The sequence below is a fragment of the Streptomyces sp. NPDC029836 genome, from assembly GCF_055574495.1.
The window spans coordinates 421,686-477,731 of sequence record NZ_JBVHZI010000004.1; the positions used below are offsets into that span (position 1 = coordinate 421,686).

Annotated in this window: 52 protein-coding genes, 1 tRNA gene and 5 pseudogenes; 29 read left to right on the plus strand and 29 right to left on the minus strand. The window is 69.5% G+C overall.

The annotated features are described in order from the left end of the window. On the minus strand, positions 1-1,125 hold a 1,125-nt coding region (locus tag ACZ4XJ_RS15645), incomplete at its 3' end, for an ice-binding family protein (protein ID WP_468496473.1). A 556-nt stretch (positions 1,126-1,681) separates the two neighbouring features. Continuing rightward, the gene (locus tag ACZ4XJ_RS15650) at positions 1,682-2,020 is read right to left on the minus strand and encodes a MerR family transcriptional regulator (RefSeq protein ID WP_362875289.1); all 339 of its coding nucleotides are present in this window, start codon (positions 2,018-2,020) and stop codon (positions 1,682-1,684) included. 259 nt (positions 2,021-2,279) lie between these two features. Here ACZ4XJ_RS15650 and ACZ4XJ_RS15655 point away from each other — a divergent pair, with 259 nt between their 5' ends. Both ACZ4XJ_RS15655 and ACZ4XJ_RS15660 read left to right on the plus strand, forming a co-directional pair. Beyond that, the gene (locus tag ACZ4XJ_RS15655) at positions 2,280-2,480 is read left to right on the plus strand and encodes a hypothetical protein (protein WP_468496474.1); all 201 of its coding nucleotides are present in this window, start codon (positions 2,280-2,282) and stop codon (positions 2,478-2,480) included. A gap of 466 nt (positions 2,481-2,946) precedes the next feature. Next, complete coding sequence (locus ACZ4XJ_RS15660) at positions 2,947-3,306, plus strand: hypothetical protein (RefSeq protein WP_362875290.1); 360 nt, start codon at positions 2,947-2,949, stop codon at positions 3,304-3,306. 288 nt (positions 3,307-3,594) lie between these two features. Here ACZ4XJ_RS15660 and ACZ4XJ_RS15665 read toward each other — a convergent pair whose 3' ends face one another. The 3 genes and pseudogenes from ACZ4XJ_RS15665 to ACZ4XJ_RS15675 form a co-directional block, all read right to left on the minus strand. After that, positions 3,595-3,999, minus strand: a complete 405-nt coding sequence (locus ACZ4XJ_RS15665; RefSeq protein ID WP_468496475.1) for a CBS domain-containing protein — start codon at positions 3,997-3,999, stop codon at positions 3,595-3,597. Positions 4,000-4,045: 46 nt separating this feature from the next. Then, positions 4,046-4,231 (minus strand): annotated as a pseudogene (locus ACZ4XJ_RS15670) (DEAD/DEAH box helicase); the annotation flags it as partial. A gap of 392 nt (positions 4,232-4,623) precedes the next feature. Next, positions 4,624-4,827, minus strand: a complete 204-nt coding sequence (locus ACZ4XJ_RS15675; RefSeq protein ID WP_362875292.1) for a cold-shock protein — start codon at positions 4,825-4,827, stop codon at positions 4,624-4,626. A 460-nt stretch (positions 4,828-5,287) separates the two neighbouring features. Between ACZ4XJ_RS15675 and ACZ4XJ_RS15680 the strand changes: the two are divergent. After that, a pseudogene (locus ACZ4XJ_RS15680) lies at positions 5,288-5,495 on the plus strand (tyrosine-type recombinase/integrase); the annotation flags it as partial. Between the two features lie 142 nt (positions 5,496-5,637). Here ACZ4XJ_RS15680 and ACZ4XJ_RS15685 read toward each other — a convergent pair. Beyond that, positions 5,638-6,198: a hypothetical protein gene (locus tag ACZ4XJ_RS15685; protein WP_362875293.1), complete on the minus strand. Its 561-nt coding sequence runs from the start codon at positions 6,196-6,198 to the stop codon at positions 5,638-5,640. A gap of 218 nt (positions 6,199-6,416) precedes the next feature. Between ACZ4XJ_RS15685 and trhA the strand changes: the two genes are divergently transcribed. Continuing rightward, entirely contained in the window at positions 6,417-7,202 is a 786-nt protein-coding gene (gene trhA / locus ACZ4XJ_RS15690) for a PAQR family membrane homeostasis protein TrhA (protein WP_468496476.1), read from the plus strand. Between the two features lie 69 nt (positions 7,203-7,271). Here the strand turns inward: trhA and ACZ4XJ_RS15695 are convergent, their stop codons facing one another. Beyond that, positions 7,272-7,631 (minus strand): PRC-barrel domain containing protein, encoded by a 360-nt coding sequence (locus ACZ4XJ_RS15695; protein ID WP_362875295.1) that lies wholly within the window; start codon positions 7,629-7,631, stop codon positions 7,272-7,274. Positions 7,632-7,777: 146 nt separating this feature from the next. Between ACZ4XJ_RS15695 and ACZ4XJ_RS15700 the strand changes: the two genes are divergently transcribed. Then, positions 7,778-7,945 (plus strand): hypothetical protein, encoded by a 168-nt coding sequence (locus ACZ4XJ_RS15700; RefSeq protein WP_468496477.1) that lies wholly within the window; start codon positions 7,778-7,780, stop codon positions 7,943-7,945. Between the two features lie 189 nt (positions 7,946-8,134). Here the strand turns inward: ACZ4XJ_RS15700 and ACZ4XJ_RS15705 are convergent, their stop codons facing one another. The 16 genes and pseudogenes from ACZ4XJ_RS15705 to ACZ4XJ_RS15780 all read right to left on the minus strand — a co-directional run bounded on the left by ACZ4XJ_RS15705 (position 8,135) and on the right by ACZ4XJ_RS15780 (position 23,757). Continuing rightward, complete coding sequence (locus ACZ4XJ_RS15705) at positions 8,135-8,473, minus strand: helix-turn-helix domain-containing protein (RefSeq protein ID WP_362875297.1); 339 nt, start codon at positions 8,471-8,473, stop codon at positions 8,135-8,137. 2,012 nt (positions 8,474-10,485) lie between these two features. Continuing rightward, complete coding sequence (locus ACZ4XJ_RS15710; RefSeq protein ID WP_008735947.1) at positions 10,486-10,689, minus strand: cold-shock protein; 204 nt, start codon at positions 10,687-10,689, stop codon at positions 10,486-10,488. Between the two features lie 248 nt (positions 10,690-10,937). Continuing rightward, positions 10,938-11,273 (minus strand): helix-turn-helix domain-containing protein, encoded by a 336-nt coding sequence (locus tag ACZ4XJ_RS15715; RefSeq protein WP_362875299.1) that lies wholly within the window; start codon positions 11,271-11,273, stop codon positions 10,938-10,940. Between the two features lie 585 nt (positions 11,274-11,858). Next, entirely contained in the window at positions 11,859-12,164 is a 306-nt protein-coding gene (locus ACZ4XJ_RS15720; protein WP_468496566.1) for an STAS domain-containing protein, read from the minus strand. Next, positions 12,119-12,479: pseudogene (locus ACZ4XJ_RS15725) on the minus strand (alpha/beta fold hydrolase); the annotation flags it as partial. The gene ACZ4XJ_RS15720 and the pseudogene ACZ4XJ_RS15725, both read right to left, overlap by 46 nt. A 218-nt stretch (positions 12,480-12,697) precedes the next feature. Beyond that, positions 12,698-13,012 (minus strand): SCO5918 family protein, encoded by a 315-nt coding sequence (locus ACZ4XJ_RS15730; RefSeq protein ID WP_468496478.1) that lies wholly within the window; start codon positions 13,010-13,012, stop codon positions 12,698-12,700. A 50-nt stretch (positions 13,013-13,062) separates the two neighbouring features. Next, entirely contained in the window at positions 13,063-13,479 is a 417-nt protein-coding gene (locus ACZ4XJ_RS15735) for a CBS domain-containing protein (RefSeq protein WP_468496479.1), read from the minus strand. 46 nt (positions 13,480-13,525) lie between these two features. Next, the gene (locus tag ACZ4XJ_RS15740; RefSeq protein ID WP_468496480.1) at positions 13,526-15,067 is read right to left on the minus strand and encodes a DEAD/DEAH box helicase; all 1,542 of its coding nucleotides are present in this window, start codon (positions 15,065-15,067) and stop codon (positions 13,526-13,528) included. Between the two features lie 318 nt (positions 15,068-15,385). After that, the gene (locus ACZ4XJ_RS15745) at positions 15,386-15,589 is read right to left on the minus strand and encodes a cold-shock protein (RefSeq protein WP_112446604.1); all 204 of its coding nucleotides are present in this window, start codon (positions 15,587-15,589) and stop codon (positions 15,386-15,388) included. 706 nt (positions 15,590-16,295) lie between these two features. Then, positions 16,296-18,029, minus strand: a complete 1,734-nt coding sequence (locus ACZ4XJ_RS15750; RefSeq protein WP_468496481.1) for a type IV secretory system conjugative DNA transfer family protein — start codon at positions 18,027-18,029, stop codon at positions 16,296-16,298. 87 nt (positions 18,030-18,116) lie between these two features. Next, entirely contained in the window at positions 18,117-20,159 is a 2,043-nt protein-coding gene (locus tag ACZ4XJ_RS15755) for a peptidoglycan DD-metalloendopeptidase family protein (RefSeq protein WP_468496482.1), read from the minus strand. Between the two features lie 7 nt (positions 20,160-20,166). Then, positions 20,167-20,853, minus strand: a complete 687-nt coding sequence (locus tag ACZ4XJ_RS15760) for a hypothetical protein (RefSeq protein WP_392893487.1) — start codon at positions 20,851-20,853, stop codon at positions 20,167-20,169. 191 nt (positions 20,854-21,044) lie between these two features. Continuing rightward, on the minus strand, positions 21,045-21,434 hold the full coding sequence (locus tag ACZ4XJ_RS15765) for a DUF4913 domain-containing protein (protein WP_468496483.1): 390 nt from the start codon (positions 21,432-21,434) through the stop codon (positions 21,045-21,047). Then, positions 21,431-22,621 carry a hypothetical protein gene (locus tag ACZ4XJ_RS15770; protein ID WP_468496484.1) on the minus strand — a complete coding sequence of 397 codons (1,191 nt, stop codon included), beginning with the start codon at positions 22,619-22,621 and terminating at the stop codon, positions 21,431-21,433. Before ACZ4XJ_RS15770 ends, ACZ4XJ_RS15765 begins: the two co-directional genes overlap by 4 nt. Then, positions 22,618-23,256, minus strand: a complete 639-nt coding sequence (locus ACZ4XJ_RS15775) for a hypothetical protein (RefSeq protein WP_468496485.1) — start codon at positions 23,254-23,256, stop codon at positions 22,618-22,620. Before ACZ4XJ_RS15775 ends, ACZ4XJ_RS15770 begins: the two co-directional genes overlap by 4 nt. Before the next feature lie 42 nt (positions 23,257-23,298). After that, the gene (locus ACZ4XJ_RS15780) at positions 23,299-23,757 is read right to left on the minus strand and encodes a hypothetical protein (RefSeq protein ID WP_468496486.1); all 459 of its coding nucleotides are present in this window, start codon (positions 23,755-23,757) and stop codon (positions 23,299-23,301) included. Between the two features lie 272 nt (positions 23,758-24,029). On the opposite strand from ACZ4XJ_RS15780, the gene ACZ4XJ_RS15785 reads away from it, so the two are divergent. From ACZ4XJ_RS15785 to ACZ4XJ_RS15845, 13 genes and pseudogenes are all read left to right on the plus strand, one after another. Continuing rightward, positions 24,030-25,682, plus strand: coding sequence for a conjugal transfer protein (locus ACZ4XJ_RS15785; RefSeq protein WP_468496487.1), 1,653 nt, complete (start codon positions 24,030-24,032; stop codon positions 25,680-25,682). Positions 25,683-25,765: 83 nt separating this feature from the next. Beyond that, positions 25,766-26,026 (plus strand): TrbC/VirB2 family protein, encoded by a 261-nt coding sequence (locus tag ACZ4XJ_RS15790; RefSeq protein ID WP_468496488.1) that lies wholly within the window; start codon positions 25,766-25,768, stop codon positions 26,024-26,026. A gap of 106 nt (positions 26,027-26,132) precedes the next feature. Further along, entirely contained in the window at positions 26,133-26,687 is a 555-nt protein-coding gene (locus ACZ4XJ_RS15795) for a hypothetical protein (protein ID WP_468496489.1), read from the plus strand. A gap of 7 nt (positions 26,688-26,694) precedes the next feature. Continuing rightward, entirely contained in the window at positions 26,695-29,694 is a 3,000-nt protein-coding gene (locus ACZ4XJ_RS15800; RefSeq protein WP_468496490.1) for an ATP-binding protein, read from the plus strand. Positions 29,695-29,746: 52 nt separating this feature from the next. After that, positions 29,747-30,289, plus strand: coding sequence for a hypothetical protein (locus tag ACZ4XJ_RS15805; RefSeq protein ID WP_468496491.1), 543 nt, complete (start codon positions 29,747-29,749; stop codon positions 30,287-30,289). A 57-nt stretch (positions 30,290-30,346) separates the two neighbouring features. Then, positions 30,347-32,677: a hypothetical protein gene (locus ACZ4XJ_RS15810; RefSeq protein WP_468496492.1), complete on the plus strand. Its 2,331-nt coding sequence runs from the start codon at positions 30,347-30,349 to the stop codon at positions 32,675-32,677. 13 nt (positions 32,678-32,690) lie between these two features. Then, the gene (locus ACZ4XJ_RS15815) at positions 32,691-33,314 is read left to right on the plus strand and encodes a hypothetical protein (RefSeq protein ID WP_468496493.1); all 624 of its coding nucleotides are present in this window, start codon (positions 32,691-32,693) and stop codon (positions 33,312-33,314) included. 29 nt (positions 33,315-33,343) lie between these two features. Then, positions 33,344-33,970: a hypothetical protein gene (locus ACZ4XJ_RS15820; protein WP_468496494.1), complete on the plus strand. Its 627-nt coding sequence runs from the start codon at positions 33,344-33,346 to the stop codon at positions 33,968-33,970. 38 nt (positions 33,971-34,008) lie between these two features. Further along, complete coding sequence (locus ACZ4XJ_RS15825) at positions 34,009-35,019, plus strand: hypothetical protein (RefSeq protein WP_468496495.1); 1,011 nt, start codon at positions 34,009-34,011, stop codon at positions 35,017-35,019. Then, positions 35,019-35,636 carry a hypothetical protein gene (locus tag ACZ4XJ_RS15830; protein WP_468496496.1) on the plus strand — a complete coding sequence of 206 codons (618 nt, stop codon included), beginning with the start codon at positions 35,019-35,021 and terminating at the stop codon, positions 35,634-35,636. The genes ACZ4XJ_RS15825 and ACZ4XJ_RS15830 overlap by 1 nt, the downstream gene beginning before the upstream one ends. 160 nt (positions 35,637-35,796) lie before the next feature. Then, positions 35,797-37,140 carry a WhiB family transcriptional regulator gene (locus tag ACZ4XJ_RS15835; RefSeq protein ID WP_468496567.1) on the plus strand — a complete coding sequence of 448 codons (1,344 nt, stop codon included), beginning with the start codon at positions 35,797-35,799 and terminating at the stop codon, positions 37,138-37,140. A gap of 12 nt (positions 37,141-37,152) precedes the next feature. Continuing rightward, positions 37,153-37,404, plus strand: a complete 252-nt coding sequence (locus ACZ4XJ_RS15840) for a hypothetical protein (protein WP_385643546.1) — start codon at positions 37,153-37,155, stop codon at positions 37,402-37,404. A gap of 124 nt (positions 37,405-37,528) precedes the next feature. Continuing rightward, positions 37,529-37,869, plus strand: a pseudogene (locus ACZ4XJ_RS15845) (tyrosine-type recombinase/integrase); the annotation flags it as partial. Between the two features lie 236 nt (positions 37,870-38,105). Here ACZ4XJ_RS15845 and ACZ4XJ_RS15850 read toward each other — a convergent pair. Continuing rightward, positions 38,106-38,179: transfer RNA gene (locus ACZ4XJ_RS15850), tRNA-Gly, on the minus strand. Between the two features lie 567 nt (positions 38,180-38,746). On the opposite strand from ACZ4XJ_RS15850, the gene dcd reads away from it, so the two are divergent. Next, positions 38,747-39,334 carry a dCTP deaminase gene (dcd, locus tag ACZ4XJ_RS15855; protein WP_362875311.1) on the plus strand — a complete coding sequence of 196 codons (588 nt, stop codon included), beginning with the start codon at positions 38,747-38,749 and terminating at the stop codon, positions 39,332-39,334. Continuing rightward, positions 39,331-39,831, plus strand: coding sequence for a phosphoribosyltransferase (locus ACZ4XJ_RS15860; RefSeq protein WP_266935795.1), 501 nt, complete (start codon positions 39,331-39,333; stop codon positions 39,829-39,831). Before dcd ends, ACZ4XJ_RS15860 begins: the two co-directional genes overlap by 4 nt. 73 nt (positions 39,832-39,904) lie before the next feature. On the opposite strand, the gene ACZ4XJ_RS15865 is transcribed toward ACZ4XJ_RS15860, so the two are convergent. Further along, positions 39,905-40,819 carry a Yip1 family protein gene (locus ACZ4XJ_RS15865; RefSeq protein WP_362875312.1) on the minus strand — a complete coding sequence of 305 codons (915 nt, stop codon included), beginning with the start codon at positions 40,817-40,819 and terminating at the stop codon, positions 39,905-39,907. Positions 40,820-41,052: 233 nt separating this feature from the next. Between ACZ4XJ_RS15865 and ACZ4XJ_RS15870 the strand changes: the two genes are divergently transcribed. Next, complete coding sequence (locus ACZ4XJ_RS15870; RefSeq protein WP_468496497.1) at positions 41,053-42,120, plus strand: hypothetical protein; 1,068 nt, start codon at positions 41,053-41,055, stop codon at positions 42,118-42,120. A gap of 723 nt (positions 42,121-42,843) precedes the next feature. On the opposite strand, the pseudogene ACZ4XJ_RS15875 reads toward ACZ4XJ_RS15870, so the two are convergent. Together ACZ4XJ_RS15875 and ACZ4XJ_RS15880 are read right to left on the minus strand one after the other, a co-directional pair. Then, positions 42,844-45,099 (minus strand): annotated as a pseudogene (locus ACZ4XJ_RS15875) ((Fe-S)-binding protein); the annotation flags it as partial. Positions 45,100-45,209: 110 nt separating this feature from the next. Then, positions 45,210-45,755 (minus strand): sugar transferase, encoded by a 546-nt coding sequence (locus tag ACZ4XJ_RS15880; protein ID WP_468496498.1) that lies wholly within the window; start codon positions 45,753-45,755, stop codon positions 45,210-45,212. A gap of 195 nt (positions 45,756-45,950) precedes the next feature. Between ACZ4XJ_RS15880 and dnaK the strand changes: the two genes are divergently transcribed. Genes dnaK through ACZ4XJ_RS15900 form a run of 4 tightly spaced genes read left to right on the plus strand, consistent with a single transcriptional unit; the run spans position 45,951 to position 50,147 of the window. Then, a complete protein-coding gene (gene dnaK, locus ACZ4XJ_RS15885; protein WP_362875315.1) occupies positions 45,951-47,801 on the plus strand; it encodes a molecular chaperone DnaK in 1,851 nt (616 codons plus the stop codon). Further along, positions 47,801-48,469 (plus strand): nucleotide exchange factor GrpE, encoded by a 669-nt coding sequence (gene grpE, locus ACZ4XJ_RS15890; RefSeq protein ID WP_362875316.1) that lies wholly within the window; start codon positions 47,801-47,803, stop codon positions 48,467-48,469. Before dnaK ends, grpE begins: the two co-directional genes overlap by 1 nt. A 39-nt stretch (positions 48,470-48,508) precedes the next feature. Then, the gene (dnaJ, locus tag ACZ4XJ_RS15895; RefSeq protein ID WP_362875317.1) at positions 48,509-49,693 is read left to right on the plus strand and encodes a molecular chaperone DnaJ; all 1,185 of its coding nucleotides are present in this window, start codon (positions 48,509-48,511) and stop codon (positions 49,691-49,693) included. Between the two features lies 1 nt (position 49,694). After that, positions 49,695-50,147, plus strand: a complete 453-nt coding sequence (locus ACZ4XJ_RS15900) for a heat shock protein transcriptional repressor HspR (RefSeq protein ID WP_362875318.1) — start codon at positions 49,695-49,697, stop codon at positions 50,145-50,147. Positions 50,148-50,279: 132 nt separating this feature from the next. On the opposite strand, the gene ACZ4XJ_RS15905 is transcribed toward ACZ4XJ_RS15900, so the two are convergent. Next, positions 50,280-51,320: a helix-turn-helix transcriptional regulator gene (locus ACZ4XJ_RS15905; protein ID WP_362875319.1), complete on the minus strand. Its 1,041-nt coding sequence runs from the start codon at positions 51,318-51,320 to the stop codon at positions 50,280-50,282. 84 nt (positions 51,321-51,404) lie between these two features. Here ACZ4XJ_RS15905 and ACZ4XJ_RS15910 point away from each other — a divergent pair, with 84 nt between their 5' ends. After that, the gene (locus ACZ4XJ_RS15910; protein ID WP_362875320.1) at positions 51,405-51,740 is read left to right on the plus strand and encodes a hypothetical protein; all 336 of its coding nucleotides are present in this window, start codon (positions 51,405-51,407) and stop codon (positions 51,738-51,740) included. Next, a complete protein-coding gene (locus ACZ4XJ_RS15915; RefSeq protein WP_281208138.1) occupies positions 51,740-52,054 on the plus strand; it encodes a (2Fe-2S)-binding protein in 315 nt (104 codons plus the stop codon). The genes ACZ4XJ_RS15910 and ACZ4XJ_RS15915 overlap by 1 nt, the downstream gene beginning before the upstream one ends. A 159-nt stretch (positions 52,055-52,213) precedes the next feature. On the opposite strand, the gene ACZ4XJ_RS15920 is transcribed toward ACZ4XJ_RS15915, so the two are convergent. Next, complete coding sequence (locus ACZ4XJ_RS15920; protein WP_362875321.1) at positions 52,214-52,618, minus strand: pyridoxamine 5'-phosphate oxidase family protein; 405 nt, start codon at positions 52,616-52,618, stop codon at positions 52,214-52,216. Between the two features lie 157 nt (positions 52,619-52,775). Here ACZ4XJ_RS15920 and clpB point away from each other — a divergent pair, with 157 nt between their 5' ends. Both clpB and ACZ4XJ_RS15930 read left to right on the plus strand, forming a co-directional pair. Further along, positions 52,776-55,373 (plus strand): ATP-dependent chaperone ClpB, encoded by a 2,598-nt coding sequence (gene clpB / locus ACZ4XJ_RS15925; RefSeq protein WP_468496499.1) that lies wholly within the window; start codon positions 52,776-52,778, stop codon positions 55,371-55,373. Between the two features lie 123 nt (positions 55,374-55,496). Next, positions 55,497-56,042, plus strand: coding sequence for a type III secretion system chaperone family protein (locus tag ACZ4XJ_RS15930; RefSeq protein ID WP_362875323.1), 546 nt, complete (start codon positions 55,497-55,499; stop codon positions 56,040-56,042). Positions 56,043-56,046: the final 4 nt, after the last annotated feature.

Genomic DNA, 56,046 nt, shown 5'->3' on the forward strand with positions numbered 1-56,046 from the left:
GTCCGGCTTACCGGGCCTCCCCTCGTGCCCGTGGTCCGGGCCGCCGTGGCCCGGTCCGCCGGGCCCGCCGACGTTCCCGCCGGTGACGTTCCCGCCGGTCGTGTTCCCGGCCGTGTTGCCCGCGGTGTTCCCGGCCGTGTTGCCGGCGATGTTCCCCGAGGTGCCGCCGGACACGAGGTCGACGATCGGTCCGCCCAAGAGGCCGCCACCGATCAGACCCACGGTGGTGCCGGTCGTCGTGCCGGCGGTCGGCGTGCCGGTGGTCGTACCGGTGGTCGTACCGGTGGTGGTGGTGCCGGTGGTCGTGCCCGTGGTCGTTCCGGTGGTGGTGCCCGTGGTGGTGCCGGTGGTCGTACCGGTCGTCGTACCGCCGGTGGCGCACCCGCCGAGGAAGATCCTGTTGTTGTTGAGGGTCACTTCGCCGTTACGGGCCAGTGCCCGGCCCTCGATGTTCGCCCCCTGGTTCACGAAGATGGAGGTCAGGGCCAAGATGGTGCCTACGAAAGTGGATGTGGTGCCGAGGGTCGCCGAACTTCCGATCTGCCAGAACACGTTGCACGGCGAAGCGCCGTTCGTGAGGAGGATCCGGCTGCTGGACGCCGTGGTCAGGGCTTCCGGAATCTGGAACACCCAGACCGAGTTGGGGTTCCCCCCGGCGTTCAGGACCAGGTCGCCCGTGAGTCCGACTCCCGATGTGGCCCTGTGCACGCCGGGAAGCAGCTCCTGACCCCCGCCGATTCCCGCCGCGAGCGGGAAGTCCGGTGCCTGTCCGCCCAACTGGCCGGCCGCGTTGTTGTACGCCACGATCAGATCGCTCTTGGCCTGAAGGGCCGCAGCGTCCGCGGGATGCACCGCGCCGAGCACCAGTCCGGGCGGGAATCCGGTGATGGCCGGGTTCGGGTGCGTCCCGAGGTCGTGGTCGAGCACCGAGTTGCCGGTGTTCGTGACTCCCTGACCGGCCAGAACGGAGTAGCTGGCGGTGGTGCCCAGCAGTACGGGAGTCGCGATGGCCATGGCCTGCGTCGGCAATCCGGTGACCATTACAGCGGCAACCGTTACGGCGACGGCCGAGGACACCCAGCCGGACAGAGTGCGGCGCTGAGCCGCTTGGATTTTCAGCTTCATCAAGAGGCCATTTCCTGTGGGGGCGTGGCGTACCGGGCGCTTCCGTTCGCTCGGAGGCCCTGGTGTGTCGCTGCCGCATATTACGCAGGAAATTTCACGCACCAATGATGAGTGAGGTGCGGAGGGGGGATTAATACAAGCACATTCCCTGGGGGAAATCGGAATGAAAATAATCCGACTCACATGATCGATGATCCGACGTTCCACCCGAATGGTCAGGGCGCGAATCACTCACACGGGGGAGCACCGAACGCCTGCCCACAGGAAGCCGATCGCCGACGCGGAGTCGTACCGCCAGTCAGGCGATCTCGCGTACCCGCAGGGGCGGGCGTGGCGGTCGGCTCGTCCCCGATCGCCGGGCGCGGGGCTCCACCGTCCACATCCTGTGTGCGCAGGGACGTGAGGACCGGACCCCGGCCCCGGCCGGCCCGGGACCGACGGCCTGGACCTCGCGGAGCGAAGTGCCGTCGGCACGACGGAAGCCCGAGCGCCGCCGCGAACGCCCACGGGGCGCGGCCCGTCGAGGTCGACGGGCGCCCGCGCCTCAGGCCGGGGTCTAGGTCGGGGACGACGGGTCGGACGCTGCGGCGGCGCGGCGGTATTCGGCGTTGATGCGCTGCGCGTCTTCGAGCTGGTCCTCCAGGATGACGATCCGGCAGGCCGCCTCGATGGGGGTGCCCTGGTCGACGAGTTCCCGGGCACGCGCCGCGATGCGCAGCTGGTAGCGGGAGTAGCGGCGGTGGCCGCCCTCGGAGCGGAGCGGGGTGATCAGGCGGGCCTCTCCGATGGCGCGGAGGAAGCCCTGGGTGGTGCCGAGCATGTCTGCGGCCCGGCCCATGGTGTAGGCGGGGTAATCGTCGTCGTCGAGACGACCGAACGAGTCGTCTGCTGTCATTGAACCTCTCTCGGGGAACGCGTGGAGGGGCCCTGGTGCCGTATGGCACCAGGGCCCCGAAGGAACTACTACACCATCTGTCGGCCCTGATACTGCGCCGACCCTGTGTTTCCGCCTACCCGACCGAGATGCTGTCGGGAGCGCGGGGATCGCGGTTGCTCGACCGGAGACCACCTCACTATCGATGTCCTGCGGTACCCGGGCTCAAGGCTCCGCCCGGGCGATCCTGATGGCGCTCTGCTCCTCCGTTCTTCCCTCTGTGATCAACTACTTACTGCTGGTACTGCTCCACTGCGTACTGCTGGTGGCCCGACCCGGCGCCACTCTTCGGCAGCCAGCCCCGTCGCCCGTCCTGCATCTGCTCTGGCTTGGAACCCCACTGCCGAACTTCCCGGTGCGCGCGCCCGCAGTCGACGCCTTCACCGAGGTGCTGCTCACCTACTACTGCGCACCGCACTGACGAGTACTGCGACTGTGCGAACTGCGGTACTGCTCTCGGCGGCCCCTGATGACTGCGGGCCACCCGGTCCGGTCGTCAGCCCCGTCGCCGTCCTGCAACAACCCTGGCTTCGGAACTCCACCACCGCACCGTCATGCGCACTGCAACTGCGGGTACTTCTGCCCGGCAGTTCGTCTCTGCCGGGCCCTGCTGTCTCTCTGGGCTACGAGAAGAACCATAACCACGCCACCGCGCAATGTCTACTCCGGCCGTCATAGATTTTCGCGCCCTCCGGGGACAGCTAGACCTGCACGGTCGGCTCAGATGCGCGGAGCGGCCCGCACAGCCGGTCAGGGGATGCGGGCACAGGGCCCGGGCGACCGCTGCCACCCGTCGGCCCTTCGGCGGGTAGACGGTGAGTGCCCTTCTCGCTCGGTAGTGCTCCCGGTCGAGCGGTCGGGACGACCAGTGCATAAAATCGGCTCCCATGTCGAAGCCTGACGAGCTGCTCGTTGACGTCGCCGCCCTGGTGGAGTCCGGGCAGAGCAATCAGATGTCCCTGACCGTGGTCACCGGTGGCGCTGTCATCACCGGTCGGCTGGCACCCGAACCCGTGTGGAGGCAGCGGGTGTCGGAGGTCCTGACGGATTCCGCCCGCCTGGGCGAGTTCGCCGCCATCTTCACCGCCGCGGCACCCCACGAGGGGCCGCCCACTCATCTGCACTTCCATGTGGCCCGCATCCTTCAGGGCACGGTGGGGATCCCGGAGACGGGCGGGATGTATCGCGTCTCGATCGCCGATGTCAGCGCCTGGACCATGGGCGACTTCAGCTACTCCGACCACTGACCCGACAGCGCGCGGGAAACCCCGGGTACGCGGAAGGGCCCGACCGGCATGTGTCGGTCGAGCCCTCTTCAGCGTTCGGGTGCCGGCTTGCTTGCGCGGGTCCTGTCGGTCGGACGGTCACCCGGATGCCGAGCATCGCGGAAGCCTGCTGGAGCGGGCTGAGGACAGACCTGGGCACGGCTGCCCGGGGCCGCGGCAGGTGAACCCGAGCAGGGTCATGGCCCGGACCACTTTCGGCGCTGGGGTCACGGCGGTCCTGCCGAGTGGGTCGTGCCGTGGTGAGGCGGTTCAGCGGGCAAGCGCGAGGACGCCCAGAGCGCTGCCCTGCTCGTCGACGACCGGTAGGGCATCGAGCCGGCGGTAGCGCATCGCGTGCTCGGCTTCGGCCATCGCGGTCGTGGGCGAGGTGAACGGTCCGCGGTCGCCGAGGACGTCGCGGAGACGGACCCGGTCCGTGTACGCCGCGCCGTCGCGGACGCCGGCGAGCCTGGCCCGGGTGATCAGCCCGGTGCACAGGCCGTCCTCGTCGCAGACGACCAGATGACCCCCGCGGGCACTGGCCATGACGGCCATGGCCACCTCGACCGTCATGTCGTCACAGACCTGCGGACCGGCCGCCTCCATCGCGTCGTCCACCGTCCGGTGCACGGGGTTGGCGTTCGTCGAGCGGGGCTGCATCTGGACCAGCGTCACAACGTACCTCCTGCAGAGATGGGTCAGTTTCCTGATCACGTGCTTCTCAGGCCGCCGCATCTAAGGAGGACTGCCGCACGCTCACGCCCCGGACGGTCGAAGCGGGCCGGCGCCTTCCCCGGGAGGCCGCGCTGCGCTTGGCGCGTTCGACGACGGGTGCGGTGATGACCACGGGGATGCCGGAGGGGGTGCGGGCGCCGGTGATCCGGTTCAGGGCCCCGCTCCGAACCGGTGGCAGTGCCGAAAGCGGGGCCGCCGGTGCGCTGCGGGTGCGAGAGGAGCGGTCGTTCGTACGTGTGCGGTTCATTGAGAACCCTCCTTGATGCGGCACGTAACAAGGAATTCCCGCGGCGGATCGCAGCGCAGGGAATCACGAGAACGGACCGAATGAATGCGAAAGCGACTCCGGCCGACAGGGACTCCGTGCGGTCGCAGGCACTGAGATGGGGAGGCGTCAGGTGGACGCGGAATAGAAAAAAGTCGAGGGTGGAGATCCGAGGAGGATGTGACCCTGAATGCGGCGTCCCGCAGGTCCCGCAGGTGACATCACTGCGGGGAAAATATGTGCAGCTGGGGCCCGCACCCCGAGGGATGCGGGCCCCAGCTGCGAAAGGCGCGTCAGCGTCAGGCGGGAACGATGTTCTCGGCCGTTTGGCCCTTCTGGCTCTGCGCGATGTCGAAGGTGACCTTCTGGCCCTCCTGCAGCTCGCGGAAGCCCTGGGCGGCGATGTTCGAGAAGTGGGCGAAGACGTCGTCCCCGCTACCGTCCTGCTCGATGAATCCGAAACCCTTTGCCGCGTTGAACCACTTCACGGTGCCAGATGCCATGTCGAATCTCCTTGGGGGGCAGTACGCAGAATCCGCACTGTACGGATACCGTGTCGCCGCGATGATGTCCCGCCGGAAAGATCCGGAAATATGAAGCGCTTGATTGGGGCGCGGAGGCCGACGCTTGAAGTTTTTGGGTACCAAAACTGCAACCGAGATCGACAGTAGCACGCTGCGGGGGTTTGGGTGCGTTGAATATCGCCATCGTGTGCGGTGCGGAAAAACCCTCTCCGCAGGGTCCATAAAACTCTCTGACCGCGGCAACAGATATTGATTCCCTCCGAGCACAGCGTTTCGGGAGCAAGTGCGTCCGCCGGCTGCGACCCGCCGATCGCGTGGCGAGAGCCGAAAGGGCGGGACAACGAAGAAGCCAGGTCGCTGACCTGGCCTTCTTGGAAGAGCGGATGACGGAAATCGAACCCGCGCCATAAGCTTGGGAATCCATGGCGCGTAACTGCAAGGACTGCCGAAGGGCTTCCGCTTCTACGACCTGCGGCCCCACCGGCCGCACCCTCTCCACCCAGTCCGTCGCGACCCCCAAGGACACGATGGTCCGCGCCGGCCAGTCCTCGGAGAAGGCCGCGATGGCCTACCAGCACTTCGACGACGAACGTCAGCAGGAGGTCGCCGGGGGCATCGACGCCCGGGTGCGAGCGGCCCGCGACAAGGGAGTCGTGCGGCGGGCGGCGAGGGGCGAGGGGCGAGGGGCGCCTGACGGTCGCTGGATGAGGGGAGGGAGGCGTCAGGACTCCTCCCCTCACTGGTTCCGTGGGCCCCGTCGGGGCCGAACGGTACGGGTGATCTTGCGCATCAGACGCTCGTCCATGCGTCGAAGAAGGCCTCCCGCTTCGCCGGATCGGCTGATTTGTGGTCCGCGTGCAGGACGCGCCAGGCGGTGAGTTCGAGGTCGCGGAGCCACAGCTCTCCGATGACCTGCGTTTTGAGATCGGGGAGGTGGTCGGACTCGGCGAGGGCCTGGCCGATGACCTCTCCGGCTGCGATGCGCTGGGGCGGGGTCATCTCGTTGAAGGCCGAGAGGATCTGCCCGGCCAGACCGGTGCCTTCGCCGGCCAGCGAACTCAGCACGCAGGCCTTGATGTTGGCGGGCAGCAGGTAGAGGGAGCCCGAGGACCTCCACAGTTCCGACCAGAAGTTCTCTCCGGACGCGGTGGGGGCGGGGAGCGCGGCCAGCAGACCGAGGAGGTGAGCGGTGGCCACGTATCCGTCGGAGTGGGCCGATGCGACGACTGCGATGTTCCCGACGCGCTCTACGTCGATGCGGCCGGCTTCGAGACGTGGGTCCAGCCCCAGCCGCTGTTCCAGCTGATGGGACAGGGGGGCGGACGCGTGGGAGCGGAACTCGGGAAGCATCGGCGGTCCTTGGACGTCGGAGAGCGGAGAGGCTCGTGCGGAAGCCCAGATCGTTCCCCTGGCCCGCCGAATTACACGAGTTCCACGGCCCCAGTTGGCGGAAGACTGAGAGGGTCGGACGTGAAGCGGCTGAACCAGCTGCGGCCGGCGATGCCGCGCCGGCGTCCTGCGGCACACCTCACGTGATGCTGCTCCGGGTCAGCTCCTAGCATGAACTCATGGTTGCCAGTGATGCCCAACAGTCCGAGTCAGGACGGGAAGCCATGTCCCGGGACGACGCCGAAGCCGGCAGTGCTGTCTCCGTACCGACGGATGGAGGAAGTGAGGCCTCCCAGCCGGCTTCCGATCTGTTCGAGCGGGCGGCCGATCTGGTGGAACCGATCAAGCCGAAGCTACGGGGCTGGCTCCACGCCGGCATGGTCCCCGCGTCGCTGGCCGCAGGCATCGTCCTCATCTGCACGGCCGGAACACCGCAGGCCACCGTGGCCGCCGCCGTGTACGCCGTCACCGCCTGGCTGCTGTTCGGGACGAGCGCCGTCTACCACCTCGGCACCTGGGGGCCACTCGGCGAGGCCGTCCTGCGCCGCCTGGACCACGCCAACATCTTCCTGATCATCGCCGGCACCTGCACCCCGCTCGCCGTGCTCCTCCTCGCCCCTGACCAGCGGTCCGTGCTCCTGTGGATCGTGTGGACGGGCGCTCTGGCCGGCATCGCCTTCCGGGTCCTGTGGATCGGCGCTCCCCGCTGGCTGTACACGCCCTGCTACCTGGCCCTGGGCTGGGCGCCGGTGCGTTACCTGCCCGACTTCCTGCACAGCGGCGGCGCGGCCGTACTCACCTTGGTCGTGACCGGCGGGCTGCTCTACAGCGCGGGCGCGGTCGTGTACGCCCTGCGGCGCCCCGACCCCTCACCCCGCTGGTTCGGCTACCACGAGGTGTTCCACGCCCTGACCGTGGCGGCTTTCACCGCGCACTACATCGCCGTCTCCCTCGCCGCCCACTGAGCACGACGACGTGTCGATGCATGCCCGTCCATTCGTGTGGGGGCCGGTGAGTTGCCGACCGGCTTCGGGTCAGGGCGCGAGCGGGCGGCGGAGGGAGACGTAGTAGTCGCCGACCGCGGACAGGTAGGTGTGGTCACCTGTTTCGCTGTCCGTCGTGAACCGGGGCGCGGCCTTGATCTCTTCCTGCGTGGCCGAGACCCTCACCACCCGCGCCGCCGTATCGATGCGGGTGACGGCGCCGGCCGGGATCAGGACGCTCCTGCCGAACACCCACACGCCGGTGTCGACCACCAGGTGCTGCATGCCCGGCTGATCCTGCTGCCGGTCGACGTGCCCGATGACACCGTCAGCGGCTTCCACGGTGAATCCCACCAGTGACTGCCCGGACGTGTAACTGCTGTCCTGCGCGTACATCCACACTCTGCTCACAGTCCGTCTCCTCGTCCTCGGTGACCGGGCGTCGTGGCTCGGTGCACCACCGGTTCGCGCCTGCCCGACCACATGCCCCCCTGCTTGGCGCGCAACCGATTGCGCCGAGCATTCCGGGCGGGCGCGCTACGCCCGACGACGACGGGATGAGGCAGATCGCTGCGACCGCACACGCCCGGGCCCACATCGTCATCGCCAACCGGTCCTTCACCGACGTCCACCAGTGGGACCGCCGTACCCGTCCCCCGAACCTGGCGGCCGAGATTCAGCACCGGCTCCTCCCCGGTGCAGCGGCTGGATCTGCGGCCGGGTGACCGGCTCGTGATGCTCACCGACGGCATGCTCGAGCGCCGCGCCGGGGGTGTCGCCTGCTCTCCCTGATCGTGAGCACAGGCGATCACCACCCACGTGAGGCCTCCCGCGCCCCAGTAGCACTCCGTCCAGAGTCCAAGCTGCGGGCCGAGAAGATCGTGAGCCCGCCGATGCCGACGGGGACGATCACCTCAGGCTGAGGTCGGTGGAGCCGAAGAGTCGGCGGCTCGGCGGTACTCGGCGTTGATGCGCTGGGCTTCTTCGAGCTGGTCTTCCAGGATGATGATCCGGCAGGCGGAGTCGATCGGGGTGCCGTGGTCGACGAGTTCGCGGGCGCGGGCGGCGATGCGCAGCTGGTAGCGGGAGTAGCGGCGGTGACCACCGGCCGAGCGGAGCGGGGTGATGAGGCGGGCCTCGCCCAGGGCGCGGAGAAAACCTTGGGTGGTGCCGAGCATCGCGGCAGCCCGGCCCATGGTGTAGGCGGGGTAGTCGTCGTCGTCGAGACGGCCGAACGAGTCGTCTGCTGTCATTGCACCTGTTTCTGGAACGCGTGGAGGGGCCCTGGTGCCTATGGCACCAGGGCCCCGAAGGAACTACTACACCATCTGCCGGCCCTGATACTGCGCCGGCCTTCTGTGTCCGCTGACCCGACCGAAAGGCTGTCGGGGGTGCGGGGATCGCGGTTGCTTGACCGGAGACCACCTCACTGACGATGTCCTGCGGTACCCGGGCTTCAACCTGCCGGCCCGGGCGATCCTGATGGCGCCCAGCTCCTCCGTTCTTCCCTCGGTGATCAACTACTTACCAAGCGGGGGACTGCGTACTGCTGGTGATGCTTACTGCTGATACCGCGTACCGCTTGTACTGCTTGTACTGCTTGTACTGCTTCGCTTGTACTGCTCGCGGCCTGACCCGGCGCCGCTTCGGCAGCCAGCCCCGTCGCCTGTCCTGCGTCTGCTCTGGCTTGGAACCCCACTGCCGAACTTCCTGGTGGCCGCGCCTGCATTCGACGCCTCCACCAAGGTGCTGCTCACTGCCTTCACTGCTGGGTACTGCACCTACAGGTACTGCCACCGCGTCAACTGCGGTACTGCTCGTGGTGGCCCCTGATCACGGCGGGCCACCCGGTCCGGTCGTCAGTCCCGTCGCCGTCCTGCACCAGCCCTGGCTTCGAAACTCCACCACCGCACCGTCCTGCGCACTGCAACTACGGGTACTGCAAGGGTGAGACCTACTGCTGTACTGCGAACCGCTTTTACTGCTCGTGGCCTGCCCCAGCGCCACGTTTCGGCAGCCAGCCCCGTCGCCTGTCCTGCGTCTGCTCTGGCTTAGCACCCCACTGCCGAACTTCCCGATGCGCGCGCCCGCAGCCGACGCCTTCACCGAGGTACTGCTTCACTCACTTCACTGCTGGGTTCTGCTCGTGGTGGCCCCTGATCACTGCGGGCCACCCGGTCCGGTCGTCAGTCCCGTCGCCGACCTGCAACAACCCTGGCTTCGGAACTCCACCACCGCACCGTCCTGCGCACTGCAACTACGGGTACCGCGTGTACTACTGCCGGCAGTTCGTCTCTGCCAGGCCCTGCTGTCTCGCTGGGCTACGAGAGAAACCATAACCACGTCACCGATCAATGTCTACTCCAGCCGACATAGATTTGCTCCTGGTTGGTGAGGAGGTAATCGGGCTCGAACACGGCCGCTCCTGGAGACTGCTGAGCTGGACCTGGACACCGGGCGCGCCGCCGAGTTCGCCGCGCCACTGCGGCGAGCGTGTGCCGATCCCGGTCGCTCCAGGGAGCGGATGAGGGGGAGGGGCTGTTGTGGCCAACCGGAAACGGTGTCCAACGGGGTGGAAGAATCGTTTTGACGAACGTGACGGATGATCATTGGGTATATCTCGACCGCGGTGCTCAGGCCGGCAGCGGTAAGCGCAGAGCCGCTGCCCGTCTCCCGGAACAGCTGCGCCGGTGGCCTTCCCGTAGTCCGGCGCACGCCGGTGAGCAGGCCGGTGGAGAGGTCCCGGACGAGAGCACGCCCCTGTACGCCCGGCTGGCCGAGGAGTGGGCGGCCCGCGGCGCCACCGTCCCCTGCTGTCCCGACCCGCTGTGGCAGCGTCTGGTCTCTGCCGAGCACCTCTGGCGCGAGACGGAAAGCACGCTGCGGCAGCTGCACTTGGCGGGGGACGCCCATCCTGATGACGCCGCAGCCGCGTCGGTTCGAACGCAGGTACTCGCGTGATCCACGGCTCGCTGCCGGCGGTTTCGGCTGGCGCATGATCCAACGTCTGGCCCAAGACGTCACCATTGCCCGGGCTCGGGCCGGTACGGGCAAGGCGATCACCGCGACCCTCCCCCGGGACGGGCCGCCGCCGGTCCGGCTCCAGACGCGGATCAGGGCCGCGCGGCAAACGCTGCGCGGCCCTGATCCAGTACTCCTCGGATCCCGCCGACATGGCAGACGTCCGCTGCTCGCGCTCCTGCGAGCTGTACGGACAGCCGCGAGCGCCGATCGCGGCGGCCGCGCGGGCGGGGTGGGGGGAGGGTTAGGCCGGGTTGATGTTCTCGGCCTGGGGGCCCTTCTGGCCCTGGGTGACGTCGAACGTGACGACCTGACCCTCCTGGAGCTCGCGGAAGCCCGAGGAGTTGATCGCGGAGTAGTGGGCGAAGACGTCCGGGCCGCCGCCGTCCTGGGCGATGAAGCCGAAGCCCTTTTCAGCGTTGAACCACTTCACAGTTCCCGTAGCCATGTCTCATGCCTTCCAGTCGATGGACGCCTCCCGCTCCATGCGGAAGGCGGAGGTGATCGTCCTGGTTCCTGCGGCACTGCACAGCAAAACGCCCACACCAAGGCGTGGGCTGAGGGGACTTCCGAACCACGACAGCTGACGCAGACGCTACACGCCCCCAGCGGCCCGTCACCATAGGGAGCGAGGTGCGTCATACCTCCGACACAGGCGGGCGGGAGTGCCCGCCGCGACCGGCGGGCACGTCCACCTCAGGCCGCCGTGCGCGGGCGCCCTTCGGACGCGGGGGAGTGCTCGGCGTTGACGCGCTGAGCTTCCTCAAGTCGGATCTCCAGCATCACGATCCGACAGGCGGCCTCAATGGGAGTGCCGTGGTCGACGAGTTCCCGAGCGCGGGCGGCAATGCGCAGCTGGGAGCGGGAGTAGCGGCGGTGGCCGCCCTCGGAACGCAGCGGGGTGATCAGGCGGGCCTCTCCAATGGCGCGGAGGAAGGCCTGGGTGGTACCGAGCATCTCTGCGGCCCGGCCCATCGTGTAGGCGGGGTAGCCGTCGTCGTCGAGACGGCTGAACGAGTCGTCTGCTGTCATCGCACCTCACTGCGAAACAGATGGAGGAATGGGTCAGAACGTGGGGAGGGGCCCTGGTGCGTACGGCACCACGGCCCCGAAGGAACGGTTACACCATCTGCCGGCCCTGAGACTAGGCCGGCCTTCTGTTTCCGCTGACCCGACCGAAAGGCCAGGCACTGCAACTGCGGGTACTGCTGCCCGGCAGTTCGTCTCTACCAGGCCCTGCTGTCTCTCTGGGCTGTCTCTCTGGGTTACGAGAGAAACCGTAACCACGCCCCCGCCCAATGTCTACTCCAGCCGAGATAGATTTTTGAGTGCGTGTCCCTGAGGTAATCGGATTCCGTCAGGTTGAACAGTCGTGGGTCGGGGAACGATGGCCGGGCAGGCAAGGCCGGACACCGACTACAGACCCCCGACCTGGTCGACGGCACCGGCGGTTTCGGCTGGCACATGGTCAACGACCTCGCCCGTGCCACCATCGTCACGTCCACGCCCGAAGGCGGGAAAATCGTACGGGTCCTCCTGCCCCGTCGGACCGGCGGATAGGCGCGAGCCCGTGGTCGGGTAGCCGATCCAGGGTCTCTCCGCGCGGAGTCCCGGCGGTCAGGAGCCGGTGCCGGGCAGGAGGCGGAAGACCTGGTCCAGGCCGATGACGCGCAGGACGCGCAGGGTGTGGGCGGGTACGGCGGCGAGTGCGATGTCGGCTTGGGCGGCCTGTACGTGGTTGCGGGCGGCGATCAGGGCGCTGATGCCGCTGGAGCCGCAGAATTCCATGCGGGTGAGGTCCAGGACGAGGAGTTGGCCCGGTTCGAGGGCGAGCGTGGCGAGGAGCTCACGTAGGTCGGGAGCGGTGGTGCAGTCGAGATGATCACCGGTGCCATCGCGGCCGACCAGCCCAGGTAGTTCGATTCCAGGGAGTCCAGCAGTTCGTCGATGTCCTCGGCGCTGAACCCGCCCCGGTAGCCGTCGTCGTCGATGTACCGCGGCGAGGGAGCGACCATCACCAGCGCCCCGATCCGCTCCGGAGCCATGCCGGCTGCCAGTACACCGACCATCGCGCTGACCGAGTGCCCCACGAACACCGCGTCGCGCAGGTGGAGCGCGTCGCAGCGGGTACGGTCAGCCGCCACATGTTCTGATCACAGCCGAACCCGTGCGCCAATACCACCGTCCGGCCCTGCGGATTGCCGGTCAGGTCACGTTGTTCCTGCGCTCGATGTCCATCTACTTCCGCTTCCCAGGAGCCACTCGCCTACCCTGCGACCCCTCGGATCACCTCACGCCCTGCCCACCGTCTTCACACGCATCCTCGGCCTGCTGGAGCCGCCCGGAGTGCAATCCACCCATCGCGCTTTCCCGTGGGTACGCGGAAGGGCCCGAGCGGCGCGTGCCGGTCGGGCCCTCTTCGCTGTTCGGGTGGCGGCGCGCGCCGGGCCCACTGGTCAGGCGGTCACGGGGGTGCCGAGCATCGCGGAGGCCCGCTGGAGGGGGTTGAGCACGCGCGTGGCCACGGCGGTTCGCGGAAGGCCTCCGCGACAGGTGAAGCCGAGCTGGGTCATGGCGCGCAGGACCTCGCCGGCACTGAAGTCACGGCGGTCCTGGCGGGTGAGGACCTGGCCGACCTGCTTGACGGGGTAGGTACGGCGACCGATGATCACGGACTCGCCGATGACCTGCTCCGGCTTGATGCCCTTCATGGACTCCAGGACACCGCTCTTGGTCAGGTCGAACGGGAAGCGGGCGATGACACAGCGCATGATGCCTCACAGGGAGAAGGGGAGAACGGTCCGACCACGGGGCGGTGATTTCAGCGTGCGAGGACGAGGACGCCCAGGGCGCCGCCCTGTTCGGCGACCACGGGCAGGGCGTCGAGCCGGCGGTAGCGCATCGCGTGCTCGGCCTCGGCCATCGTGGTCACGGGTGAGGCGAACGGACCGCGGTCGCCGAGAACATCGCGCAGCCGGAGCCGGTCGGTGTACGCGGCGCTGTCGCGGATGGCACGGAGCTGCTCCCGCGTGATCACGCCGGTGCAGAGGCCGTCCTCGTCGCAGATGAGCAGATGGTCCGCGCGCGAGCCGGCCATGACGGCCAGGGCCACCTCGACGGTCATGTCGTCACAAACCTGCGGACCGGCCGCTTCCATGGCGTCGTCCACCGTTCGGAGGACGAGGTCGGCATGAACATCGGCATGCGCCGGGCGGGGCTGCATCTGGACCAGCGACAAGATCTGCCTCCTGCAGAGATGGGTCAGTTTCCTGATCAAGTTGTTCTCAGGCCGCCGCATCGAAGGCGGACTGCCGCGCGCTCGCACGCCGTGCAGCCGAGGCGGGCCCGCGCCGGCCGCGGGAGGCCGTGCCGCGCTTGGGCCGCTCGGACACCGGTGCGGTGATGGTGACCGGAATGCCGGAGGGTGCCTGGGCGCCGGTGATGCGGGTCAGGGCCTCGTCGCCCGAGTGGACCTGGGCGGTCTGCGGGCTGATGCCGGCGGCCGTCATCAGGCGTGCCATCTCGCGGCGCTGGTTGGGCAGCACCAGGGTGACGACGCTGCCGGACTCGCCGGCGCGGGCGGTGCGGCCGCCGCGGTGCAGGTAGTCCTTGGGGTCGGTCGGCGGGTCCACGTTCACGACGAGGTCGAGGTTGTCGACGTGGATGCCGCGGGCCGCGACGTTCGTGGCCACGAGGACGCTGACGTGCCCGCTCTTGAACTGCGTGAGGGTACGGGTGCGCTGGGGCTGGGACTTTCCGCCGTGCAGGGCCGCGGCGCGGACTCCGCTGCTCAACAGGTGCTCGGTGAGCCTGTCCACGGCGTGCTTGGTGTCCAGGAACATGATCACGCGGCCCTCGCGGGCGGCGATCTCGGTCGTGGCGGCCTGCTTGTCGAAGTTCTGGACGTGCAGGACGTGGTGTTCCATCGTGGTGACCGCGCCCTGCGAGGGGTCGACGGAGTGCACGACGGGGTCGGTCAGGTAGCGGCGCACCAGCAGGTCGACGTTCCGGTCGAGGGTGGCGGAGAACAGCATCCGCTGGCCCTCGGGCCGCACCTGGTCCAGCAAAGCGGTGACCTGCGGCATGAAGCCCATGTCGGCCATCTGGTCGGCCTCGTCCAGGACGGTGATGGCGACCTGGTTCAGCCGGCAGTCGCCGCGGTCGATGAGGTCCTTGAGCCGGCCGGGCGTGGCGACGACCACTTCGGCCCCGGCGCGCAGCGCCTGTGCCTGCCGGTAGATGGGCATGCCGCCCACCACGGTGGCCAGGCGCAGCTTGACCGCCCGGGCGTAGGGGGCGAGCGCGGCCGTCACCTGCTGGGCGAGTTCGCGCGTCGGTACGAGGACCAGTGCGAGCGGCTGACCCGACTCGGCGCTCTGGCCGGCCGTACGGGCCAGCAGCGCGAGGCCGAAGGCCAGGGTCTTGCCGGAGCCGGTACGGCCACGGCCGAGGACGTCGCGGCCCACGAGGGTATTGGGGAGCGTGGCGGCCTGGATCGGGAACGGCGTGGCCATGCCCTCACGTCCGAGCGTGGCGAGCAGCGGGGCCGGCATGGCGAGGTCGGCGAAGGCCTCGACGGCGGGCAGCGCGGGGGTGATCGTCTTCGGCGGGGCGAACTCGCCCTGGATCGCGGCGGGCCGACGACCATAGCCGCCCGAGCGGCTCGGACCACCGGAGCGGGTCGGAGCTCCGGAACGGCTCTGGGGCGAAGAGCCGAAGCGGCTGCTGCCCCGGCTCGAACCGGAGCCGGCGCCGGAGCCGAAAGCGGGGCCGCCGGTGCGGCTGCGGGTGCGGGAGGAGCGCTCGTTCGTACGTGTGGGGTTCATGCGGAACCTTCCTTGATGCGGCACGTATCAAGGAATTCCCGCAGCGTAGGAGCGGCGCAGGGAATTGCGAGAACGGGCCGAATTTGATGCGAAAGCGGATCTGGCGGACAGGAATCTGTACGGCTCAGACGCTGAAAAAAGGTGGCGCCAGACGGGCGCGACAACCAAAAACAATCAACTCGGGTTCGGCTCCGAAAGGGCCGGTCGGCCGAGTGTCTCCATGATCGATACCGCGGGTGAACTCACCACGGGAAATGCGTGCAGCTGGGGCCCGCACCCCGAGGGATGCGGGCCCCAGCTGCAGAATGCGTGTCAGCGTCAGGCGGGAACGATGTTCTCGGCCGTCGGGCCCTTCTGGCCCTGCGCGATGTCGAAGGTGACCTTCTGGCCCTCGTTCAGCTCGCGGAAGCCCTGGGCGGCGATGTTCGAGTAGTGGGCGAACACGTCAGGGCCGCCACCGTCCTGCTCGATGAAGCCGAAACCCTTTTCCGCGTTGAACCACTTGACGGTACCAGCAGCCATGTCATATCTCCTTTGGGGCAATGCATCGGCGACTGCACTGTGCGGACGCCGTGTCGCCGCGATGATGCCCCGCCCGGCAAAAGAGCCGGGAAATACAAAGCGCTTCCAGTGGAATGAATTCCGGTCTGGAGGCACTTGAAGTTCTTGGGTACCAAAACTGCAACCGAGATCGACAGTAGCACGCTGCAGCGGCCCGTGCGTTGAATATTTGCGGCCGCCGCGTTGCGGTAGAAACCCTCCCCGCTGGATCCATTAAATCCTTAGGTTGCGGCGACAGATATTGATTCCCCCTGACCGCAGCGTTTTTTGGGTGCTGGCCGCCCGCTGCGGGAGGTGGCAGCGAAGTTGGCTGGTCGGGGGCGCCAGGGATCGGGGATGCGCCGCGCGCCCTCGCGAACCGTGTGGCGCGGCCAGGGTGGTTGATGTCGCGAGGAGACGTTTCTGGCCCGGGGATTCAGGCGAGTTGGGGCACGCGGAGGTGTGGCGAGAGTCGAAAAGGCGGGACAACGAAGAAGGCCCAGGTCGTTGACCACCGAAGACCTCCCGCTGACCGCTGCTTACCGCCGCTACTGGCACGTTGTGGCATGGGCCACCGAGTCAGCGTCGTGGAGGACGTCGAGGAAGAGGCAGGGCCACACGGAAAGCATCGAGCAAGCACGCGAGCGGACCTGTCGCCGAACCTGGTCGGGAGGGCATCGGGCGGTGCTCAGGCGGCGCCGGGGTCGTACATGGACAGGGAGGCCTTGACCTCGCGGGCGTATGGGCCTTCCCACCAGGGGATCGTCTCCACCAGGACGGGTTTGGTGCCCGAGGCCAGGACGAGGGCCCGGCCGGGGGGCATCGAGCCCAGGTCGGAGACCTGCAGGACGCGCTCGCGGCGGACCGACTCGTTCACCGTGCGGTTGCCGGACCAGCCGCCGAACTCGGACTCGCGCGTCGCGGAGTACTCGCGAAGCTCGTACTCGCCCGCGAGCTCCGAGAGGTCGCCGAGGAAGCGGGTGTCGGAGACACCGCCGCCGTAGACCCGGATGTTCGCGGCGGACCAGAGCTTCTCCATGCCGCGGTCCCCCCACACCTCGACGCCTTGGGCCCAGGACTGGAGGATGGTCATCAGGACGATGCCGCGCGAGCCGTAGTGCGAGTAGAGGTCGGGCAGCGCGCGCCAGCGGCAGACGTTCGCCGCCTCGTCCAGGACGCCGACCATCGGGAGCGACAGCCGGCCGCCGCGCTGGGTGGTGGCGTACTCCTCGGCCGCCTCGACGACGGCCACGGTCAGGGCCGTCACCAGCGGGCCCGCGGAGTCACTGCCCTCGCGGGAGAGCGAGTAGAGCGTCGAGCGGGTGCGGACGAACTCGCGGGGATCGAACTCGGGGCGGTCGTCGGTCGGGCCGAGCGGGGTCACCCACTTGTTGACCTCGGGGTTGATCAGGCAGGACGCCATCTGCTGGGCGACGCCGTAGATGCCGCTGCGCTGCTTGTCAGGAGCCGTGATCACGCCGTTTAGGGAGTCGGCGGGCATGACGTGCCCGGCGCCGCGCAGGATGCGCTCGGGGGTGTCGTCCTTCGGGTTGGACAGCCAGCTGTAGATCTGGGTGATGGAGGTCTTGGCGGTCGCCGCCGCGAGCAGCAGGTTGGCGAGGAGGTCCTGGCCGGCCGGATCGAAGAACGCGTCGGTGGAGGCGTCGGCGTCGCGCGAGCCCGAGGCGAAGTGGTCGGCCAGCTTGCGGGCCTTGGCCACGTCGGTGACGTAGGAGAGGGGGTTCCACCACCAGGTCGGCGGCTCCTGGGCCACCTGCTGCGGGTCGAAGACCCAGACCTGCCCGTGGGCCTCGCGAGGTCCGCGCGTGCCGTCGACGATGTCGCGCTTGTTGGAGGTGACGAGCACCGCCCCCGGGGCGGACAGGATCGCGGGGATGGCGCGCCGGGTCGTCTTGCCGGTACGCGGGCCCCAGATGTCGACGTGCATGTCCTCGAAGGAGCCGAACAGCGGCTGCCGGCCCTTCACCGACCGGCCGATGAAGACGCCGGGCACCTGGGCCTTTACACCGAGGCGCTCCGCAGTCGCGGCAGCCCCCTTCATGGTGAGCTTGCCGAGCTCCGCGCCGTCCGTCATGCGCTTGGCGGCCCGGTCCACGTCGGGCTTGTCGCGCAGCCGCCGGCGTATCCGGTACCCGGCGGTGACCAGGCCCGCGAGCAGCAGCACCTCGGCGGCGGCGATGGCGTTGGCCGCGCCGCCCGGCCAGGAGTAGTCGCCCTTGGCCAGGGCGATGGCGAAGGAGAAGGGGTTGCCCGGGGGCTCCGGCTGTTCGGTGAACGCCGCGCCGAGGCGGGCCGCGAGCCAGGCGGCGGACAGGAGGGCCAGGACGCTGACGACGAGGAGGACGATCTCGATCGTCCAGTCGTCTTCGGCGCGCGGCTTCTTCTGTGGTTCGGGGGCCATGGTCAGGGCGTTCCTTCCGCCGGGCCCGGGGTGGACGTCGGCATCTCGTTCTGTCGGTGGTCCGGGGGCGCCGTGCGCGCCGCTGGTCTAGGGGAAGCTCCCGGCCGTGGGCACCCGGTAGACGCCCGTGATCTCGCCCTGCCACTCCCAGCTGCTGAACTCGACGTTCTTGCCCGGCCTCGGGGCGTGCAGGATCGTGTGCTTGGCGGAATCCCAGACGATGCCGACGTGCTCGGAGCGATTCGGGCCGCTGGGCTGGAAGAAGATCACGTCGCCCGGCTTGGACTGGCTCAGGTCGACCTTGTACTTCGCGAGGTTGGGCTGCTGGTCATAGGTGGTGTGACCGAGGTTGATCTTGCCGTCGCTGGCTTGGTAGTACATCCACTGCGTGAAGCTGGAGCAGTCGAAGGACGTCGGGTGGTCGCCCTGGAGGCGGGGGGCGCCCCACTTGTAGGGCTTGCCGATGCCGCGCTGGGCCCAGCCGAGCGCCGCGCGGACGACCGTGTCGTCGACGTCGGGCAGGGGTCCGGTCGAGCCGGCGCCGTCCGGCGGGACGGCCGTGCCCTTGCCGTTCTCGGCGCAGCTGCGGTAGTCGGCGTCTTTGCCGTTGTCGCTGCCTCCGGGGACGCCGCCGTAGTCGGGGCTGCCCGTGATCTTGCCGGCAAGCCATGCCGCCGGGTCGATCTGGCCCGGGCCGTTGTCCTGGCCACTGCGGAAGGGGTCGTCGACGCCCGGCATCAGCACCTCCCAGTGGAGGTGCGCGCCGGTCACGTTGCCCGTTTCGCCGACCTTGCCGATCTGGTCGCCGCGCTTGACGGTGTCGCCCATCTTCACGGAGATGCTGCTCTGGTGGGCGTACAGGGTGATGACGCCGTCGGCGTGCTCCAGGCGCGTCTGATTGCCGTACGCGCCGCCGCTGCCGATCTTCACGACCTTGCCGTCGGCCGGGGCGTGGATCGGGGTGCCGGTGGGCGCTTCCAGGTCGACCCCGGTGTGGTAGCCGAGGCTCCAGTGCGGGCCCTCCTGGTGGTACTTGGTGCCGAGCTTGTACGAGCCCTCCTTCATCGGCCACTGCCAGTCCTTGCCGCTGGTCGTCACGGGCGGGTCGTCAGGGCGGAACGGGGCCGCGAGCGGACGGGAGAAGCCCATCGGTGCCATGGCCGTCGTCGTGCCGCCCTGTCCGCCTCCGGCGAGGGGCGGGGTGGACCAGCTGTGGGGGCCCTTGGAGCGGATGCTCAGCGCCTCGCTCGGCTGGGCGTCGTTGCCGACGGGCTCGGGGATGTCCGCGCTCTGGCCCAGGACCGGAAAGGAAGGATTCTTCTCGACGGTGGTCTTCAAGTGCGCGTACCAGCGGTTGATGAGGTCCTTGTCGCTGGTGAGGGTGCCGCGGTAGCGGGCGGCCTGGGTGAGGACCACGCGGGGGTAGACGGTGTTGGTCTTGAGCGAGCCGGAGTAGTCCAGCAGCGCGTCCCAGGCGTTGGTCTCCACCTTCAGGGCGTGCATGTAGTTGGCCGCGGCGAAGGCCAAGTCGTCGATGTTGTAGCGGTCCTTCTGGCCGTCGCCGTTGCCGTCCTCGCCATACTGGCCCCAGGCCCAGTCACCGAACTGCAGCAGGCCCTTGTAGCCGAAGCCGTTGTCGCCGCCGGGGGCCGCGGACTTGTCCTGGCCGTACCTCGTCTCCTGGTACATCTGCCCGGCGATGATCGTCCAGTCGAGGCCGTCGTAGCGCGCGGCCGCCCGCATCGAGGCGAGGATCATCTTCGGGGGTATCTCGTCGCGGGCGGTGTCGCTCGGCATGTACATCTTGCCCGCGGGCATGATCGGGTTCGTCGCGGCCTTGTCGCCCGTGTTGCCCGATCCCGCGTTCTCCCCGTAGTTGCCGCAGGCCGCCTGGGCGGCGCCGCCGCCCAGGCCGCCGACGAGAGCCATGATCAGGAGCATGACGAGGAAGACGATGCCGAGGGTCGGCAACGAGCCGACGCCGGCGATGATCAACACCCACTTGAGGTTGTTCTTCTTCCCGCCTCCACCTTTGCCGCCCTGTCCCGAAGCGACCTGGGCCGCGCTCTTGGCGGCCTTCGCCACCTTGGCCGCCTTTGACGCCGCCGCCAGTACGGCAGGAGCCACCACGGGTGCCTCACCCTCCCTTGGGCTCGGGCGCACCCACGTTGCCCAGGCCGTAGATGTCGAAGCCGTTCACCTGCCACGTCCCGCTGTTCTTGCGGGCGCTCACCAGCCAGGTGTTGGTCTCGGTCTCGGTCTGGCGACCGTCGCTGGAGCGGATCGCGGTCACTTCCACCACGCTCGAGATCGCCTGGCCGCTGCCGCGAGTGAGTTCGTCGGCGATCAGCGCGTCCCGGCGTACGGTGGCCCGCCCCGCGGAAGAGCACTTGGCCTGCTGACAGGTGGCCCACGCCTTGTTGGCCGGCAGCACGGTCAGCTTCTTCATCGTCTCGCCGCCGTCGGTGAGGGCCAGCAGACGGGGCACCCAGGAGGCGGTGTTGTCGGTGTACTTGAAGGTGCTGAGGCCCGCCATGTAGTCGGCCATCGCGCGGTGGGCCTCCGCGAGGTCGGCAGGCTGGACGATGGGGGGCACTCCGGCGGCCGACCCGGACTGCGGCGTGGCCGCTCCGGCGGCGGGACCGGCGCCCGTGCCGGTGGCCGCTCCCGTGCCCCGTGTGGCGGATGCCTTGGGCTTGGCGTCGGCCGCGGGTTCGTCCTCGCCGCTGAAGACGGTGAGCACGACGAGGCTGCCGACCAGCAGGACACCCAGTAGTGCCAGCGCCAGTACCGCACTTCGCTTGTTCTCGGCGGGTGAGTCCACCGTCCCGGCCCTCCCTCAGTCAGTCAGGTCGCCGAGACACGGTAGGTGGCGGGACGGCTGCCGGAGCGCGCGAATTCCTCGTGGGGAAAGTTGAGGAAAGCGGGGGAGGGTGTCAGGAAAACGGTGTGACCGGCGGGGCGTTGGGCTCGCGGGGGAACGGTGGGGACGTCGACCGGGTCCTCACCGATCCCTCACAAGGGCTGGGCCGCGGGGTCGTACTCCTCCAGCGGGAGGGGGTCGAAGGGGTACGCGGTGTGTCCGCCCACCTTGGGCGAACAGGCCGCGAACGGGCCGAGGTCCGTGTCCATCAGCACCCTCAGGTGCGGATCGGCGTGGTGCAGCCACCACGTCGACAGGCCGAGGGTGGGCTCCAGGCGCAGCTGTTCCCAGGCGAGCCAGAGCGAGGAGAGGCGTGCGCCGGCTTCGGGGTGCTCCCACCAGCGGGGGCACCAGGTGGCGGAGGAACCGTTGAGGCGGCGGCGGACGGTCGGGGCGAGGAACTCGCTGACGAAGGCGAAGACGTCGGAGAAGTACAGCTCGACCTGCTCGCCGGGCGCGGGTACGTCTGCGGGGCCGGTCACCGTCCGATCTCCGGGGCCTTGGGGGCGGCCTCGACCGCCGGGTTCATCACGCCGGGCGTACTCGCCACGGCCGGGGCCGGGCGGGGCGGCACGATGAGGGTGCGGGGAAGGTTTGCCCCGTGGAGGAACGAGGCACCGTGCGCCGGTACACGGGGTTCGGGCTGGGCGGGCGCCGTGGGCGCCGACGCCGGCTGGTCCGGCGCGGGTTCGGTGAGCTCGGGGTCCTGGAACGTGAGGTGGCCCCCTGGCTGTAGGGGCTCTGGTGCGGTGAGCTCTGGTTCAGTGATCTCCACCTGGGGCGGGGTCAGTTCGGCGTAGCTCGCCACCGCGTTCAGCTTCGCGACCGCCGCGGTGTGCGCCTCCTTCAGGTGCTCGGGGACGTCGATGGCGGCCAGCTTGCCGGCGAAGGAGGTGGGGGACTTGTCTTCTCCCTGGGCGTAGTCCTCCCTCCGCAGCTGGCACCGTACAGCCGGGTCCAGCATGAGGTTGCGGATGTCCGCCGGCAGGTGCCCCTGGTGGGGGAAGTCGACCAGGAAGTCCACGTTCTCCTTGCCGACTCCCTCCGGTCCGAGGACCCGCTTCAGCTCCGTCGCACCCAGGACGGAGCCTTCACCGATCTCGGCTGCGAAGACCAGCACCTGGCCTTTGGCCGCCTCGGCGTAACGATCCGAGACGCGGGGCCAGATCTCGGCAGTGGTCTTCTGCAAGTCGGCTTCGCTCACGCCGTAGTCCGACGTAAGCACCTCGGCCATGAAGCTGTTGCCCAGGTAGTACCCGTCCAGCCGGCCTGCTGCCGGAGTGTCCTCCAGAACCTGGTACCCACGTGTTTCACCGCACGCCTGGGCCAGAAACCGGTGCTTTATCTCCCGGTCCATGCCCTCCGGCTGGGACTGCCAGGACCAGAGCGCCCGGTCATCGCCCCGGTCAGGGCGGGTGACCTCCTCCTTCTCGGCGACGCTCCGGATGAAGGACATCAGGTCGGGGAGCTCGTTCTCGCCTACAGGCTCGGTGCCTTCCTGCAGGGCAAGCTCCCTCTGTCGGTCGTGGGCCGCCTGCCGGTCCGCGAATATCTTGGCGACGAGCTTGCGCGCGTCCGCTCGCGAGCGCGGCTCCCCGGCCTTGTGCTTGGCCTCGAGTCGCTGCGCGAGCTCGATCTCTTCCCGTGTGAGCGGTGCGACTGGGCTCACCGATCACCTGCGAGGAACTCGAGCGGTGCGTAGACGTCCACGGAGATGGCCGAGCCACCGGGGCCGCCGTCCGTGGTCCAGGTCTGGAACGACACCGACTGGCTCAGCGTGATGCAGGGCTGCCCGGGGACAGCCGCCTCCGGCGCCCAGTAAGCGAACCGGAACGGGTTGCGGCTCAGCGCCCGTTCCTCACGGTCGCGCCAGTAGGCGGGATGGGGAGGCTCGGGGAAGTCGGGGGAGTCCCACTGCCCGGACCAGGTCGGGGCACCCAAGGCGGCCGCGGCGGCCTTGAGGTAGGTGGACCACACCTCCGCCGCTGCCGTGTGTACGTCCGGGTTCTCCTCCCCGGAGCCTGCGGTCATGTGCCATCCCTGGTGTCTGAGGCTCGCGAGGGGGTTCCAGTCGCCGCCCAACACCGGGAACAGCGTCCAGTCTCCTCCGCTGCGCGTGCGGACCCAGAGGCTGCGCTCGGTCGTCTGAGGCTCCCAGCCGTAGCGCTCGCACCATGCGTAGAATTCCGCCGTCCCGCCCTGCGGCGGGCCCGACCAGACCGACGGCCAGTCGTCGACCGTGCGCAGGCCGGTCAGTTCGGCGGCAAGGTCCTGGGGCGTCCGGCCGGTGGTCTCCGTCAGCATGTGGGGCTCCTTCGTGCGTGGCGTGCGGTTGACGGTATCTGGTCAGGAAAGCAAGATCCCCAACACGAAGACGGCGACGACGATCGCGCCCATGATGAGGCGGACCTTCGGGTCCTCCCGCTCCCACAGTTCGTGGACCACGGCCCAGCCGGTCAGTCGCGCCGCGCGGCCGTTGTGGATGCTCGGAGCGTCTGCCGGGTCGTCAGGGCGCGCGTCGGTTTCGGAGTCCTCGGCTTCGGGGGCGTGGAAGGCGTCCGCCCCCGTCACCCCTTGCTGCTCCTGCGCGACCACCACCAGGCCCTCCAGGAGGTCCGGCATGGTGTGCGGCGTGAGGGGGTACGCGACCGTGCCGTGCGGGGTGCGCAGGCAGAGCTTCGACTGCCAGGGGTTTCCCGGCTCGTAGCCGGAGATCCAGACGTGCTCGGCCTCCACCAACGGCGGTTCGGGGACCTCGGGGGCGGTGCCCGCGTCCTGCCACGGGTGAAGCTTCTGCTCGCTCAACTCTCGTCCTTCGGGAGGTCGGGGACGGCTCCGCGCCCGCGACTGGGGCACAACCCGGCATTGTGACGGAGTCGTGGACGGGTGGCCGCGCCGTCGGCCCTCGGTTTTCCTCACAGGGATTCCTTACTTTTTCCTCACCTCTCCCCGCGAGGAAAAGCGAGAGGGGAATGTCAGCTCGATTTGCCACACTGCCGTCCGCACCTGGTCTCGCCAGGGCCCGCCGCACGCCCGACCGGCGGACGGGGATCACACGCGGGGAGAGAACCGACTCGATGACGGACCACAGCAGTTCTGCGGACGGAATCGGCGAGGACCCGCCCGCCGGGCAGGCCGCACAGCAGGCGCCGGGTCCGTACGACTCCCCGGCCGTGCCCCAGCTCTCCGCCGAGGCGGCCCGCAGCCAGGTGGCCGCCGCGTGGGTGCGCGTGGCCCCGCAGTCCAACGTTCCGGCGGGTCAGGCGGCCGTACCGAGCCTGCCGCCGCGCGCGGACCGGCCCGCCGCCGAGTCGAAGAAGGACAAGCGGGAGCAGGCGAAGGCCGAGCGCAAGGCCGAGTACGAACGCAAGAAGGCGGCCCGCAAGGCCGCGTACGAGAGCAAGAAGGCCGCGCGCGAGAGCCGCAAGGGGGGCGGGAGGGCTCCCGCCCCCGGGATACCGGCCGCTGCCGCCGCACCCGCTGCTGCAGCGGCCCCGTTCGCCGCACCCGCTGCTGCAGCGGACCCGTCCGCCGCCGCCGTGACCGCCCCCGGCCGAAGCGGTGCCAAGGGGCCGCAAGCCCGGTTCGAGGTGCCCCGCCCCGGAGGTCGGCTGCCCTCGAACGGCAGGAGCACGCACGTCGCCCTGCGCGCGACCCTGATGATCACCGCCTGCGCGTTCGCCCTCGGGTCGTGCGGTGTCACCGGCCTGGTCCTCGGCAGGTCGTCCGTCTCCGTGCAGCCCGCTGCCCTGGACGGCAAGGACCTGGACCGCTACCGCCTGACCGACTTCCCGGTCCAGTCGGCGGCGGTCTTCGCCGAGGAGTACGCGTCCCTCTGCATGACGTACTCGCCGGAGAACACCGACAAGCGCCGCGAATCCCTCTCCCGCTACATCTCGGCCGGCGTCGACCGCGACTGCGGCTGGAACGGGAAGGGCAAGCAGCAGGTCCAGCAGGCGAACTGGGACGGGACCGTAGAAGAGCTCCCCGAGTACGGGAGGAACGGCCGCTACCTCAACATCCAGGTCACCTACACGGGCGGCCGCACCACCACCCTCTCCGTACCGGTGTACGTCAAGGACCTCGCCGGTGCGTCCGGGCTGCGGGTCGTCGGCAACGTCGGCGAGATGCCGCTGCCGATCCGCGACACCGCGCCCGCGCTGGAGAAGGGTGAAGAGGTCATCGACCAGGAACTCTCCACCCAGCTCAGGGACCAGGTCCTGGCCGGTTACTTCAAGGCGTGGGCAGCGTCCGACACCACCGCCCTGACCCGCTTCACCACCCCCGACGCCACCCCCGCGGCGGTCTCGGGCCTGGCCGGCGTGCTGAACTCACCGGTGGTCCAGGAGGTCCAGGCGCTGGCGCCCGAGGGCACCGAGGCCGGCAAGAAGGTCACGTACAGCCAGGGCCAGGCGATCCCCGCACGGGTGACGGTCGTCTGGGGCGGCGGAGGGGCCGACGACGCGAAGGCGGAGGTGGCCCTGAAGCGCTCGTACCGGGTGACCGTGGTGAACACGGCGCAGGGCTGGTTCATCAAGGACATCCGCGGCGGTGTCATGGACCCCACGGGCGGGCGGGCGGACACACCCGGCACGGCCTCCCCGAGCGCCACCCCGGCCTCCGGAGCGAGCACCCCGCCCGCCCCGTCCGCCTCGGCCTCTCCGCCCGGCCCGGCCTCCCCCGGCGCCTCCCCATCGCCCAAGCCGTCCGCTTCCCAGTCGGCCCACTGACGCGTCATCGCGCAAGGCGGAGTACCGACCCTCCTGCACGACGCGACACCCATCCGTACGCCCCTCACAACGAAGGACACGCCATGATCCTGGCAGCAACGACCCTCCAAAGCATGTTCGACAAGATCCAGGACATCCTGGCCGGCCTGGGCCTTACGGTGGCCTCCTGCGCCCTCCTCATCCTCGGCATCCGGATGCTGCTGTCGATGAAGCGCGGCGATGGCATGCGCGAGGCCTTCCAGGGCTTCGGCATGATCGCGCTGGCCGCGTTCATCGTCGGTGGCGCCGCCGGTCTGGCCGGAATGCTCATCAGCCTCGGCGAGCAGATCGGCGGTAAGGGCTGAGCCCGGGGACGGGCCGCGACGAACGGAACCCGGCCCGCGACCGTAGACGTGCCGCCCGCGATCGCGGCGCGGAGCACGCAGCCACACCAGAGAGGGGGACCGACTGATGACGCAGGACCCGCCGGACGCACCGGCGCCCATGGTCGCCTACGACCACACGGACCTGCTGAACCGGCCCAAGCGCATCTGGAACTGGGGCAACATCCCGCTTCCCGGTCTGCTCCTGCCCGCCCTGGGCGCCGCCTTCGGTTTCGGCGTGCTGTGGTTCGTGCTGCTGCTGACGCTGTCCACCCTCCTGCCCTTCCTGGGCCTGTCGCTCATCACGTCGGTCCTGTACCTCGGGCCGCCGGTCGGCGTCTACTTCGTCTGGGGCCGGCCGCTGCCCTCGTCCCTCACCCTCAGCCAGCAGGTGGTGGTGTGGGCCGACTACTGGATGCAGCCCAAGCGCCTCCAGGGCCTGGCCGCGGACCGCGAGCCGGAGGAGCTGCACTGGCAGGTCATCCTCTGGCAGCCGGGCGCGAGCCGCTGGCACAAGCGGTACGACGCGGCACTCGTGACGGCGGCCCTGCACGGCTCCTCGTACGCCGCGTCCGCTCCACCCCGGGTCGCGCCCTCACCGAGCGCACCCGCCGAGACCGCAACCACCGAGACCGCAGGATGACTCCTCCATGTTCGTGCTGATCTTTTTTGGCGGGGCGGTCGCCTTCTTCCTGATCGCCATGCTCCTCGCGTCCACTTCCTCGAAGAAGAACGCCGGGGCCAAGAACGGCGGCTCCGGTAGCCCGGGGAAGCCGCGCGGCGGCTCCTCCCGTGGCCAGGCCCCGGCCAAGCGGCGCGAGGAGATGCGGCTGCCCTACCGGTACGCCGACGACATGATCTTCGTCCACGGGGACTCCGTCTGGACGGGCATCGCCCTGCCCACGGCCATCGACGAGTACCTCAACGCCGTCGAGCTCCAAGCCATGGCCGAGGCCCCGGCCCGCGCGCTGCTCAACCTCGCCCGCGGCGACCGCAACGTCGAGTGCCACTACCGCAAGGTGTACCGGCCGATCACCGCCCAGGACTGGGCCGAGCAGCTCAACGCCGTGGCCTGGGAGCCGACGGAGAACTACAAGGCGTACAACTTCCGCAAGGCCGAGTACCAGGAACGCATCGGTGCGCAGCGCGAGCGCAACATCCTTCTGGTCAAGCTGGGTTCGATGAAGCGGAAGTCCGGCAACGACCACGGGGTGCTTCCCGGCGGGGACGACCCGGTCGAGGAGCCGGGCGTCACGCGCTCGGTGCGGGAAGCCGCCGGCGCGGCCGCGACCGGTGCCACGGGCGTGCACGACGAGTACCTGTCGCCGGAGCTGCTGGCCCGGTGGACCCAGGTCGCCCGCGAGATCCACGAGGGCCTCGAGGGCCTCGGCGGCAGCCCGCTGAGCCGCGAGGAACTGGTCTGGCTGATCCGCAAGCCGCTCCACGGCGACCTGCCGATTCCCGTCGAGCCGGTGCTCGGCAGCCGGGCCTGGGGCCCCGACCAGTTCGACCTGGTCGTCGACTTCTCCGGTGAGAACCGCAAGACGCACATCGTGCTGCATCAGTACGACGAGATGACCGGCGAGCGGCGCACCAGCTACACGACCACCCTCGTCGCGGCCAGCTGGCCTACCGAGACCCGCTTCCGGCAGTCCACCGCGTGGGCCCGCTACGCGGCGCAGCACGTCGACTTCCCGGTCGAGATCGACATGCGGTTCACCCTCATCCCGTACCTGAAGTTCCAGGACCGGGCGAAGAAGATCAGCGGCAACCTCGTCGACGAGATGAACGACATGGCCAACTCCGGCCGTGCCCCCGGCACCCAGCTTGCCGCCCAGGTCACCCGTGCCCAGAACCTCGTTGACGATGTGGAAGAGCACAAGATGCCGGGCATGGAGGCGCAGATACGCTTCACCATCTCCGCCCCCGACCTCGCCGAGCTCGAGCGACGCCGACGCGTCCTGGAGATGCAGTTCAAGCAGGACCTGAAGGTCACCCTGCTGCGCCCGAGCCGCCAGCAGTGGCGCCTGCTGCAGTCGCAGCTGCCGGGTGACGCGCCCAAGCTGCCGATCGCGCCGTACCTGCGGCTCCAGGAGGTCGAGCAGCTGGGCGCCGGACTGCCCACGGCCGGCACCGAACTGGGCGACAACCCCGAGCGCCGGTCGGGCAAGCAGCTCGGCTGGGTCGGCAACCTGGTCGGCTGGGCCGGCAAGACTCCGGTCCACTACTCGCTGCACGTCGGCCCCGCCCGCAACGACGGCGGTGGCGTTGCCATCGTCGGCGCGTCCGGTGGCGGCAAGTCCTCGCTGGCCCTGCAGAAGTTCTACGAGGAGTCGGAGTCGGGCGTGCGCTGCCTGGTCATCGACCCCAAGACCGACTTCGCCCAGCTCTGCTACTACCTGGCCTTCGGATCCCAGGTCAACGACCCCGAGTTCCCCCTCGACGCCGAGGCGGGCCTCCTCGGCACCCCGCAGAGCCGCTTCCAGCCGGTGAACCCGGAGTTCTGGGCCGAGACCGAGGTCGTCGACCTCCTCAAGGGACAGGCCGGCGTGCTCGACCCGTGGGTGGTCGCGCGCGACGTGCCCTCCGGGCGACTGCTCGCCGAGACGATGCTGCGCGGTTTCCTCGGGGACGAGGACTACCAGCGGGTGCGCCTGCCCGTCATCGAGGGGATGGCCACGGTGGTCGGCTGGTACAACTCCGCGATCCGGCAGGCCACCGAACAGGGCCTGAGCGCGCGTGACGCCGAGCGGCAGGTGCCCCGGCCGACGCTGTGGCAGGTCGTCGACGAGGTCGTACGCGCCTACGACGACGCGGTGGCGAGCGGGGACCGCGAGGCCGTCAAGGACCTCAAGCTCGCCCAGATGCTGCTCACCGAGCTGCGTACCCTGCCGTACGCGCGCCTCGCCTTCGCGGAGAAGCCACAGACCCTGTCCGCGATGCGCAAGCGCCGCACGGTGATCACCCTGCGAGGCTTCCAGACCCCGGCCTCCTCCGACCCGCGCAGCTGGAACCCGGCCGAGCGGCTCGCCGCGACCGCGCTGATGGCGGTCGTGGAGCTGGGCAGCCAGATGCTCGACGTCGGCTACGAGAAGAACCCCGTGACGGGCGAGGTCGGACTGCGGCCCAAGGCGCTGTTCGTCGACGAGGCGTACGTCGTCACCGCGACCGAGAGCGGCCGCGACCTGATGCGGCGCGCGCTCAAGCAGGGCCGTTCGTACCTGGCGGTCATCGTGCTGATCACGCAGCAGGCCATCGACCTCGTCCAGATCGAGGACTCCGAGGCTCGCAGCGGTGGCGCCAACCAGATCCACACCGTCTTCGCCTTCAAGCAGAAGTCCACCCAGGAGGCCTCGTTGGTGGCCCCGCTGCTCGGCCGGCCGGAGAGCGACACCAAGGTGTCCAACTCCCTCCAGGAACTGCGGACGGGTGTCTGCCTGCAGCGGGACGTGGACAAGCGGGTCGGCACGGTCGCGGTGGACCTGGTCTTCCAGGAGATCCTCGCCGCCACGGACACCAACGGCACCACCCGTCCCGGCCGCCAGTCCGTCGACCCGCCGCTCAGCGTGTGGGACTGGACCTTCATGCAGGAGGCCGCCCGCGAGGAGCGTCCGGCCGCTGAGAACACGGAGCCCGCTGCCTCGCGGTAGCGGCGCACCTTCAGACGTCCACTTGCGCTTCCCCCGAACTCCAGGAGTGACCATGCGTTTGACCAAGACCTTTACCGCCGTGACCGTGGCCGTCGCACTGACGGCACTGACCGGCTGCGGCGGGCAAGGGGAGGGCGGGCCGCTGTCAGCCCTGGGCCTGCCGAAGGCGGACAGCATCGCCGGTATTGAAAGGCTGATCAACAACGGTGGGACCTGCCGCGAGCTCGAGGCGGGCCGCATGGGGAACGACGCCGACAAGCGCCTCAAGGAACCCGCGTTCGCCGTCAAGGAGACGGCGACCTGCAAGGACGAGCAGGGCGAGTACGCCACCCTGCTGCTCCTGTCCGACATGAAGAAGTTCCAGGAGGCGAACCAGAAGGCCCTGCAAGGCGACGCGGACTTCGACTCGAGCTATTTCGTCGGGCAGGACTTCGCGGTCATCCCCGGCAGCGACGACGGCGCCAAGGGCCTGAAGCAGGCCGGGCTCTTCCTGATGGCCTGCGAGGCCAAGTTCAAGGCCGAAATCCCCAGCGGCTACAAGGTCAACGAGGAACTCGTCAAGGGGTGCTTCGTGACCGACTACCTCCCCTCCTAGCCCACAGGCCGTCCCAGCACCCGCCTCGTCCCTTGCGGAAACCCCAGAAGGAAGCCGATGTTCTTGCGCCGTAGCGCCAAGTCACGCGGAACCGCCACCCAAGGCGCGACGTTCCGCGACCGGGTGAAGGGAGCCGGCCGGGCCGCCAGGTCCGGTGTGTTCGTGATCCTCGCGTTGATCGCGCTCACGCTGGCGGCTCCCGCAACGGCGTCCGCGGACTTCTCGTGCAGCTTCACCGGGGACGACTCCTACGCGCTGGACCAACCGGGCGCCAACGGCGAGGGGTGGTTCCCCGCAGTCAACCAGTGGGAGAACGAAGCCCAGCGCGCCAAGAACCTCAACGACACCACGGGCATGGTCACCGGCGCGGTCAACATGCCCCGTGGTGCCAACGAGTACACCATGTACGAGTTGAACGGCGTGCGCGGCATGAACTGGTCCGGCACGCAGCGAGACATCGGCGATGCCTCCCAGACCGACGACAGCACGGACTTCAGCGGCGCTGACAACTGCAAAGTCATGGATTTCGTCAACAACGGCATCGCGAACCTGGTCTTCGACGGAACGAAGATCCTGACGCGAGTAGCCATATCGATCAAGGAACTCGCTTCCAATCCGAGGCCCCTCAGTGGGCTGTACACCGGACGCGACAATGTCGTGGAAACACTGAAGGCGAAGGTCCTCATCCCTGCCGTTCCCGTCGTGATCATGCTCACCGGCATATGGGTCTTTGGGAAATGGCGCAAGGGTGAGATGCGTGAAGCCTGGTCCGGTGTCGGCTGGGCCGCCCTGACCACGATCGCGGTCGTGGCCCTCCTGACCGGCGGCAACTTCCGCCAGGTGATCGACGAGGCGGACACCGGTATCGCCGCAGCCAACAGCTACCTCAGCGAAGCGGTGCTCGGCGGCATGGCGGACGAGATGCAGCCGCCCTGCGACCTGCCCTCCGATGCCCCCAATCGTGGTCTTCGGATCTCGAGTTGTGCCATGTACGACACGATGGCGTTCCGGCCCTGGGCGCTGGGTCAGTTCGGTCCGGGCGGCACGAACTGCATCTTCAAGACGAAGGACGGCGGCAAGGTGGTCAACGGCACCTGCCAGCCGGCCAGCGCCGCCACCGAATGTGACTACGGCAAGGGTGCTCGTTGCGAGGACCTGCGCGTTCGTCAGATGGTCTCGCAGTCCATGACCAATATCGACGTCGCGAACGAGGCAAGCACGAGGGACAAGTACAAGAAGGACTGGTACGGCGTCCGTCAGGACATGGCCGGCGGTAAGGGCTCCAACCAGGAGAACGAGGACCCGAAGAAGCGCGTCTACCCCGTGGCGTTCGACGAATGGGCGGGGCGCGACGCCGGGAACCGGATCGGGCTGGCCGTCTACTCCCTGATCGCCGCGCTGATCATCGGCATCATGGTGATCGCGCTCAGCGCGCTCACGCTGCTGTGGCACGCCGTCACCCTCATCATGATCATCATGCTGCCGCTGATCGCCACGATCGGCATCCACCCGTCCCAGCAGAAGCTGCTCAAGGGCTGGCTGCAGACGTTCATCCACAGCTTCGTGCTCCGGGCCGGTTTCGGCGTCATTTTGACCGTGCTGCTCGTGCTGTACCAGATGATCCTGCCCGCCAAGATCTCCCTCGGCATGCAGCTGCTGATGCTGCTCCTGGTCACCGTCTCGGTCGTGATGATGCTGAAGAAGCTGCTCGCCGGGAACTTCAGCCCGCAGATTGCCGGCGCGCAGGACGCCCTGGGCGTGGGGGACATGGCGAACACCGTGGGCGGCAAGCTGGCCCAGTACGCCCCTAACGCCGCAGCCGGCGTCGCGAAGACGACGGGTCGCGTCGCCGGAAGGACCGCGGCCGGCACGGCGAAGGTGGCGAAGAAGGGCACGCTGGCCGCCGTACGGACCTACGACAACAAGAAGAACGACGGTCGGTGGCAGAAGGAAGGCAAGCTTTCCACCCCCCAACCCTCCAAGCGTGAACAGCGCAAGACCGCGTACCAGACCGCGACGGTCCAGAAGGACCAGCTCGCGGAGCAGTACGCGGCGGTCGAGACCAAGCCAGAGCGGCAAGCCGCAGAAGCTGACCAGGCCCAGAGCAGCAGCGGCCGTCTCGTTGGCGGTGGTACGCCGTCGGCCCACGTGCCGCGGCCGCAGCCCGCACCGCCCCTGCCGGCACCGGCCCCCGCGCCCGCCGTTCCCGCGCAGCAGGACCCCCAGTCCTCCAGGGGCCGGGTCAACACGCCGGACAACGGACCCGGGCGGCAGCAGCCGCGTGTGCCCGCGCCCGACCCGCGCGCCACGCCGACACCGCCCGCCCCGCCGACGCTGCCCGCCCCGCCGACGCCGCGGGACGGCGGTGACGGCCGGGTGTCCCAGTAGGAAGACCTGAGCCATGACAAGCATCATCACCGACCAGCCCCCACAGGAGCTCGCCGCCGAGCTGGGCGCGCTCCTGCGGGTGGACTGGCGATCCGTATGGCCCGGGATACCGGACGGTGGGACCGAGCGCGCCGAGTGGTGCGCGGGCTTCGGCTGGGAGCCGCTATGGTCCCAGTCGGGCCTGTGGGTTCGTACGCGGCGGGGCGGCCGCCTGCACCTGGCCTCACGGGCCGGCCTCGGCCGGCCCGTGACCCGGGCGTCGTACACGGTCTGGAAGGTCGCGGAGGGTGCGCCCTCCGACGGTGAGGCGGTCCTGGCCACCGCCCTCGACCGCTACGCGGCCCACCTCGCCCGTATGACCGGCGCGTTGGGCGCACCGGGCTGGGAGGGCGCCTGGGACAGCCCGGACTTCCCGGAACCGCCCGCGCCGGGCCGGTGGGGCGACGCCGAGGAGCGGCGGGAGCTCCGGGTCCCGTACCGGCTGGCCCAGTGGAGGTACCCCAATCCGCTGGCCCCGGTGATCGTGCTCGCGCTGGACCACCAGGAGGGCGGGTATTCGGGGGGTGGGACGATCTCTCTCACCTTCCACGGGCCGGCCGACCCGAAGGCCCTCGACGGCCCCGGTTGGCTGTTGTGACGTACGCGACGTGAGAAAGAGAGCACGACATGGGAACGCCCTTCGAACCGCCGGTGGACCGCACCCCGGAGGAACTCGTCACCGAGCTGAGGGGGCTGACCGACGTCCACTGGGAGACCGTATGGAACGGGCCGCCCCTGCCCAGCCAGGGGTTGGACGAGTGGTGTGCCCAGTTCGGCTGGACGCCGACCCAGTTCGAGTACGTCCTCAACGTGGTCACGCGGACCGGGGGCACGATGACGCTGAACGCGCTGGGAGGCAGCTGGGCACCGGTGCACAGCCTCTCGTACTGGGTGTGGGGCTCGTTGTCAGTCACCCCCGAGGGCAACGCCCAGGTGCTGGCCGAGGCCGACGAGGCATGGCCCCTCTACCGCGACGCCGTGTCCTCGGTGCTCGGCGCACCGGCCTGGGACGGCGCCTGGGACTCGACGGACTTCCCCGACGAGCTCGGAGAGTACGCCGTGCCCAAGCTGGAGAGCCGCCTCAAGTACAAGCGCCCCTACCGCATCGCCTACTGGGAGCTCAACGCTCCGGACGGCGCACTCGCCAGCCTGACCATCACCCCCGCGACGGGTACCGCCGACGGGTCCCGTCCCGGAGCGGTCAACCTGAGCCTCGACGTGTATCCCCGTCCGTTGAAAGCCGGGCGACGGTGAGCTCGGAGCCGGTACCGGAACACATAGCGGAAGGCGCCTTGGCGCGGGCTCACGCCCGTGAGCTGGCAGCCAAGGACGCCCGGCTCGACCCGGACGCCGTGGCGGAGCAGATCTCGGCTTCCGCCGTGGCGGCAGGGCTGAAGGACATCGTGCTGGACGACGGCAAGTCGCTGCTCTCCAAGGAGAGGCAGTACATCGACGCCCTCGCGCGGGACAAGGCGAAGCTCACTCCGCCTGAAGGGGCCAAGCCGATCAGCGCCTTCTGGTCGCACGGCCTCGAGCACCCGGACGCGCCGAAGAACGACAAGGGCGCGCACTTCCTGTCCCAGCGCTTCATCGCGGAGCAGTGGGCCGCCGAGCAGAACGCGATCAGCGCCGGCTCCGCCCAGACCCTGGAGACGACCCAGGGCGGCCGGGAGCTGGATGGCATGTTCCTGTGGGAACCGGCGATCATCCGGGCTCTCGGTGGTGAGAAGGCGGGCTTTTCCGAGGGCTACGCCAAGGCCAAATGGGACGAGATCTCCGCGACGTACGGCGGGCTGGCCGAAGGCCGGGTGGTGGTCTTCGCGGACATCGGCAACACCCGGTCGGTCCTGCACCAGAAGGAGCTCGGCACGCTCTGCGGGAACGAGAACGTCGGCCTGCACAACATCGACTTCGTGTACGAGGCCCCCCAGTCATGGCCCGAGGCGACCCGGACCGAGGCCGGCACGAACGCCGTGCGGGCAGTCGCGCAGTTCGACAACAAGGACCTCCCCCGCTACATCGACCCGCACGCCTTCGCGGCCGAGACCCCCGAGGCCCGCAAGGCGAAGATCGACAATCTGATGGAGGCCGTAGCCCCGGGGCAGGCGCAGGTCCCCGCCGTCGAGGCGCCCGAGCAGCAGGCCACGCCGAAGCGCCTGCCCAGCCCGCTCTGGCAGATGGGCTTCCAGCAGCCGACCACCATCACCCGGCGCGAGACCGCTGGACCGGCCTCCGGAGCTGAAAGCGCGGGCGCTCCGGCCCTCACCCTCCGCACACCCGCAACAGGTATGGACGGTCCGTGATGACCCCTCGCCCCTCCCTCGACCCCCTCCGCCGGCTGCTCCGTCAGGAGCGCGACGACGCCTGGGCCGTGCGGCTGCTCCGCCGGATCGTCTTCGGCATCGCCGGCGCCTACACCCTCTTCGTGCTCGCCTCGACCAGTATGGCCTCGTTCATCACGATGGCCGTGCTGCTCGTCCTCGCCGTGCTGGTGTGGCTGCTGCGCCGTCGCGGCCAGCTGCTGCTCGGTCTCGTCTCGACCGTCGTCACCGCCGCGATGACCGGCTACCTGGCGGCCGCGGGCGACATCGCGCGTGGGTCTTCCGGCGGACTCCTCAGCGGCCAGGCGGTCTTCGGCTACTGGGCGCTCGGCGGTATGGCGCTGCTGGGTGCCTGGATGCTCAAGCGGCCCAGGGGCCGCCGGGGCGTCACCGTCGTACTGGCCGACGTACTCCTCGTCGGCGCGTCGGGGGTGGGAATGGTGGCGCCGCTATACGGCGTCCCCCTTGGTTTTCTTTGCGTCGTCGGCGTTCTGACGGTTCGTAGCAGAACGTTCTCCTCCGTGAACCGGCGTGAACCGAGGCTGGAGCGCCGGGGGCTCCGCCGGATCGCGGCAGCCGCTGACACGGATGCGCGGTGAGGTGGTGGGCCGGCATTCCCGTTGTGTAATAAGTGATCCACAGCAGGTGGTACGGCTTTGCCGCTGCCAATTGCCCTGCTCTAGAGTCCCCGTTGGTCACAAAGAACATCGGGGGACTTCTTTCATGGCGAGGACAGCGATGAGAACCCGGCCGACAGCGATGCTGCCGGCCACCACGACGCTTCTGCCTTGCCAGCGGCGGCCCGACATCTTCGCGGAGCCGCTCCTGGAACGTCCGTCCGCGGGTGCTCCGGAACTTCCCTTCCGCATGCGGCGGAGCCAGGCCCTCAACCATGCGGCCCGGCAGCTGTGCTTCTCCTGCCCCGTGTGGGCCGAATGCCTGCAAGGCTCCGTCGTCCGGTCCGATCCGGGCGGTTACGCCGCCGCCACCACGGAGCAGGACCGGCGCTGGATCCGCAGGTGGCTGCACATCGGCGACAGCCGGGGACGCTTGACCGTCACCGCGTCCGCCACGGGCGGCGGCTGCGGTGAAGCGGTTGAAGTAGCCGCGGTACTGGACGCGTTCAGCGCCCTCCAGGAGCATCGGGCACGCCGGTCATTGGGTTCCGGCCAGGGGCCGGTTCCCGCCCAGCGGCAGGATCCGGCACAGCACTTTCCAGCAGACCGCCGACAGCGCGCCGACACAGACGAGGTATCGAAGACGGGCGCTCCGGCCCTGTCGGGAGCACGGATCACCTACTCGCTCGCCGATCCGGCCCTGGCCATACAGAAGACCGTGCTCGGCCCGCTGGTGTGCGCCACGCTCCCCATACTCAAGGTCACCGAGCAGCTCGCCGGGATGCTCGCGTTCACACCGTCCGCCGCCGTGGCACCCGAGCTCCTCGCCGCGGTCACCCGGACCCGCGTGAGCCTGGAGTCCTGGCGTGCGGCAGCAGGTGACGAGACCGCCTACGAGGTGACGGACAGCGCTCTGACCGGTTCCGTGAGCATCGAGCTCGCGACCAGCGACCCCGTCGCCGCGCTGCGGCAGGACATCTTCGAGCCCCTGCTGCGCCGCCTGGCGGACTCGCTGCACCATGTGGAGGCCATCACGGCGGTGCTCGTCCCCGCAGCCCACACTGCGGACCCGGCCGCCGCCGCGCACGCCCGGAATCTGGCGGCCGTACTGGAAGCGGTGCGCGAGCTCGGCTCCCACCTGGAGCGCTACCAGCCCCTCACCCCGCGCCAGGACCACGGCGAGGGCCACGCGGGCATCCAGTGCGACAATCACCCGCACCGCTCCGCCACGGGCGCGGGCGGGTCCGGTCCTTGGGGCGTCCCCAGCCTGCGGCGCGCTGTGGAGACGGCAGTGTCCTCCTTCCCGGGTCACTTCACCAGCCGCGACGTGGTCGGGGCGCTACCCCCGGGTGCGTACCGGGACGCGGGGAAGTCGGTCAGCAACGCCCTGTCCGCCATGGTCAAGGCGGGCCGACTCCTACGGGTCTCGCGCGGCACCTACACCGCGAACCCGCCGTCCACCGGCGAAGCCGTCCCGAACCCCTGAAAGGCAGTCGCCGTGCAGCCCACCCCTCCGGCCGCGGAAGTCCGCGTCTTCTCCCACCACGCGGGCCTGATCGACGAGGTCCCCGTGACGGCCCCGCCCTTCGGCAACATCCAGGACGTCGTCATCGGCATCCTCCAGCAGCGCGCCCAGCAGCTCGGCTTCCCGACCCCTGCTGTGATAACCGACGACCGCTACGGCGGTGCGGTCCGCCTCCTCATCCACCCCGACGGCAGCACCGAAACCCTGCCCGACGACCACCGCTGACCGCGGTTCCGCAGGATGCGTCCACGCCCGGTCATTTCCCTCACCCTCGAGGGTCTCGGAAACGGCCCTGTCCAGGAGTCGAGGGCGGCACCAAGTCGGCGGCGGGTGTCCACACCATTCACCTGCCACCTTCGGTCGGAAGTGGCGCAAGGCCCGTGACGCGGTCGGCATGTCGAAGGAGTTCCGCTTCTACGACCTACGTCACACGGGGAACACCCTCGCTGCCGACACCGGCGCCAAGCTGATGGACATGATGGTCCGCGCGGGTCAGTCGTCCGAGCGTGCGCAGCCGATCTACCAGCACTCACCAAGGAGCACCCGCGCAAGCTCGCTGGTGACATCGACGCCACCGTCCGCAGTCAGCTCGCGTCGACGGATCGTGGGTCGGGCACCGGCGCGACCGCCACCGTCCACAGGATCGTTCCCCCGCTCGCGGCTCCCGCCGGAGCGGCACGGCGGAGGTGACGCACAGGGGTGCGGTCCCGGCACGCAGCCGGGGCCGTACCCCTGAGTCGCGTGGCGCAGGTCACTCGAAATGCGCCTTGGGATTCGAGGTGCTTCGGCGCGCGGTGGCCGCGAGTGGCGGTTCGAGGCGCAATCCGACGCCCCATTACGGCACTTACGGCACGCGAATGGCACGCGGGCCCGGATGGGTCTGGGAAACAAACAAAGCCCCAGGTCGCGGACCTGGGGCTTTGCGGTGGAGCGGATGACGGGAATCGAACCCGCGCTATAAGCTTGGGAAGCTCATGTTCTACCATTAAACTACATCCGCAATATGGACCAGTTGCCTGGATCCGTACCGTTGCACACTGTACCTCATGATCGACCCGCGGTGAATTCGCCCGCGGGGGCGGTGGTGCGTCGACGGGTGCTGCAGGGCGCGTGGGCGCGGGAGTTGGGGCGTAGCCTAGGGCGCGGTCCGGTGGTTGGAGTGGCGGCTGGAGCGCGTCCCGAACATCCCTTAATGTGGCGATTCATCGCAGTACGGCTCGTTGGGGAAAGGGACTCGATGGAGCACACCGTCGTCCGTTGTGCCGAAGGGCACGTTTTCAGTACCGCCTCGTTTCCGCTCCAGCACCTCGGTGCCGGTCGGATCGGGCCCGGGCGGTTGCTGAGGTGTCCGCGGTGCGCGCGGCTGAGGCACGCGGTGCCCGTGGGCGGCGCCAAGCGCTGACGCGCCGCCCGTGGGCGGCGCCAAGCGCTGACGCGCCGAGCGCCGGGAAGTCCGGGACCGGCCGGGAGTCCGGGCGGGAGTCCGGGGCCGGCCGGGAGTCCGGGCGGGGCGCGCGGGTTCGCTCTCGATTGGGGGTGGCCCGGGCGCTCTGCGTATCCTCGGGACGTGCTTCTCTCCGACAAAGACATCCGGGCCGAGATCGACAGCGGACGGGTTCGCATTGACCCCTTCGACGAGTCGATGGTGCAGCCCTCCAGCATCGATGTGCGTCTCGACCGGTTCTTCCGGGTCTTCGAGAACCACCGTTACGCCCACATCGACCCCGCCGTCGAGCAGCCCGATCTGACCCGCATGGTCGAGCCGGAGGGGGACGAGGCGTTCATCCTCCACCCGGGCGAGTTCGTGCTCGCGTCGACGTACGAGGTCATCTCGCTGCCCGAGGACATCGCCTCCCGGTTGGAGGGGAAGTCGAGCCTCGGCCGGCTGGGTCTGGTGACGCATTCGACCGCCGGGTTCATCGACCCCGGTTTCTCGGGGCACGTCACCCTGGAGCTGTCGAACCTCGCCACCCTGCCGATCAAGCTGTGGCCGGGCATGAAGATCGGGCAGCTCTGCCTGTTCCGGCTCAGCTCGCCGGCGGAGTTCCCGTACGGCAGTGAGCGGTACGGGTCCCGTTACCAGGGGCAGCGCGGGCCGACCGCCTCGCGCTCCTTCCAGAACTTCCACCGCACCCAGGTGAGGCACGACGCATGACTGACGGAGTACGCGAGAACCTCGACTACGAGGGGTTCGGACGCGCCGTGCGCGAGCTCGCGCAGACCATCGCCGACGACGGCTACGAGCCCGACATCATCCTGAGCATCGCCCGCGGCGGGGTCTTCGTCGCGGGTGGTCTGGCGTACGCGCTCGACTGCAAGAACATCCACCTCGTCAACGTGGAGTTCTACACGGGCGTCGGCACGACGCTGGAGATGCCGGTCATGCTGGCGCCGGTGCCCGAGGCGATCGACTTCACGGACAAGAAGGTCCTGATCGCCGACGACGTCGCCGACACCGGCAAGACGCTCAAGCTGGTCCACGACTTCTGCCTCGGCCACGTCGCCGAGGTCCGGTCGGCCGTGATCTACGAGAAGTCCCACTCCCTCGTGAAGTGCGAGTACGTGTGGAAGAAGACCGACGAGTGGATCAACTTCCCCTGGTCGGTCGAGCCGCCCGTGGTCAAGCGCGAGGGCCAGGTCCTCGACGCCTGAGGCGAGACGTACGAAGAGGGGCCCGCCGCGCTGACCGCGCGGCGGGCCCCTCGTCGTACGTGCGGTCAGCGGGTCAGAGCGTGCCCAGCTTGATGATCGACAGCAGGGCGACCAGTTGGATGGCGGAGGCGCCGAGTGCCTTCTGCCAGGGCAGGTCGTGCGACTTGCTGATCAGGGAGGTGAAGAGCGCGCCGGCCGCGAGCCAGGTGACCCACCCCAGCACCTGCACGAACATGTTGTCGCCGCCCAGGAACACCGCGACCAGCAGGCGCGGGGCGTCCGTGATCGTCATGACCAGCATCGACAGTCCGACGGTCGGTTGCCAGGCCCCGTCGCCGCCCAGCTGGCGGGCCAGCGTGTGGGTGACCGCGCCGAGGATGAGGCCGCAGATGACGAAGGCCAGCCCGGTGGTCAGGACGATCGGGATCGCTTGCGTGAGGGTCGCCTTGATGGCGTCCTCGCGGGCCTTGTCGAAGCCGAAGACCGCGAGCATGCCGTAGAGGAAGGTGACGACCAGCGCCGGACCCCAGACGGCGTAGTCCCGCATCTGGAAGAAGGTCGGCCCCGGCCGCATCACGATGCCGCGCAGGAGCTCCTTCCAGTGCAGTCGGGGCCCCGCGGGCGCGGCGGCCGCCGAACCCGCCTGGTAGGTCGGGCCCTGGTTGTACGGGTCCTCGCCGAAGACGAAGGCCTGGGTGTGCCCCGGGTTGTTCGCGTACGAGGGCTCGTGCGGGGCCGCGTACGGGGCCTGCTGCTGCTGGCCGTACGGGTCGAAGTACTCCGGCTCGCCGTGATGACCCCCGGCGGCACCCTGCTGGGGCCACTGCTGCTGCGGGGGTGGACCGGCGGGAGGGTAGGGCTGCTGACCGTACGGTGCCTGCGGCGCTTGGCGCTGCTGCTGACCGTACGGCTGCTGCCGCGGGGGTTGCGGGGGTTGTTGCGGGGTGCGGTTGTTGTCCCGGCCGCGTCCGATCCTGAATCCAGCCACGTGATCGAAAGTACCTGCTCGGCGGACCGTCGGTGGCCGGGCCGCCCGAACACGTGGCCTTTGCGGCTGAGCTGTGACATCCCCTAGGGGACGCCCGGGTGGGTGTTTTACGCGGCTGTGCGGCAGTCTGCGGTGGTTCGTTACCTTCCCGACGGAATGCCTATGTATCAGGCCCGTAGCTTCGTCGGTGTCGTCGCAACGGAGTCACGAACGAGCAGGAAAGAGCCCGCACCATGCGCAGCACCCGCCGCAGCACCCTTCGTACCGCCGCCGTCCTGACGGGAGCCGCCGCCGTGCTGGCGGTGCCCGTCGGATCCGCCTTCGCGGACTCCGCGACGGTTCCGGGGGCCGAGGCGCTGCCCGGGATCGAGCGGCCGGCCGTGGACCCGACGGCGCCGCCGACGACGCCGCCGCCGGTCACCCCGCCGGTCACGCCGCCCGTTGTGCCGCCCGTCACGCAGTCCACGACGCCGCCGGTCGCGGCGCGCGGCTACGTCACCACGGTGAAGCTGGCCGACGGATCCGTCGCGAAGGTCTACCGGGTCGGCGACGACCGCTTCGAGGCCGAAATATTCGCCGGCGGTCGGAAGGTGGGCAGCCTGGCCGCCGAGAACGGCCGGTCGACGAACGCCACCTGCGGCGGTCTCCACATCACCTTGCACGGGAACGGCCGGGTGACCTCGTGGGTCGAGGGCGGCGGCAAGCCGGTCCAGAAGCCGGTCGTGAAGCCGGTCGTGAAGCCGAGGCCGGACGTCAAGAAGGAGACCCGGATCCGCGTCACCCTGCCCGACGGGCGGATCGCGCGACTCGTCGACGGCCACGGCCACGCGTCCGGCCCCCAGGGCAAGCGCGTGGAGCTCTTCACGCCGCACGGGCGCCCGCTGGGCACGATCGACCTGAAGCACCCGAACGCGCTGCACGACGGCTGGACGTACAAGCTGGTCCAGGACGGCAAGCGGCTCAAGTTCGTCGCCATCGACGGCCGGAGCGGCGGCGACAGTTGGGTCTACGACTTCGGCACCGGCAAGCTGATCGAGACGTACACGGTGGAGAAGGCGAAGCCGGGCACTCCCGCCGACGTCGTCACTGCTGCGACCCCGACCACGGCGCCGGTGGTCAAGCCCGCCGGGACGACGTCCTCCGAGCGGACCGCGTCCAAGGACGGCGCGCGGGTCGGCGCGGAGGGAGTCGCCCACAAGGGCGACACCCCGGCGCTGGTGGCGGCCGGGGGCGGCATGGCCGCGATGGGCGCGGCCGGCCTGGGCTTCGCGATGCTGCGGCGCGGCCGCGGCCGCGGCTGACCGCCCCCGTCCCGCCCTGCACGACGACGCACGCGAACGGCCGGTCCCCGAGGGGGGACCGGCCGTTCGCGTGTCGTGCGGCGCTGCACCCGCGCGCCGTGGGGCCGGGGCCTACTTGCCGCCCGTGGCCCCCGCCTCGCCCTTGACCGCGTCGCCCGCGGCCTCGGCTTCCGCCTCGTCGGCGGGCTTGGCGTCACCCTCGGTCGTGGCTGCTGCCGCCTCGTTGGGCTTGGCCTCGTCCTCGGGCTTGACCTTTGCCTCGTCGGCGGGCTTGACCTCGTCCTTGGCCGCCGCCTCGGCGGGCTTGGCCGTGTCCGCGGGCTCGACCGCCGCCGCCTTGCCGGCAGGCTCGGCCTCGGCCGTGGCCTTCGTCTCCGCCTTCGCGACGGGCTCGACTGCGTCCGTGGCGGCCTCGGCCCGGACCACGTCCGTGCCTTCCGGCTCGGCAGCGCGCCCGTCCTCGGCCTGGGCAGCGGGAGTCGGCGCAGCGGGCTCTGCCGCAGCTTCCGCCGCAGGCTCTGCCTCGGCCTTCGCCTCGGCAGCGGGAGCCACCTCAGCGGGCTCCGCCGCAACTTCCGCCTTCGCCGCAGCTTCGGCCTCCGCGTCCGCAGCAGCCTTCGCCTTGGCTTCCGCCTCCGCCTCGGCCTTCGCCTTCGCCTCGGCCTCAGCCTTCTCAGCAGCAGCAGCAGCAGCAGCAGCCGCGGCCTCCGCCGCCTCCGCCTCCCGCGCGGCCAGCGCCTCGGCCTCGGCGAGTTCCTCCGCCGTCGGCTCCGGGGCCTTGACCGACTCCAGCAGCAACTGCGCCACGTCGACGACCTGGACGGATTCCTTGGCCTGGCCGTCGTTCTTCTTGCCGTTGACCGAGTCGGTCAGCATCACCAGGCAGAACGGGCAGGCGGTGGAGACGATGTCCGGGTTCAGGGACAGGGCCTCGTCGACGCGCTCGTTGTTGATGCGCTTGCCGATCCGCTCCTCCATCCACATGCGCGCGCCACCCGCGCCGCAGCAGAAGCCCCGCTCCTTGTGGCGGTGCATCTCCTGCTGCCGCAGGCCCGGCACCGACGACATGATCTCGCGCGGCGGCGTGTAGACCTTGTTGTGGCGGCCCAGGTAGCAGGGGTCGTGGTACGTGACCAAGCCGTCGACCGGGGTCACCGGCGTGAGCCGGCCCTCGTCGATCAGGTGCTGGAGCAACTGCGTGTGGTGGATGACCTCGTACTCGCCGCCGAGCTGGGGGTACTCGTTCGCGATGGTGTTGAAGCAGTGCGGGCAGGTCGAGACGATCCGCTTCGCCGACTTCGGCTTCTTCGTCGACGGGTCGTCGTCGTCCTCGCCGAACGCCATGTTCAGCATCGCGACGTTCTCCTGGCCGAGCTGCTGGAACAGCGGCTCGTTGCCCAGGCGGCGGGGGGAGTCACCGGTGCACTTCTCGTCGCCGCCCATGATCGCGAACTTGACGCCCGCGATGTTCAACAGCTCGGCGAAGGCCTTCGTGGTCTTCTTCGCCCGGTCCTCCAGCGCGCCCGCGCAGCCGACCCAGTACAGGTAGTCGAACTCGGAGAGGTCCTCCGCGTCCTTCCCGATGATCGGGACCTCGAAGTCGACCTCCTTCGTCCACTCGACGCGCTGCTTCTTGGCCAGACCCCAGGGGTTGCCCTTCTTCTCCAGGTTCTTGAGCATCGTTCCCGCCTCGGACGGGAACGCGCTCTCGATCATCACCTGGTAGCGGCGCATGTCGACGATGTGGTCGATGTGCTCGATGTCGACGGGGCACTGCTCGACGCACGCACCGCAGGTCGTGCAGGACCACAGCACGTCCGGGTCGATGACGCCGTTCTCCTCGGCGGTGCCGATCAGCGGACGCTCGGCCTCCGCGAGGGCGGCGGCCGGGACGCCGGCGAGCTGCTCGGCCGTGGCCTTCTCGTTGCCCTCCATGTCCTTGCCGCCGCCCGCGAGCAGGTACGGGGCCTTGGCGTGCGCGTGGTCGCGCAGCGACATGATCAGGAGCTTCGGGGAGAGCGGCTTGCCGGTGTTCCAGGCGGGGCACTGCGACTGGCAGCGGCCGCACTCGGTGCAGGTGGAGAAGTCGAGGATGCCCTTCCAGGAGAACTGCTCGACCTGGGAGACGCCGAAGGAGTCGTCCTCGCCCGGGTCCTCGAAGTCGATCTCCTTGCCACCGCTGGTCATCGGCTGCAGCGCGCCCAGCGCGACGGCGCCGTCGGCGTTCCGCTTGAACCAGATGTTCGGGAAGCCGAGGAAGCGGTGCCAGGCGACACCCATGTTGGTGTTGAGGCTGACGACGATCATCCAGATCAGCGAGGTGCCGATCTTGATCATCGCGGTGAAGTAGATGGCGTTCTGCAGCGCGCCGAGCGAGAGCCCCTTGAAGGCCAGCACCAGCGGGTACGAGACGAAGTACGCCGGGTCGTACGAGTCCACGTGGTGGATCGCGCCCTCAAGGCCGCGCAGCGCGAGGATCGCGAGGCCGATCGTGAGGATGATGTACTCGACGAAGTACGCCTGCCAGGCCTTCGAGCCGGTGAAGCGCGACTTGCGACCGGCCCGCGAGGGCAGGCTGAGCAGTCGGATCGCGATCAGCACGAGGATGCCGACGACGGTCATCAGACCGATGAACTCGATGTACATCTCGAACGGCAGGAAGCCGCCGATGATCGGCAGCGTCCAGTCGGCCTGGAAGAGCTGGCCGTACGCCTGGGCGAGGGTCGGCGGCAGCGTCAGGAAGCCGATCGCGACGAACCAGTGCGCGAAGCCGACGATGCCCCAGCGGTTCATCCGGCTGTGGCCGAGGAACTCCCTGACCAGGGTGAGCGTTCGATCCTTCGGGCGGTCCGTGCGGCTGCCCGCCGGTACCGGCTGGCCGAGCCTCACGAAGCGGTAGATCTGCGCCACGGCTCGGGCGAGCAGCGCGACGCCGACCACGGTCAGAACCAGCGACACGATGATCGCGGCGAGTTGCATGGGAGGGCTCCTCGGGCGGGACTTACTAAGCGGTAACTTATTGAGTCAAGGCTTGAGGTTACCCATTCCCCGCGCCGCAATGTAGACGAGCGTGCGGTGATCTGTGTCGCTCAGGCTTGCCTCTGTCGGTAGGCCGCCCGAGGGGTCTGCGCGAGGATCGCGAGATCCATCCCCAGCCAATGGCTCTCCACATAGTGCCGGTCGAGCAGGGCCATCTCCTCCCAGGGGAGGTCGGAACGCGCGCTGACCTGCCACAATCCGGTCATACCCGGACGTACGAGAAGTCGATCCGGTCGGTCCGTACCGTCTTGTGGACGCGGCCCGACCAGGGACATCTCACCCCGCACCACATTGAGCAGCTGCGGCAGCCCGTCCAGCGCGCACCGTCGGACCGCCGCGCCGATCGGCCCGGCGTTCGCGGTGCGCAGCCGCCAGGTGCGAAAGGATCGGCCGCCGAGTCCGACGGCCGGGGTGCGTACGAGGACGTCCGCGCGGCCGGCCGCGTACAGCAGGGCGGCGGTCAGCAGGAGCGGGACGACGGTCACCGCCAGTAGTGCCGTCGCGCCGGCGAGGTCGAGCACCCGCTTGGCGGGCGGCCCGGCGGGCAGGGTCCACCGTGCCGACCGGCGGGCCGGGAGCGTGAGGAGCAGAGGCATGCCAGCACGGTGCCGGACGGCCCGCGCACGCCCGGCGCGCCGCGCGGCGGCGGTCCCCCGCACGGCCCTGCGGCTGCCGGGTTGCGCGTAAGGAAGGCCTAAAGGTTGAGTCGCCTCGGCTCAGCTCTGTTGACGGACGGGCGAAGGTGGGGCATTCTTGAGCCTGTTCCACTCAAGTCAGCTGGAGGAATCAAAATGGCACGTGCGGTCGGCATCGACCTGGGCACCACCAACTCCGTCGTCAGCGTTCTCGAAGGCGGCGAGCCCACCGTCATCACCAACGCCGAGGGCGCCAGGACCACGCCGTCCGTCGTCGCCTTCGCCAAGAACGGCGAGGTCCTCGTCGGCGAGGTGGCCAAGCGCCAGGCGGTCACGAACGTGGACCGGACCATCCGTTCCGTCAAGCGCCACATGGGCACTGACTGGAAGATCAACCTGGATGGCAAGGACTTCAACCCGCAGCAGATGAGCGCCTTCATCCTGCAGAAGCTGAAGCGCGACGCCGAGGCCTACCTGGGTGAGAAGGTCACGGACGCGGTCATCACCGTCCCGGCCTACTTCAACGACTCCGAGCGTCAGGCGACGAAGGAGGCCGGTGAGATCGCGGGTCTGAACGTCCTGCGCATCGTCAACGAGCCGACCGCCGCCGCCCTGGCCTACGGCCTCGACAAGGACGACCAGACCATTCTCGTCTTCGACCTCGGTGGCGGCACCTTCGACGTGTCGCTCCTGGAGATCGGTGACGGCGTCGTCGAGGTGAAGGCCACCAACGGTGACAACCACCTCGGTGGTGACGACTGGGACCAGCGCGTCGTCGACTACCTGGTGAAGCAGTTCGCCAACGGTCACGGCGTCGACCTGTCCAAGGACAAGATGGCGCTCCAGCGCCTGCGCGAGGCCGCCGAGAAGGCGAAGATCGAGCTGTCCTCCTCCACGGAGACCTCGATCAACCTGCCCTACATCACGGCTTCCGCCGAGGGCCCGCTGCACCTGGACGAGAAGCTCACGCGCGCCCAGTTCCAGCAGCTCACCGCGGACCTCCTGGACCGCTGCAAGAACCCGTTCCACAACGTCATCAAGGACGCCGGCATCCAGCTGTCCGAGATCGACCACGTGGTCCTGGTCGGCGGCTCCACCCGCATGCCGGCCGTCGCCGAGCTGGTCAAGGAGCTCACCGGCGGTCAGGACGCGAACAAGGGCGTCAACCCGGACGAGGTCGTCGCCCTAGGCGCGACCCTCCAGGCCGGTGTCCTCAAGGGTGAGGTCAAGGACGTCCTGCTCCTCGACGTGACCCCGCTGTCCCTCGGTATCGAAACCAAGGGCGGCATCATGACCAAGCTCATCGAGCGCAACACCACGATCCCGACCAAGCGGTCCGAGATCTTCACGACGGCCGAGGACAACCAGCCGTCCGTGCAGATCCAGGTCTACCAGGGCGAGCGCGAGATCGCGGCGTACAACAAGAAGCTCGGCATGTTCGAGCTGACCGGCCTGCCGCCGGCGCCCCGTGGCATCCCGCAGATCGAGGTCTCCTTCGACATCGACGCGAACGGCATCATGCACGTCACGGCCAAGGACCTCGGCACGGGCAAGGAGCAGAAGATGACCGTCACCGGCGGCTCCTCGCTCGCCAAGGACGAGGTCGACCGCATGCGCCAGGAAGCGGAGCAGTACGCGGACGAGGACTCCCGTCGCAAGGAGGCGGCCGAGTCCCGCAACCAGGGCGAGCAGCTCGTCTACCAGACGGAGAAGTTCCTCGCGGACAACGCGGAGAAGGTCCCGGCCGACGTCAAGACCGAGGTCGAGACGGCCGTCACCGAGCTGAAGGACAAGCTCAAGGGCGACGACGCCGCCGAGATCCGCACGGCGACGGAGAAGCTCGCCGCGGTCAGCCAGAAGCTCGGCCAGGCCATCTACGCCGACGCCCAGGCCTCCCAGGCCGCCGGCGGCGCCGCCGCCGGTGACGCCGGTCAGGCCAAGGCCGACGACGACGTCGTCGACGCCGAGATCGTCGACGACGAGAAGCCGAAGGGTGGCGCTGCCTGATGCCGGAGGAGACCCCGGGATTCGACGAGAAGCCCGAAGTCCCCGCCGACGGCACGCCCGACGACGCCGCCGAGTCGAAGGCCGCGGCCTCCTCCGAGGAGGAGGCCGCGGCCCCGGCCGGGGACTCCGCAGCAGCTGACGTGGCCCTGCTGGCGCAGCTGGACCAGGCCCGTACGGCGCTCTCCGAGCGCACCGCGGACCTCCAGCGGCTCCAGGCCGAGTACCAGAACTACCGCCGTCGCGTGGAGCGGGACCGGATCGCCGTCAAGGAGATCGCGGTCGCGTCCCTCCTGACGGAGCTCCTCCCGACCCTGGACGACATCGGTCGGGCGCGGGAGCACGGCGAACTGGTCGGCGGCTTCAAGTCGGTGTCCGAATCGCTGGAGAGCGCCGCCGCCAAGATGGGGTTGCAGCAGTTCGGCAAGGAGGGCGAGCCCTTCGACCCGACGATCCACGAGGCCCTGATGCACTCGTACGCGCCGGACGTCACCGAGGACACCTGCGTGGCGATCCTGCAGCCGGGCTACCGGATCGGCGAGCGGACGATCCGCCCCGCGCGGGTCGCGGTCGCCGAGCCCCAGCCGGGCGCGGCACCCGCGGGCAAGTCCGAGTCCGCCGACGGCGACACGCCGTCCGACAAGGACACGGATGCCCCCGACAAGGGCTGACGTCCACCATGTAGGGAACCGAGAGGAGGGCCACCGGGGATGAGCACGAAGGACTTCGTCGAGAAGGACTACTACAAGGTCCTCGGTGTCCCGAAGGACGCGACCGAGGCCGAGATCAAGAAGGCGTACCGGAAGCTCGCACGCGAGTTCCACCCGGACGCCAACAAGGGCGACACCTCGGCCGAGGAGCGCTTCAAGGAGATCTCCGAGGCGAACGACATCCTCGGGGACGCCAAGAAGCGCAAGGAGTACGACGAGGCCCGCGCGCTGTTCGGGAACGGGGGCTTCCGCCCCGGTCCCGGCGGCGCCGGCGGTTCGTTCAACTTCGACCTCGGTGACCTCTTCGGAGGTCAGCAGCCGCAGGGGGGTCCGGGCGGCGGCTTCGGCGGCGGCCTGGGCGACGTCTTCGGCGGCCTGTTCAACCGCGGCACCGGCCAGGGTCCGGGCACCCGTACCCAGCCGCGCCGCGGCCAGGACATCGAGTCGGAGGTCACGCTCTCCTTCACGGAGGCCGTGGACGGCGCGACCGTCCCGCTGCGGATGTCCTCGCAGTCGCCCTGCAAGGCGTGTTCCGGTACCGGCGACAAGAACGGCACCCCCCGGGTGTGCCCGACCTGCGTCGGCACCGGTCAGGTCTCGCGGGGCAGCGGCGGCGGGTTCTCGCTGACCGACCCCTGCGCGGACTGCAAGGGCCGCGGTCTCATCGCGGAGACCCCCTGCGACGTCTGCAAGGGCAGCGGGCGCGCCCGCAGCTCGCGGACGATGCAGGTCAGGATCCCGGCGGGCGTCTTCGACGGCCAGCGGATCCGGCTGCGCGGCAAGGGCACCCCGGGCGAGCGCGGCGGTCCGGCGGGCGACCTCTACGTGGTGGTCCACGTCGACGGTCACCCGGTGTTCGGCCGCAAGGACGACAACCTCACGGTGACCGTCCCGGTGACCTTCGCGGAGGCCGCCCTCGGCGCCGAGATCAAGGTGCCGACCCTGAACGGTCCGGCGGTCACCCTGAAACTCCCCCCGGGCACGCCCGGCGGTCGTACGATGCGGGCCCGCGGCAAGGGCGCGGTCCGCAAGGACGGCACTCGCGGCGACCTCCTCGTCACGGTGGAGGTCACGGTCCCGACGGAGTTGTCCGACAAGGCCCGCGAGGCCCTGGAGATGTATCGCGACGCGACGGATCCCGAGGACCCGCGCGCCGAGCTGTTCGAGTCGGTGAAGGGAGCATGAGATGGACGGCCGCCGAAGGATCCATTACCAGCTGACCGACGACACCCCGGTCTACGTGATCTCGGTGGCCGCCCAGCTCTCGGGCCTGCATCCGCAGACCCTCCGCCAGTACGACCGCCTCGGCCTGGTCTCCCCGGACCGTACGGCCGGCCGCGGCCGGCGTTATTCGGCCCGGGACATCGAGCTCCTGCGCACCGTGCAGGCGCTGTCCCAGGACGAGGGCATCAACCTCGCGGGCATCAAGCGGATCATCGAACTGGAGAACCAGGTGGCCGCGCTCCAGCAGCGCGTCGCCGAACTCTCCTCGGCCGTGGACGGGGCGGCCGCCGCCCTCCAGGCCCGCGAGGCCCAGGTGCACGCCTCGTACCGGCGCGACCTGGTCCCGTACCAGGCTCCGCAGCCGGGCAGTGCCCTGGTCGTCTGGCGGCCCGGCCCGAAGCGCCCGCTGAGCTGAACGCCGGGCGCGGCCCGGCCCGCATCCGCGCAAGGCCCCTCCAGGAACGCTCCCGGCGGGGCCTTCCGCGTGCGCCGGGGCATATGCCGTCCCGATGGGCCCCCGGGGTCGGGGAGCGCCGCCCAGGGCCCCTCAGAGCTCCGGCAGCGGGGGCGGCGGCGGGCCCGTCGAGTCGCGCAGGATGCCCGAGCGGGCGATGAGGAAGCCCAGCTGGGCGCGGCTGCCGCTGCCCAGGGCGGTGGCCAGCTTGGCGATGTGCGCGCGGCAGGTCCGTACGTTCATCCCCAGGCGCCGGGCGATCGCCTCGTCCACGTGCCCCTCGACCAGCAACTGCGCGATGGAGCGCTGCACGCCCGAGATGCCGTCGGGCCGGTGCGTGTAGGTAACTTCCTGGCTGAGCGGCACGGCGCGCCGCCACAGCTGCTCGAAGACCTTGATGAGGTAGTCGACCAGTCCGGGGTGGCGCAGTTCCAGGGCGACCCGGCGGTCGTCGCTGACGGGGATGAACGCCACGGTGCGGTCGAACACGATCAGCCGCTCGATGAGTTCTTCGAGGGTGCGGATCTCGACCTTGCCCGTGGAGATGCGGTCCACGTAGGCGAGCGTGCCCTGGCTGTGCCGCGCGGTGTGCTGGTAGAGGGTGCGGATGCTGACCCCGCGGTCGATGAGCGGGGCGTCCCGTTCCAGGGCCTCGGTCAGGGCGTAGGACGGCCGGGCGCCGCCGGGTTGGACCGTCAGCATCTCCGTGTGGCACTCGGCCGTCGCCAGGTCGAGGGCGGCGTTGATCTGGTCGAATCCCTCCAGCACGGTGATCGCGTGCGTGTTGGCGGGGTTCTGCGCACTGATGGTGAGGAACGGCTCGAATGCATCGGTGAGGTCGATCGCGCTGCGCCGACGGTCCTGGATCTCCCGCTCGAGGGGATGCAGGCGCTGGGCGAGGGCGACCGCCGGGGGAACCGCGCGGAGCTGGTTCGCGTCATCCGGGTCGGGGCGCAGCAGAGCGAATTCGAGCAGGCAGGGGATGTTTTCCACCTCACTACGAGGTACCCGGCCGGTGCTCAGTGCCGCCGCGTAAAGTCGAGCCCCCTCGTCGCACATGGATGTGACGGGGTGGGGATGTGTCGGGTTTGTGTCGTTTATGGGCAAATCTCCACCCCCCAGGGTCCTGAACATGCAAGAACATGATGCATCGTCCCTGTGGCCGTAACGTGCCTGAATGAGCCATGGTCTGACGTGCGGGGGAGAGGATTCCATCAAGTGAGGACGAAGCCGACCATGTACAAGAGAATGCTTCGCTCGGCGCTTGCCGTTGTTTTCTCCGCTGTTGCGGTATTTGGGGCAGTCAGCGCCGTCAATGGCGATGCGGGGAACGCACTGGCCAGTGACAGCGGCTGGAATATCGTGCCGAAGGGTAAGTCGGACAGCGGTTGGAACGTCGCGCCGGCCGACAGCGGCTGGAACGCCGCGCCCGCAGGTGAACCCGACAGCGGCTGGAACGACACACCCGCCGGTGAACCCGACAGCGGCTGGAACACCCGGCCCGCCGGAGAGCCGGACAGCGGCTGGAACATCGTGCCCGTGAAGGCGCTCTGATGACCCCCGACGACCGCGACTTCCGCCGCGAGATGGCCTCCGCCTATCGGTCCGGATGGCAGTTCATCGATCTCGCCACCGCCATTCCCCACACCGGCGACTCGTTGATGGTCACCCTGTTCGGCCAGCCGATCGTCGTCGTGCGCGAGGAGGACGAGGACGTCCGTGCCTACCGCTGCCTGCGCCGCCCCCGGGGCGCACCGCAGCCCGTTCGTTGCGAAGTTCGCTACGGCATGGTCTTCGTCAATCTCGATCAGCGCGACCACCAGCTCTTCGAACCCGATATCACCGCCGCCACCCCCCGCAGTGCCTGACGCGATCCCCCCGTCGTTGCAGATCGCCCAGGCGCTTCCCCCACACAACGGCGCCATCGTGGACCTGACCACGATGGCGCCGTTGTGATGTCCGCGTCCAGTGGTTGAACCGGACCATCGGCTGAACCGGACCACCGGTTCAACCGGATCATCGGTCCTTCAGGCCCGGCCCATGGCCCGGTCGAGGGTGATCTCCATGACGACCCGGTCGGGGTTGGGCGAGGGGACCCTCCCGTAGCGCTCCGCGTAGCGCGCCACGGCGTCGGCGACCGACGCCTCGTCGGCGCGGATCACCGCCCGGCCCTCCAGGGTGGCCCAGCGCCGCCCCTCCATCTGGCACACCGCCACCCTCGCGGCCCCGTCCGGCGACGCCAGGATGTTGCGCACCTTCTTGCTGTGCCTGTTGCTGATCACCCGGGCCAGCCCCGCCTCGGGGTCGTACGTCACGCCCACCGGCACCACGTGCGGGGTGCCGTCGGGGCGCGGGGTGGTCAGGGTGCAGACGTGCCGCTCCCGCCAGAAGGCGAGGTACTCGGACGTCGGGTTGAGTACGTCATGGGACATGGGCCGAGAGTACGTGCGAAGCACGGTCGATAGGGGCCGCGCTCAGCCTTGAGTGGAATAGACTCAACTTTGCAGACGCTGAATCTGTCAGAGTTGACCCCGGGACGCGTCTCGGACCACGTACCCCGTCATTCCCGTCGGAGAGGAGAAGCCGCAAGTGGACGCCGAGCTGACCAACAAGAGCCGTGCCGCCCTGAACGCCGCCACCAGCAGGGCCGTCAAGGACGGTCACGCCGACCTGACCCCCGCGCACCTGCTGCTGTCGCTGCTCGCCGGCGAGGACAACGAGAACGTCACCGACCTGCTCGCCGCGACCGAGGCCGACCAGGCCGCCGTCCGCGCCGGCGCCGAACGCCTGCTGGCCGCCCTGCCCAGCGTCACGGGTTCCACCGTCGCGCCCCCGCAGCCCAGCCGCGACCTGCTCGCCGTACTGGCCGAGGCCGACGCCGAGGCAGGCCGGCTCGGGGACGAATACCTCTCCACCGAACACCTCCTCATCGCCGTCGCCGCCAAGGGCGGACCGGCCGGTGAGGTCCTTTCCGCCCAGGGCGCGACCGCGAAGAAGCTGCTGTCCGCCTTCCAGAACGCACGAGGAGGACGGCGGGTGACCAGCCCCGACCCCGAGGGTCAGTACAAGGCCCTGGAGAAGTTCGGTACGGACTTCACGGCCGCGGCCCGCGAGGGCAAGCTCGACCCGGTCATCGGCCGCGACCACGAGATCCGGCGCGTCGTCCAGGTCCTGTCGCGCCGGACGAAGAACAACCCGGTGCTCATCGGCGAGCCCGGCGTCGGCAAGACCGCCGTCGTCGAGGGCCTCGCCCAGCGCATCGTCAAGGGCGACGTCCCCGAGTCCCTGAAGAACAAGCGCCTCGTCTCCCTCGACCTGGGCGCGATGGTCGCCGGCGCCAAGTACCGGGGCGAGTTCGAGGAGCGCCTCAAGACCGTGCTCGCGGAGATCAAGTCGAGCGACGGCCAGATCATCACCTTCATCGACGAGCTGCACACCGTCGTCGGCGCGGGCGCGGGCGGCGACTCCGCCATGGACGCCGGCAACATGCTCAAGCCGATGCTGGCCCGCGGCGAACTGCGCATGGTCGGCGCGACCACGCTGGACGAGTACCGCGAGCGCATCGAGAAGGACCCCGCGCTGGAGCGCCGCTTCCAGCAGGTGCTGGTCGCCGAGCCCAGCGTCGAGGACACCATCGCGATCCTGCGCGGGCTCAAGGGCCGCTACGAGGCCCACCACAAGGTCGTCATCAACGACAGCGCCCTCGTCGCCGCCGCCACCCTCTCCGACCGGTACATCACCTCCCGCTTCCTCCCCGACAAGGCCATCGACCTCGTCGACGAGGCCGCGTCCCGGCTGCGCATGGAGATCGACTCCTCGCCCGTCGAGATCGACGAGCTCCAGCGCTCCGTGGACCGGCTGCGCATGGAGGAGCTGGCGCTGAAGAACGAGTCCGACGCGGCCTCCCGCGAACGCCTGGAGCGGCTGCGCAAGGACCTGGCCGACAAGGAGGAGGACCTGCGGGGCCTCACCGTCCGCTGGGAGAAGGAGAAGAAGTCCCTCAACCAGGTCGGCGAGCTCAAGGAACGCCTGGACGACCTGCGCGGCCAGGCCGAGCGCGCCCAGCGCGACGGGGACTTCGACTCCGCCTCCAAACTGCTCTACGGGGAGATCCCCGCGCTGGAGCGCGAGCTGGCCGAGGCCACCGAGGAGGAGGCCGCGTCCAAGGGCGGCGGCGCCAAGGACAGCATGGTCAAGGACGAGGTCGGCCCCGACGACATCGCCGACGTGGTCGGCGCCTGGACCGGCATCCCCGCCGGTCGGCTGCTGGAGGGCGAGACCCAGAAGCTGCTCCGCATGGAGGACGAGCTGGGCCGCCGGCTGATCGGCCAGCAGGAGGCCGTAGGGGCCGTCTCCGACGCCGTGCGCCGCACCCGCGCGGGCATCGCCGACCCGGACCGCCCGACCGGCTCCTTCCTCTTCCTCGGCCCCACCGGCGTCGGCAAGACCGAGCTGGCCAAGGCCCTCGCGGACTTCCTCTTCGACGACGAGCGGGCCATGATCCGCATCGACATGTCGGAGTACGGCGAGAAGCACAGCGTGGCCCGCCTCGTCGGCGCCCCGCCCGGCTACGTCGGCTACGAGGAGGGCGGCCAGCTCACCGAGGCCGTTCGCCGCCGCCCGTACAGCGTCGTCCTGCTCGACGAGGTCGAGAAGGCGCACCCGGAGGTGTTCGACGTCCTGCTCCAGGTGCTGGACGACGGCCGGCTCACGGACGGCCAGGGCCGCACCGTGGACTTCCGCAACACCATCCTCATCCTCACCTCGAACCTGGGCAGCCAGTTCCTGACGGACCCGGCGACCTCGGCGGAGGACAAGAAGGCCCGCGTCCTGGACGTGGTCCGCGCCTCCTTCAAGCCCGAGTTCCTCAACCGGCTCGACGACCTGGTGGTCTTCTCCGCCCTCGGCAGGGACGAGCTGGCCCACATCGCCGAGCTCCAGATCGGACGCCTCGCCCAGCGGCTCGCCGACCGCCGGCTGACCCTCGACATCACGCCCGAGGCGCTGGCCTGGCTCGCGGACAAGGGCAACGACCCCGCGTACGGCGCCCGGCCGCTGCGCCGCCTGATCCAGACCGCGATCGGGGACCGGCTGGCCAAGGAGATCCTGTCCGGCGAGGTGCGGGAAGGGGACACCGTACGCGTCGACGTGTCCGGCGAAGACCTGCTGGTCGGACGGGCCCTGTAAGGGGCGCCGCCCCTTACCCCGGTCCTACTCCTGTCCGCCCGGAGCGGATCGCGGGTGCAGGGGTGGACACGGGGTGGGCGCGATGGTGGAGGATGGCTGTATCCGCACGAAGGGAAGTACACGGTGAGCATCGACCCGGCCTCGATTCCGAACTTCGGAGGGCAGCAGCCCGATCCGCAGGCCACTGGACCGGCGGGCCCCGTCGTCCCCGACCAGGACCTGGTCAAGCAGCTCCTGGAGCAGATGGAGCTCAAGTACGTCGTCGACGACGAGGGTGACCTCGCGGCGCCGTGGGAGGACTTCCGCACGTACTTCATGTTCCGCGGCGAGGACGAGCAGCAGGTCTTCTCCGTGCGGACCTTCTACGACCGCCCCCACGCGATCGAGGACAAGCCGCAGCTGCTGGAGTCCATCGACGACTGGAACCGCCGCACCCTGTGGCCGAAGGTCTACAGCCACACCCACGACGACGGCTCGGTCCGCCTGATCGGTGAGGCGCAGATGCTGATCGGCACCGGCGTGAACCTGGAGCACTTCGTGTCCTCCACGGTCAGCTGGGTCCGCGCCTCCATCGAGTTCGACAAGTGGCTCCTCGAGCAGCTCGGTCTGGAGAAGGAAGTCGACTCCGCCGAGGGCGAGGAGAAGCCCGAGGACGGCGACGGCAACTAGTCGC

Bases quoted from the DNA above. Each gene is read 5' to 3' on its own strand.
- ACZ4XJ_RS15730 (WP_468496478.1), bottom strand. From the start codon at position 13,012: ATGCGCTGTGTCATCGCCCGCTTCCCGTTCGACCTGACCAAGAGCGGT.
- ACZ4XJ_RS15815 (WP_468496493.1), top strand. From the start codon at position 32,691: ATGACAAGCATCATCACCGACCAGCCCCCACAGGAGCTCGCCGCCGAG.
- trhA (WP_468496476.1), top strand. From the start codon at position 6,417: ATGGTTGCCAGTGATGCCCAACAGTCCGAGTCAGGACGGGAAGCCATG.
- ACZ4XJ_RS15775 (WP_468496485.1), bottom strand. From the start codon at position 23,256: ATGCTGACGGAGACCACCGGCCGGACGCCCCAGGACCTTGCCGCCGAA.
- ACZ4XJ_RS15710 (WP_008735947.1), bottom strand. From the start codon at position 10,689: ATGGCTACGGGAACTGTGAAGTGGTTCAACGCTGAAAAGGGCTTCGGC.
- ACZ4XJ_RS15705 (WP_362875297.1), bottom strand. From the start codon at position 8,473: ATGACAGCAGACGACTCGTTCGGCCGTCTCGACGACGACGACTACCCC.
- ACZ4XJ_RS15915 (WP_281208138.1), top strand. From the start codon at position 51,740: ATGACCCCCGACGACCGCGACTTCCGCCGCGAGATGGCCTCCGCCTAT.
- ACZ4XJ_RS15745 (WP_112446604.1), bottom strand. From the start codon at position 15,589: ATGGCTGCTGGTACCGTCAAGTGGTTCAACGCGGAAAAGGGTTTCGGC.
- ACZ4XJ_RS15785 (WP_468496487.1), top strand. From the start codon at position 24,030: ATGACGGACCACAGCAGTTCTGCGGACGGAATCGGCGAGGACCCGCCC.
- dnaK (WP_362875315.1), top strand. From the start codon at position 45,951: ATGGCACGTGCGGTCGGCATCGACCTGGGCACCACCAACTCCGTCGTC.
- ACZ4XJ_RS15750 (WP_468496481.1), bottom strand. From the start codon at position 18,029: ATGGCCCCCGAACCACAGAAGAAGCCGCGCGCCGAAGACGACTGGACG.
- ACZ4XJ_RS15715 (WP_362875299.1), bottom strand. From the start codon at position 11,273: ATGACAGCAGACGACTCGTTCAGCCGTCTCGACGACGACGGCTACCCC.
- ACZ4XJ_RS15790 (WP_468496488.1), top strand. From the start codon at position 25,766: ATGATCCTGGCAGCAACGACCCTCCAAAGCATGTTCGACAAGATCCAG.
- grpE (WP_362875316.1), top strand. From the start codon at position 47,801: ATGCCGGAGGAGACCCCGGGATTCGACGAGAAGCCCGAAGTCCCCGCC.
- ACZ4XJ_RS15920 (WP_362875321.1), bottom strand. From the start codon at position 52,618: ATGTCCCATGACGTACTCAACCCGACGTCCGAGTACCTCGCCTTCTGG.
- ACZ4XJ_RS15900 (WP_362875318.1), top strand. From the start codon at position 49,695: ATGGACGGCCGCCGAAGGATCCATTACCAGCTGACCGACGACACCCCG.
- ACZ4XJ_RS15675 (WP_362875292.1), bottom strand. From the start codon at position 4,827: ATGGCATCTGGCACCGTGAAGTGGTTCAACGCGGCAAAGGGTTTCGGA.
- ACZ4XJ_RS15800 (WP_468496490.1), top strand. From the start codon at position 26,695: ATGTTCGTGCTGATCTTTTTTGGCGGGGCGGTCGCCTTCTTCCTGATC.
- ACZ4XJ_RS15810 (WP_468496492.1), top strand. From the start codon at position 30,347: ATGTTCTTGCGCCGTAGCGCCAAGTCACGCGGAACCGCCACCCAAGGC.
- ACZ4XJ_RS15685 (WP_362875293.1), bottom strand. From the start codon at position 6,198: ATGCTTCCCGAGTTCCGCTCCCACGCGTCCGCCCCCCTGTCCCATCAG.
- ACZ4XJ_RS15700 (WP_468496477.1), top strand. From the start codon at position 7,778: ATGAGGCAGATCGCTGCGACCGCACACGCCCGGGCCCACATCGTCATC.
- dnaJ (WP_362875317.1), top strand. From the start codon at position 48,509: ATGAGCACGAAGGACTTCGTCGAGAAGGACTACTACAAGGTCCTCGGT.
- ACZ4XJ_RS15740 (WP_468496480.1), bottom strand. From the start codon at position 15,067: ATGAACCCCACACGTACGAACGAGCGCTCCTCCCGCACCCGCAGCCGC.
- ACZ4XJ_RS15870 (WP_468496497.1), top strand. From the start codon at position 41,053: ATGCGCAGCACCCGCCGCAGCACCCTTCGTACCGCCGCCGTCCTGACG.
- ACZ4XJ_RS15860 (WP_266935795.1), top strand. From the start codon at position 39,331: ATGACTGACGGAGTACGCGAGAACCTCGACTACGAGGGGTTCGGACGC.
- ACZ4XJ_RS15795 (WP_468496489.1), top strand. From the start codon at position 26,133: ATGACGCAGGACCCGCCGGACGCACCGGCGCCCATGGTCGCCTACGAC.
- ACZ4XJ_RS15830 (WP_468496496.1), top strand. From the start codon at position 35,019: ATGACCCCTCGCCCCTCCCTCGACCCCCTCCGCCGGCTGCTCCGTCAG.
- ACZ4XJ_RS15820 (WP_468496494.1), top strand. From the start codon at position 33,344: ATGGGAACGCCCTTCGAACCGCCGGTGGACCGCACCCCGGAGGAACTC.
- ACZ4XJ_RS15650 (WP_362875289.1), bottom strand. From the start codon at position 2,020: ATGACAGCAGACGACTCGTTCGGTCGTCTCGACGACGACGATTACCCC.
- ACZ4XJ_RS15660 (WP_362875290.1), top strand. From the start codon at position 2,947: ATGTCGAAGCCTGACGAGCTGCTCGTTGACGTCGCCGCCCTGGTGGAG.
- ACZ4XJ_RS15880 (WP_468496498.1), bottom strand. From the start codon at position 45,755: ATGCCTCTGCTCCTCACGCTCCCGGCCCGCCGGTCGGCACGGTGGACC.
- ACZ4XJ_RS15905 (WP_362875319.1), bottom strand. From the start codon at position 51,320: ATGTTCAGGACCCTGGGGGGTGGAGATTTGCCCATAAACGACACAAAC.
- ACZ4XJ_RS15835 (WP_468496567.1), top strand. From the start codon at position 35,797: ATGCTGCCGGCCACCACGACGCTTCTGCCTTGCCAGCGGCGGCCCGAC.
- ACZ4XJ_RS15805 (WP_468496491.1), top strand. From the start codon at position 29,747: ATGCGTTTGACCAAGACCTTTACCGCCGTGACCGTGGCCGTCGCACTG.